Source organism: Nonomuraea solani, assembly GCF_900108335.1.
Taxonomy (GTDB): domain Bacteria; phylum Actinomycetota; class Actinomycetes; order Streptosporangiales; family Streptosporangiaceae; genus Nonomuraea; species Nonomuraea solani.
On the sequence record NZ_FNVT01000012.1, the window covers coordinates 226,894 to 284,321 of the forward strand.

Sequence of the window (57,428 nt, forward strand, 5' to 3'; positions counted from 1 at the left end):
GGCACGCCGAGCTGGTGTTCGACCGGCTGCTGCACTCGCTGCGGCCCGGCGGCCTGGTGCTGCTGCGCATGCGCGACCGCAGGTCGGCCTACGGCCTGCTCGACCGCATCACGCCGTCGTGGCTGCGCCGCCTGCTGTGGCGGCCCCTGGTCACGCCCGGCACGCCGGGGCCGCTGCCCACCGTCTACGAGCCGCTGGCCTCCAGTGACGGCATGCACGCGTTCTGCCTGAGCCGCGGCCTCATGATCACCGATGACGAGCGCGCCACCAGCGGCCCGGCCCGCTCGCGCAGGATCGGCGCGGCCGCGGTCGCGGTGATGTCCACACTGACCCGCGGCCGCTATCCCGCCTCTCACGACGAGATCACCATGGTGATCAGAAAGCCCCAGCATCACTTCGCACGGCTCCTCTAGCGACACACTGGTATCTGTCGCTAAACTCCTTTCCTACCAATTCAATCGGAATAGTTGGGATGTAGGAAGACGTGGAGTGGACCCCTGAGCCGCACGAACTGGCCGATCTCGAGCTGCTGCTCTCCGGCGCGTTCGAGCCGCTGACCGGGTTCCTGGGCCACGACGACCTGCACGCGGTCCACGAGCGGGGCACGCTCGCCGACGGCACGCCGTGGCCCGCCGCCGTCACCCTCCACCTGTCCGCCGAGGTCTCCCCCGGCGACGAGGTCACGCTGCTCGACCCCGAGGGCCTGCCGCTGGCCGCGCTCACCGTGGCCGCCCAGGAGCCCGACGGGCTGGTCTCGGGGCCGATCAAGGGGCTGGGCGCGCCGGAGCACGGGCCGTTCGCGCGCCTGCGGCGCACCCCGGAGCAGGTGCGCGAGGAGCTCGGCGGGCGCGCGGCGCTCGCCGTCACCATGCGGGGGCCGCTCGACGACCTCTCCGAGATCGTCGCCACCGCGCGAGACCTCGACGCGGTGATCCTGCTGCTTCCTCTCGCCTACGGCGAGCAGGGCCCCGCGGTCGTACGCGCCGCGCTGCGCGCCCAGGAAAAGCTGCCCGCCGGCACCCTGGTCGCCTCCGTGCCGCTCGCGCCGCGCGAGGAGCCCGAGATCGACCTGGAGCTGCGCGAGCACGTCGCCACCGCCTACGGCGCCACCGAGCACCTGGCGGGCCCCGACCCCGTCCACATCCCCGGCCCGCCGCACCGCCGCGGCCTGGTGGTCTTCTTCACCGGCCTGTCCGGCTCGGGCAAGTCCACGATCGCCCGCGGCCTGCGCGACGTCCTGCTCGAACTCGGCACGCGCACGGTGACCTACCTCGACGGCGACCTCGTACGCCACCTGCTGTCCAAGGGCCTGACCTTCTCCAAGGCCGACCGCGACCTCAACATCCGCCGCATCGGCTTCGTCGCCGCCGAGGCCGCCCGGCACGGCGGCCTGGCCATCTGCGCGCCGATCGCCCCCTACGCGGCCACCCGCGAGGAGGTGCGCGAGATGGCCGAGTCCGTGGGGGCCGACTTCCTGCTCGTGCACGTCGCGACGCCGCTGGAGGAGTGCGAGCGGCGCGACCGCAAGGGCCTGTACGCCAAGGCCCGCGCCGGGCTCATCCCCGAGTTCACCGGCGTCTCCGACCCCTACGAGGAGCCGGACGACGCCGATCTGACGATCGACACGACGCACCTGCCGATCGAGGCGGCCGTCTCCCGGGTGCTCGACACCCTGAAGGGCGGAGGGTGGATCCGTTGATCGACTGGGCTCTGATCGGCGGGTCGTTCCTCGTCGCCATCGTGGTCGGGCTGACCGGGATGGGCGGCGGGGCCCTCATGACCCCGATGATGATGCTGTTCTTCAACGTGCCGCCGCTGGCCGCGGTCTCCAGCGACCTCGTGGCCTCGGCCGTGATGAAGCCGGTCGGCAGCGTCGTGCACATGCGCCGCGGCACCGTCAACCTGCGCCTGGTCGGCTGGCTGTGCGCGGGTTCGGTGCCGGCGGCGTTCTGCGGGGTGTTCCTGGCGCGGGCGTTCGCGGTGACCGACGCGGTGAAGTACGCGCTCGGGGTGGCGCTGCTGCTGGCCGTCGCGGGCATGGCGCTCAAGAGCTGGCTCGGCGCCCGGGGCGGCACGTCGAGCGCCCACGAGATCGTCGTGCGCCCAATTCCGACCCTACTGGTCGGTACGGTAGGCGGAGTCGTCGTCGGCGTCTCGTCCGTGGGCTCGGGCTCATTGATCATCGTGGCCCTGCTGGTGCTCTATCCGGCGCTCAAGGCCAACCAGCTCGTCGGCACGGACCTCGTCCAGGCGGTGCCGCTGGTCGCCTCCGCCGCGCTCGGCCACCTGCTGTTCGGCGACTTCCAGATGGACCTCACGGTGTCGCTGCTCATCGGCTCGATCCCGGGCGTCTACCTGGGCGCCAGGATCTCCTCGCGCGCCCCGGGCGGCCTGATCAGGGCCATGCTGGGGATCGTGCTGCTCGCCTCCGCGCTCAAGCTCCTCGACGTGAGCAACACGCTCACCGTCTGGGCACTCGCGGCGGCCATCGCCGTCACCGTCGCCGGCTGGCGCCTGAAGGTCAGGGCCGCGGCACGGGAGTCGCGCGAAAGTACGGATCTCGAGCCAGCGCGCTGAACGCCTTGTCGCCCCCGGAGTCGGAGTCGAAGCTGGTGTCGCCGCGCGGCGCCCGTGGCGAGTCGAAGTAGAGCAACGCCTTGATCTGCGGATAACGCTTGATCTGTCTCAGCACCGACTCGAAGAACCTCCGCTTGAACGCCCCGTCGCGCGGCCGCTCGAACACCCCCCACTCGGCCACCATGACCGGCTTGCCGGGGAAGCGGGCCTGCATCCACCGATAGAACCCCGGCCAGTCCGGATATTCCTTGCGGGTCTTGTTCACCAGCCCGTCGAAGTCCTGCACCCGATCGTCGGCGTAGGGGTCCATGGCCACCCAGTCGACCACGTCGTCACCCGGATAGAGATCCTCGAACCACGGCTTGGCGGCCCAGTTGGGCGCCCCCATGTACGTCATCACCATGACGGCGTTCTTCACCCCCTCCGCCCGCAGCCGCAGCACCACGTGCCGGAACATGGCCGCGTAGTCGGTGGCCCGCATGCCCGAACCCGAGTCGGCGTCCACGTCGTTCTCGGGCTCGTGGTGCAGGGTGAGGAAGAACCGCTCCGGGAAGGTGCGCCGCAGGTAGCCGGCCAGGCGCTCGATCCTGGCGTCGAGGGCCCCACCGGCGATCTCCGCCCACGTGCGGTCGAACGACGGCTTCCAGTTGATCATCAGCAGCCGCGGCCTGGCCGGATCGCGGGCCAGCCTGACCTCCGCCTCGGTCGGGAACAGCTCGCTGCCCCGGTGGTAGACGTGCAGCACGTCGGCGGCGGCTCCCATGCGCGTCTCGGCGCCGTGCAGCGCCTGCTCCACCGGGGCTCCGGTGAAGACCTCGGGCGCCATGCCCCACCAGGCGCCGCAGGACGGGATGAGCCTGGTGGTGGCCGTACAGGCGGGCGAGCCCGACATCTCCTGCGACGGGCGGCTCGCGACCGGCGCGGGCAGGTGGGAGCCCTCCGCGCTGACGCAGGCGGCCAGCACCGCGACCAGGGCCATGATGACGCCGCTGAATGCGACATTCGTTGCGGTATGAGAAATAGCCCGTCGCTGCAAAGCCTTTCAACCCCCTCGTTGAACGCCCTCGCCTGTCACTCCTGAACCTTGCCATGTCGCTCCTGGAACTTCAGCCAGTGTGGAAGTCTCTCCAGTTCGTGGCGGTGAAGTAACCGTCCGAATTTTCCGACATTTCATTTTATTGGGACTCTTCTTTATGGCCTTACCGGAGAAAATCTTGCGTATTCAACCTGGGTACTGACCGTCCGTCCTATAGTGGGCGCACACTTCGACCAGTGACGCAGCGTCGTCGATCGGGTACAAAACGCACACAATCCAGGAGATCCTCCCCCATGAGCTCCGGCACCGATCTGGACGAGCACCTATCGCTGCTGCGCAGGCGGTGGCTGCTCCTGGTGGGCTGCGTCGTGTTCGGCGGCACCGCGGGACTCGCGCTGATGCGGCTCACCCCGCCCGCCTATACGGCGACCACGCAGGTGCTGGTCATGCCGGCCGGCCTCCAGGAGCCGGGCAACCCGGTGACCAGCCGCCAGCGCGAGCCGCTCAACCTCGACACCGAGGCCCAGGTCGCGCAGTCGGCCGTGGTCGCGGCGCGGGCGGCCAGGGCGCTCGGAGCCGCGGCGCTGGAGCCGGCCGAGGTCACCGTGCCGCCCAACTCCGCGGTGCTGTGGATCTCGGTGACGGCCCCGGCGCCCACCGCCGCCGCGGAGCAGTCCGGCGCCTACGCCACGGCCTACCTGGCCAACCGGCGCGAGAGCGCGCTGACCGCGATGGCCGAGCAGCAGGAGGCCGTGCTCAGCAAGCTCAAGCAGGTCAACGCCGGGATCGACGTGGTGATCAAGGAGCTCGACCGGCTGCCCAGAGGCACTCCCGGGCACGCGATCGCCACCCAGCGGCAGGGCGTGCTCAACCGGCAGGCGGCCAGCCTCGCGCTGAAGTACGACGCGCTGCGGACGGTCGCGGTGACCCCCGGCTCGGTCATCAGCCAGGCCACGCCTCCGGCCGCGCCCAGCTCCCCCAGCCTGCCGCTCCACCTCGGCACCGGGCTGATGGCGGGGCTGCTGGCGGGCTCGGCCGCCGCCTACGTCCGCGACCGGCTCGACAGGCGGCTGCGCACGGCCGCCGACGTCGAGCGGCTGACCGGCCTGCCCGTGCTCAGCGACCTGTCCAGCCCGCGCGAGCACGGCGTGCTGCACGACCTGGCCTGCGCCGTCGTCTCCGCCTGCCCCGGCAAGCGGCTGCTGGTCCGCGCGCTGCCCGCCGACCTCTACGCCTCCTCGCTGGCCGAGCCGCTCGCGGTCAGCGCGCCGCTGATCGTGCTCGACGGCACCGACGTGCGCGACCTGGCCAGGGCGGACGCCGCGCTGCTGCTCGTGGGCCTGCGCCTGGTCACCGCCGACCAGGTGGCGAACACCGTACAACAACTCGCCCGGCATGACGTGCCGATCATCGGCGTGGTGACGGCTACCGACGCGGTGCCCTCGTTCGTACCCCTGCTGGAGCCGCGCGCGCACACCTCGCTCGGCAAGCTCGTCGCGTCCGGTGAGCTGACCGGCGAGCTGGAGTCCGGCGTGTCGGCCGAGACCACGCCCATGCAGGCGCTCCACCATCCGCGGCGGCCGGGCCAGCCGACGTGAGAGGGCCCGCCTGGCCCATCGGCGCGCTGCTGGTCGGCTATCCGATCTGGTGGGCGCTGGGGTTCGGCGGGCTGTCGGTGATCGTGCTGGCGGTGCCCATGGCCGTGCTGCTGTGGCGGCGCCGGCCGGTCAGGGTGCCGCGCGGGTTCGGGCTGTGGCTGCTGCTGCTCGCCGGATACCTGGTGAGCGCGCTGATGCTGGCGGAGTCGCCGCCCGGCACGTACGGCGAGCTGGGGCCCGGCCGGGTGCTCGGCTACCTGATGCGGCTGGCGCTCTACGCGGCCATCCTGATCATGGTTCTCTACCTGGGCAACCTGACCGAGCGCGAGCTGCCGCAGCTCCGCCTGGTGCGCATGCTCGGCGTGCTGTTCGTCACCACGGTCGCCGGCGGGCTGCTCGGCGTGTTCTTCCCCGCCTTCGCCTTCACCGCGCCGATCGAGCTGCTGCTGCCCGACTGGATCGGCGGGAACTCGTTCGTCCAGAACCTCATCCATCCCACCGCTGCCCAGACACAGAAGGTGCTCGGCTTCTCCTCGCCCAGGCCCGAGGCGCCGTACGAGTGGGCGAACGCCTGGGGCAGCAACGCGTCGGTGCTGCTGGTCTGGTTCGTGGTCGGTTGGTGGGTGCACGGCAGGACGCGGCACAAGGTCTTCGTGGCCGTCGTGATCGCGCTGGCCGCCATCCCCATCGTCTACTCGCTCAACCGGGGCCTGTGGATCGGGCTCGGGCTGAGCGTGCTCTACCTGATCGTCCGGGTGGGCGGGCGTACCAGGGTGGCGCTCTGCGGGGCGGTCGTGGCGGCGGCGCTGGCGTTCGCGCTCAGCCCGCTGGCCGCGCTGGTCGCGCAGCGGCTGGACAAACCGCACTCCAACGACATCCGGGCCTTCACGGTCTCGGCCACCCTCGCCGCCGCCGGTCACTCGCCGGTGATCGGCTACGGCAACACCCGCAACGCCCTGGGCAACCACCGTTCGATCACCACGGGCAAGACCGAGTGGTGTACGAGCTGCGGGCACCCGCCGCTGGGCAGCGACGGGCAGCTCTGGCTGTTGATCATCACGCAGGGGTTCACGGGGGCGGCCCTCTACGTGGCGTTCTTCCTGGGCGCGATCCGCCGCCACTGGCGCGACCGCAGCCCCGTCGGGCTGGCCGGGGTGCTCGTCATGGGGCTGGTGCTGCTCTACATGTTCGTCTACGACGGCCTGGTCACGCCGCTCAGCCTCTATCTCATCTCGTTCGCCCTCCTGTGGAGGAACCAATGAACGATGCCGCTGTGCGGCTGGGGTATCTCGCGGAGACCGTTCGGCTGCTCTATCCCGGGTCCGGATCGCCGCGGGCCTACACCGTGCTGCCGCATCCCGCCGTGCCGCGCAGGCTGGCGCCGCGCCGGTGGTGGCACGTGGGCTCAGAGGTCTTGGTGCCGGTCGAGGGGTCGATCGCGGCGTACCTGAGCGAGGTCTTCCACCAGCAGGTCGAGACCGTCGTGCACGTACGTCCCGCGCTCCGGGCCAACCGCAAGCCCATCCTGGAGGCGCGCTCGGCAGGGCGGCGGCTGGCGTTCGTGAAGATCGGCGACAGCCCCAGGGCCCGCAGGCTGATCACCGCCGAGGCGGCCGCCCTGCGGCGGCTGGCCGGCCTGTCCCTGGACACGGTCACCGTGCCCGACGTGCTGCACCACGGCGACTGGCGGGGGCTGTCGGTCCTCGCGCTGTCGCCGCTGCCGGTGCGGCGCGGCCGGGTGCCGGGACCGCTGCTGCTGGACGCCGTCAAGGAGATCGCGGGCACCGGCGGCCCGCACCCGGCCTGGCACGGGGATCTCTCACCGTGGAACATGAGCCGCTCCTCCTCCGACGGGCGGCTGCTGGTGTGGGACTGGGAGCGCTACCAGGTCGGCGTCCCGTACGGCTTCGACGCCGTGCACCACTTCTTCCAGCGGGCGCTGCGCCGGATGGAGCCCCGGGTCGCGGCGGTGGCCTGCGTGGCGCGGGCCGTACGGGTGCTCGCGCCGCTCGGGCTGTCCGCCGCGACGTCCAGGCAGACCGCGCTGCGCTATCTCATCGCGCTGGCCGACCGGCACGCCGCCGACGGCCACGCGCCGCTCGGCCCGCCGCGGTCCTGGCTCAGCCCGGCCGTCGACCACGAGGAGCTGCTGATATGAGGACCATGAAGGAGTCCGTGCTCTCGCTGTCGCGGACCACGGGCAGGTTCACCTCCGGGGCGCGGGTGCTGCCGTCGTTCCTGCTCGCCGGGGGCCAGCGCTGCGGCACCACCTCCCTGTACCGGGCGCTGGCCCAGCACCCGCTGCTGCTCAAACCCGTGCTGCACAAGGGGGTGCACTATTTCGACGTCGCCTACGGGCGGGGCTCGGCGTGGTATCAGGCCCACTTCCCGCTGCGGGTGAGCGCGGCGCTGCTCGCGCACCGGTACGGCACGCGCGCCCAGGCGTTCGAGTCCTCCCCCTACTACCTGTTCCACCCGCTGGCCGGGGAGCGGATCGCGGCCGACCTGCCGGGCGTCAAGCTCGTCGTCCTGGTCCGCGACCCCGTGGAGCGGGCCTGCTCCGCCCACGCCCACGAGCTGGCCAGGGGCTTCGAGACCGAGTCCCATTTCGAGTACGCCATCGAGCTGGAGGCCGGCCGCCTGGCCGGGGCCGAGGAGCTCCTGCGGGAGGAGCCGCACGCCCTGCACCACTCGCACCGCCACCACGCCTACCTGGCGCGCGGCCGCTACGCCGACCAGCTCGACCGGGTGGAGGCGATGATCGGCCGCGAACGTGTCCTGGTGCTCGACAGCCACCGCTTCTTCGCCGAACCGGAGGCCGTCTATGACCGGGTGCTGGAGTTCCTGGGGGTGCCGCACCTGGGATATCCGGTGTTCGAGCGGCACAACGGCCGGCCCCTGCCGCGCCAGGTGCCCGAGGTGCTCGGCAAGGCGCTGCGGGATCACTTCGAGGCGTACGACGCGCGGCTGGTGCGCTGGCTGGGCGGTGAGCCGTCGTGGCGGCGATGATCGACCGGAGGGGGCTGGCGGGGGTCACGGGGGCGGCCTGTAGCGCGCTGGCGCAGTTCGTGCTCGTGGTGGTGGTGACGAGGGCGTTTCCGGCGTCGGAGGCGGGGGCCTTCTTCACCGCGACCGCGCTGGTGCTGATGGCGGCGGGGATCGCCAAACTGGACGCCGGCAATGGGCTGATCTACTTCATCGCGCGGGCGAAGACGTACGGGTACCGCGGCATATCCGGATATATCCGGGCGGCGCTCGTGCCCTGCCTGATCGTGGCGAGTGCGGCGGCCGCGGTGCTCTACCCCCGGCTCGGGCCGCTCGCCGCGATCGTGCCGGTCATGGTGGTCGGCGACGTGCTGCTGGCCGCCGGCCGGGGCTTCGGGGCCATGCGGCCCACCGTGCTCCTCGACGGGGTGCTGGTGCCCGCCTGCCAGCTCGTCCTCGTGGGCGCCGCCGCCCTGGCCGGGGTGGCCGGGTGGCTGCCGTGGGCGTGGGGGGTGCCGTATCTGGCGCTGATGGTGCTGGCGGGGGCCGGGTTGCGGGGGCGGGTGCCGCGGACGCCCTACCTGCCGGGGACCGGGCGGGACCTGTGGCGGTACACGGCGCCGCGGTCGGTCGCGGGGGCCATCCAGGCGGTGTTCCAGCGGGTGGACATCGTGATCGTGGCCGTGCTCGGGGGGCCGGCCCAGGCCGCCGTCTACACGGCCGCGACCCGGTTCAAGGTGGTCGGGCAACTGGCCAATCAGGGGCTGGCGCAGGCCGTACAGGCTCGGCTGGTCGCCGCGCTCGCCGACGGGGAGCGCGGGCGGGCCAGGGAGCTGTACCAGGCGGCGACGATCTGGCTGGTGCTGCTGACGTGGCCGGTGTGGCTGGCGTACGCGGCTCTCGCGCCGTGGGTGCTGGGATTGTTCGGGCCCTCGTACGACTCCGCCGTGCCCGTGGCGCTCGTGCTGGCCGGGACGATGATGGTGGCCACCGCCTGCGGGATGGTGGACGTGGTGCTGACGGCCGCCGGGCATACCGGTACGAGCCTTCTCAACCTGGTCGCCGCGGTCGGCTGCACCCTCGTCCTGGACGTGGCGCTCATCCCGGACCATGGAGCGCTCGGGGCGGTCGCCGGCTGGTCGGGCGGCGTGCTCGTCAAGAACCTGCTCCCCCTCTGGCAACTGCACCGCCGCTACGGGCTGCACCCGTTCGGCCGCCACACCCTGACCGCGCTACGCGGGCGCGGCCGGGCGGCGGCCGCGTGAGCCCGGTCCTGGTGACGGGCCTGCCCCGGAGCGGTACGAGCTGGACGGGCAAGATGCTCGCCGCCGGAGGAGACCTGGTCTACGTCAACGAGCCCCTCAACCCACAACACCCGCCCGGCCGCTGCCCCGGGGTGCTCGACGCCCGGGTGACACACCGGTTCCAGTACATCTGCGATGACAACGCCGCCGGCTGGCTGCCCGCCTTCCGCGACACGGTGGCCCTGCGTTACCGCTGGCTGGCCGAGCTGCGCGCGAACCGCTCCCCGTACGATCTGGCCCGTCTGCTCCGCTACGGCACCGCCTTCGCCTATGGCCGGCTGACCGGGCGGCGGGCGCTGCTGGACGATCCGTTCGCGGTGCTGAGCGCGGGCTGGTTCGCGCGGCGGCTGGGCTGCCGGGTGATCGCGCTCGTCCGTGATCCGGTGTCGTTCGTGGCGAGCTGGCAGCGTCTGGGGTGGACGGTCTACTTCCACGAGCTGCTCGAACAGCCGCTGCTGGTCCGCGACCATCCCGAGCTGCTGGAACTGCGCTCGCTCGTCGGCTCCCAGGACCGGGTGGCCAAGGCGGCCGCCCTGTGGCGGGCGACCCGGCTCATCCTGGCCGGCACGCCCGATGTTCTCGTCACGTCGTACGAGTCGCTGGCCGCCGACCCACTGCCCGGCTTCCAGCGCCTGTACGCCTACGCGGGCCTGCCCTGGACCCCCGCCGCCGCCCGCCGGATCGCCAGGGCCTGCACGGGGGCGGCCACGGCGGGGACGGGCTTCGCCTGGACGGGGCTGTCGCGCACGGCGTACCGGCCGATGGACTCCCGCCAGGCACTCACGGACGCGTCCCGCGGCCTGAGCCAGGAGGACATCACCCGCGTCCAGACCCTCACCGCGATCTGACCCTGGTGGCCAGGCTGCCGGCGAGCAGCCGGAGGGCGAACGGCAGGTCGTCGGCCAGATAGCGGCGGCCGAGCCGCCTCGGCTCGCTCCCGAGCCGGAACGCCCACTCCAGCCCCGCCCGCCGCATCCACTCCGGCGCCCTGGCCACCGTGCCCGCCGCGAAGGCGATCGCCGCCCCGCATCCCAGGAACCACGCCCCGGGCAGGTCCTTCCGCAGGTCGGCGATGAGCCGGTCTTGGCGGGGGAAGCCGAGCCCGACGAAGACGAGCCGGGGCCGGGCGGCGGCCACCTTGCGGCGTACCAGCTCGCTGCCCTCCGGCGTGGCGTCGAACCGGTAGGGCGGCGCGTCCACCCCGCACACCCGCAGCCCGGGGTGACGGCCGGTGAGCTCGGCGGCGGCCCCGCGCGCCGCGCCGGGAGGACCGCCGAGCAGATAGACGGGCCAGCCACGGCGGGCGGCGAGCCCGCTCAGCGACCAGATGAGGTCGGCGCCCGTGACGCGCCCGGGCACGGGCGTGCCGAGCAGCCTGGCCGCCCACACGAGCGGCATGCCGTCGCTGACGACCAGGTCGGCCGAGCACACCAGCTCTCTGAGCGCCGGGTCGGCGGCGGCGGCGCGGCAGATGTCGACGTTCGGGGTGACGATCCGCCCGCCCCGGCCCGCCTCCAGCTCGGCCGCCACCCGCTGGACGACCTGGTCCTCGGTGAGCGCGTCAACGCCGACCCCGCCCACCCGCACCCGCGTCAAAGCCGCGCCCGCCTCACAAGCTCCTGCGGTACTCGCGTCATATGCCGCGTCCCCGGCTGTGCAGGGCGGCGAGCACCGTGGGGGCGGAGACGAGGCCTGCCGCCACCGCCAGCGCGATCGGGGCGCGCGGCTCGCCGAGCCGGGCCGCCAGGGCGCGGACCGCCCAGCGGGCGGCCGCGCGTCGCCGGCCCAGCGCGGCGTGGCTGAAGGCCAGCTGACCGTAGACCCGCGCCGCGCCGCACGGGTCCACGGTCAGTTCGGGGTGCCGGGCGAGCATCCAGTCGAGCCCGGCGATGCGGTCCGCCCATCGGGCGGAGTAGTGGGACCCGGCCCATCGCACCCGCACAAGCGGCCGGTCGATGTGGACGAGCGGCCGCCGCTTGGCGGCGCGCAGGGCCAGGTCCCAGTCCTCGTTCTGTCCGCCGGGCGCGCTCTCGTCGGGCCGGAGCGCGCCGCGTTCGAACAGAAAGGTCGACGAGTGCACCATCACCATCCGCGAACGGACCAGATCGGCCACGGTCACGGCGGAGGTCCCGGCGAGGCGGGCGACGCGGCGGTGGCCGTACTCGACCTCGATGCCGCAACTGGCGAACTCGCCCCCGTCGCGCAGCGCCCGCACCTGGGCGGCGAGCTTGCCGGGCAGCCACACGTCGTCGTCGTCGCAGAAGGCCACCAGGTCGGTGTCGCAGGCGTCGATCCCGGTGTTCCGCGCCCCGGGCAGACCGGGCGTGCGGATGTTGCGCAACGTCCTGACACCGACGCCCGCCCGCTCGCCCCCATCGACCACCACGACCACGGACAACTCACCCGGATAGTCCTGGGCGAGCACCGCCTCGACGGCCTCGCGCACCTGCACCGGACGATCACCCCGGGTGGGGATCACCACGCCCACGGACGGGAACCGGCTCACGCCGCCACCCCCCGATATCCGTAGCGGCCCCTGAGCGGCCACGTGAGGGCGTTGACCAGCCGCCGGTCACCCTCGCGCAGTCCGGAGCGCCAGGAGTCGTCCCGCCGCAGCTCGACCCGCCCCACGTGGAAGCGCATCGGATTGCCGGAGGCGGTGTGGGAGGGCCCGAGCCAGGCGGTGCGGCCTTCGAGGAACGGCAGCTCCGGCTCCGGCAGCCCGAGCCGGAGCGCCAGCGCCGTCAGGGTGGCGCCGGGCGCGGAGAGCAGGTCTTCGTAGCGGACCCTGGTCACGCGCGCCCCGCGCCCGGGGAGCAGCTCCAGGGCGGCGTTCTGGGCCGACCAGTGGAGCGCCGTGCGGGCCGGGCTCCAGCGGGTCATCGGCCGCCCGTCCTCGGGCCGCCGCACGGTCCTGCTCCAGGAGTGGGCGACCGCGCGCGGGTCTCTGACCACGTGGACGATCCGCACGTCGACCCCGGTGGCCAGCAGACAGCAGGCCAGGGACGCGTGCTTGCTGGAGTCGATCACGATCGGCGCGCCGGCCGCGTCGTAGAGCAGCCGGTACGCCCGCGCGTATTCGGCCAGGTCGGGATGCTCGATGCGGGCGATCCTGCGGGTGCGGTCGATCGTGTGCCGCAGCGCCAGCATCCGCTCGGCCAGGCTCCGCGTCCAGCCACCGAACGCCCGCTCCCCCACCCGCCGCCAGAACGGACAGGAGGGGAAGGCGACACCGCAACCGCACAGCTCCTCCGCGAGGATCCCGCGCTGCCAGAGGTGCACCACCTCACCGAGCGCCACCACGCCGGGCAGCTCGCCGAGGAGCCTTTCCAGCAGCGTGGTGCCACTGCGGCCAAGGCCGCCCAGGTAGATCACCTGGGCGGTCGCGCGATCAGTCACGGGGAGGGCCTTCGCGTCGCGAACACGGAACGCGACGACCCTAGCGCTGAGAGTAATCAGCGGGTAAGGAAACCCCTAAAGATCTACCTTAGTTGGCATCGATGATCATGCCGGCGCCCACCGTGCCGTTCGTGGACTCGTCCACGAGGATGAACCCGCCGGTGAGCCGGTTACGCGCGTAGTCGTCCACGAACATCGGCTGCGTCACCCGCAGCGACACCCGGCCGATCTCGTTGAGGCCGAGCGCGGTGGCCTCCTCGTCGCGGTGCAGGGTGTTGACGTCGAGCCGGTAGTGCAGGTCGCGTACGAGGGCGCGGGCCGTACGGGTGGTGTGCTTGATCGTCAGCTTGGAGCGCGGGCCCAGCTTCAGGCCGTCGGCCATCCAGCAGATCATCGCCTCCAGCTCCTGCGCCACCTGCGGCTGGTTGTTGGGCCGCGCGATCATGTCGCCGCGCGAGATGTCGATGTCGTCCTCGAAGCGCAGCGTCACCGACATGGGCGGGAACGCCTCCTCCACCGGCCCGTCGAAGGTGTCGATCGAGGCGATCCGCGTGGTCAGGCCCGACGGCAGGTGCACGACCTCGTCGCCCGGCTTCAGCACGCCGCCCGCCACCTGGCCCGCGTAGCCCCGGTAGTCGTGGAAGGCGTGGTCGGTGGCCCGCTGCGGGCGGATGACGTACTGGACGGGGAAGCGCACGTCGGTGAGGTTGCGGTCGGAGGCGATGTGCACGTTCTCCAGGTGGTGCAGGAGCGACGTGCCGAGATACCAGGGCATGTTCTCCGAGCGCGAGACCACGTTGTCGCCGTTGAGCGCCGAGATCGGGATGAAGGTCAGGTCGGAGACGTTGAGCTTGGACGCGAACGCCGTGAACTCCTCCCTGATCTCCTCGAAGCGCTCCTGCGAGTAGTCGACCAGGTCCATCTTGTTGACGGCCAGCACCAGGTGCGGGACGCGCAGCAGCGAGGTCAGGAACGCGTGCCGCCGCGACTGCTCCAGCACGCCCTTGCGGGCGTCGATCAGGATGATCGCCAGGTCGGCCGTGGAGGCGCCGGTGACCATGTTGCGCGTGTACTGGATGTGGCCGGGCGTGTCGGCGATGATGAACTTGCGCTTGGGCGTCGCGAAATAGCGATATGCCACGTCGATCGTGATGCCCTGCTCCCGCTCGGCCCGCAGGCCGTCGGTCAGCAGCGACAGGTCGGTGTATTCGGTACCCCGGTCGCGCGAGGTGCGTTCGACCGCTTCCAGCTGGTCCTCGAAGATGGCCTTGGAGTCGAAGAGCAGCCGTCCGATGAGGGTGGACTTGCCGTCGTCGACGCTTCCCGCCGTGGCAAAGCGAAGAATGTCCATTTAGAAGTAGCCCTCTCGCTTCCGGTCTTCCATCGCGGCCTCGGACGCGCGGTCGTCGGCTCGGGTGGCGCCGCGCTCGGTGATCCGGGTGGCCGCGATCTCCTCGATGATCTCCTCGACCGTGGCGGCCGGGGACGGCACGGCGCCCGTGCAGGTCATGTCGCCCACGGTGCGATAGCGCACCACGGCCTCGAACAGCGGCTCGTCGTCGCCGCGCGACACGATGTCGGAGTCGGGCAGCAGCATGCCGTCGCGCTCGAACACCTTGCGGGTGTGGGCGAAGTAGATGGAGGGGATCTCGATGCCCTCGCGCCTGATGTAGTCCCAGATGTCGAGCTCGGTCCAGTTGGACAGCGGGAAGACGCGGATGTGCTCACCCTTGCGGATGCGCGCGTTGTAGAGGTTCCACAGCTCGGGGCGCTGGTTCTTCGGGTCCCACTGGCCGAAGTCGTCGCGGAAGGAGAACACCCGCTCCTTGGCCCTGGCCTTCTCCTCGTCGCGCCGCGCGCCGCCGAAGACCGCATCGAATTCGTGCTCCTCGATGCCGTCGAGCAGCGTGGTGGTCTGCAGGCGGTTGCGCGAGGCGCGCCGTCCGGTCTCCTCCACGACGCGGCCCTGGTCGATGGAGTCCTGCACGCTCGCCACGATCAGCCGCGCGCCCAGCTCCGCCGAGCGGCGGTCGCGGAACTCGATGACCTCGTCGAAGTTGTGCCCGGTGTCGACGTGCATGAGCGGGAACGGGATGGCGGCGGGCCAGAACGCCTTCTCCGCGATGCGGAGCATGACGATCGAGTCCTTGCCTCCGGAGAAGAGCAGACACGGACGCTCGAACTCGGCGGCCACCTCGCGCATGATGTGGATGGCTTCGGCTTCGAGCACGTCAAGCTGCGACGTCGTGTAGTCGCGCTGGAGCATGGGAGCTTCCTCCGGCGGTTCAGCGGTGCAGGTCCCGGATGCCGGCGAGCAGGGATGTCGCCAGCTCCGGTAGGGAAACCAGGATATCTGGTAGTGAGGGGTCGGCTTGGTTGTAGGCCAGCTCGGAGCCGTCGATTCGGCTGGCGTGGACCCCGGCGGCCAAGGCGACGGCGACCGGCGCGGCCGAATCCCACTCGAACTGGCCTCCGGCGTGTACGTACGCCTCCACCTCACCGGTGAGCACGGCCGAGATCTTGGCCCCGGCCGAGCCGATCGGCACGAGGTCGGCGCCGACGAGGTAGGCCAGCTTCTGCACGAACTCCGGCGGCCTGGTGCGGCTCACGGCGATGCGGAAACGGCCCTTCTCGTAAGCGGGCGGCTTGGGCGGGTCGGCGGTCGTCAGTGTGCGGCCCTGGGCGGGCAGCGCCACCGCCCCCGCGCTCAGCCTGCCGCGCTCCCACAGCGCCACGTGCACGGCCCAGTCGGGCCGGCCGGCCTCGGAGAACTCACGGGTGCCGTCGAGCGGATCCACGATCCACACCCGGTCGGCCTTCAGCCTGCGCGGATCCAGCCGCTCCTCACGCGTGGCCTCCTCCGACAGCACGCTGTCGCTCGGCCGCAGCCGGGCCAGCGACTCCATCAGGAAGACGTGCGCGGCCCGGTCGCCCTCGGCGCGCAGCGCCTTGGCGTCGTCGAACCCCGTGCGCTCGCGAATCCCCAGCAACCTCGCGCCCGCCTCGGTCGCCAGGTCGCCGGCGAGGGCGTGGTCGTCGCGAATCGTCATCAATAAGCTCCTTGCCCGCGGGCGACAGCCGACCAAGTCTTCCACAGGATCTGGAGGTCCAAAGTAAGGGACCAGTTCTCCACGTAACGCAGGTCGAGACGTACGGATTCCTCCCAAGATAGGTCAGATCTACCACTGACCTGCCACAGTCCGGTGAGCCCCGGACGGACGAGAAGTCGTCTGCGCACGTCGTCACCGTAGCGCTCCACCTCCTCCGGCAGCGGCGGGCGGGGGCCGACGAGCGACATGTGGCCGAGCACCACGTTGATGAGCTGGGGCAACTCGTCCAGCGAGTGGCGGCGCATCAGGGTGCCGAGCGGGGTCACGCGCGGATCGTTGCGGATCTTGAACAGCAGCCCGTCACGGTCGCTGACCAGGGTGAGCTTCTGATTCTCCGAACCGCGCCGCATAGTACGGAACTTGACCATCGTGAACAGCCTGCCGTCCCTGCCCACCCTCGTCTGCCTGAAGAGCGCGGTGCCCGGGCTCGTCGCGCGCACCGCCATCGCCAGCCCGGCCAGCGCCGGCGCCAGCAGCACCAGCAGCGTCGCGGCCACCAGCCGGTCGAACACGTTCTTGACGAGCTGTCTGGCCCCGGCCAGCTCGGGGTGCTCCACGTGCAGCAGCGGCAGCCCGGCGGCCGGTCTGATCGTGGTGCGCGGCCCGGCCACGTCCATCAGCGCGGGGGCGACCACCAACTCGGTGTGGGTGCGTTCGAGCCGCCAGGCCAGCCGCCGTAGCGCCTGGCCGTCCATCTCGGGGCAGGCGAGCACGGCCACGGTGTCGGCGTTGTACTGGTCGACCACGAGCGGCACGTCGGCGAGGTCGCCGCCGATGGGCACCCCGGCCACGGAGCCGCCGGCCGCGCCGCCGGGCAGGCAGGCCGCCACGACGTCCATGCCGTGGTAGCGCTCCCGGCGGAAGAGGCGTACGAGCTCGTCGATCGAGGCCGGGTGGCCGACCGCGACGACCTTGCGCATGCAGGCGCCCGACGCCCGGCGGCGGTGCAGCGAGCGGCGCAGGGCGTACCTGAAGAGCAGCGTGAGCAGGGTGACGAGCGGCAGGGACAGCACGACGTAGCCACGGGCGACGTCGGTCTTGGTGATGTAGGAGCCGATGGCGGTGCCGGCGGTCAGCGCCACACCCGCCTGCAGGACCCGGCGGAACTCCTCGGAGCCGACGCCCAGCATGCGCGGCTCGTAGGCCCGGTTGAGCGCCACCGCGCAGCACCACACCCCGGGCAGAGCCAGGCTGACCAGCAGATATGGCAGCACGTACGAAGTCGGCCCGCCGAACCTGACCGAGAACGCGATCGCCGCCCCGAGCCCGGCCCCGCACAGGTCGCCCAGCACCGCGAACAGGCGATAGGAGCGCACCCAAGAGAGCGTGCGCGGCCCGGCCCCCCAGCCGACCCCATGACCGGTCCTGACGACGGCCATGAGACCCTCACCGCGCACGCCTTGCCTCCAGGTGACCATTCCTGAACGGACAGTCACAGATGGTAGCCGGGCAAGGGCCGGCGAACCGGCGAACGGCTCTTTGCGGGGATCAGCGAGGAGGGCCGGAAATGTTCAGATCAACCCGGTGGAACTCGTTCTGCGTCACTTCCAGGCCGTGCGCCATCAGCGACTCCACCACGTCGGCCGCCCGGTCCACGAGGAAGGGCAGGTCCTTGCGCTCCATGGTCGCGAAGTCCCTGAGCACGAAGGAGGCGGCGTCCATGCGGCCGGGCGGGCGCCCGATGCCGAAGCGGACCCGCAGGTAGTCGCGCGTGCCGAGCACCTTGGTGATCGACTTCAGCCCGTTGTGGCCGTTGTCGCCGCCGCCGAGCTTGGCCCGCAGCGCGCCGTAGGGCACGTCGAGCTCGTCGTGGACGACGATCAACCGCTCAGGGCCGATCTTGTAGAAGTCGGCGAGCGCCTTGACGGGGCCGCCGGAGAGGTTCATGTACGTGAAGGGCTTGGCCAGGATGGCCGCGCTCGTCTCGCACACCTCGGCCCTGCTCTTGTGGGCCTTGAATCGCCCGCCGGCCCTGGCGGCCAGCTCGTCGAGCACCATGAAGCCCGCGTTGTGCCGGTTGCCCGCGTATTCGGGCCCCGGGTTGCCCAGTCCGGCGATCAGCCAGCGATCCATGCGATCCCCTCAAAAGCGGAACGGGACGGCTCGAGTCCGGCCGCCCCGTTCACGAGTGAACCCGTCGCCTACTCGGCGGCGGCGGCCTCGGCGGTCTCGCCCTCGGCGGCGGCGGTCTCGCCCTCAGCGGCCTCCTCGCCCTCGGCGGGAGCCTCGACCGGCTTGTTGATGACCTGCAGGATGACGGCCTCGGGGTCGGCGGTCAGCGTGGCGCCCTTGGGCAGGTTGAGCTGGCCGGCGGTGACCACGGTGCCGATCTCCAGGCCCTCGACGTCGACCTCGACGCCGGTCGGGATGTGGGTGGCCTCGGCCTCCACGCCGATGGAGACGAGCTGCTGGTCGAGCAGGCCCTCGGAGTTGACGTCGCCGACGGTGGTGACGGGGATCTCGACCGTGACCTTCTCGCCGCGCTTGACCAGGAGCAGGTCGACGTGCTCGACGAAGCCCTTGATCGGGTCGCGCTGCACGCCCTTGGGCAGGGCCAGCTCGTCGACGCCGTCACCCTTGAGGTGGATCAGCACGTTGGGCGTACGGAGCGCGAGCAGGACCTCGTGGCCGGGCAGCGTGAGGTGCTTGGGGTCGATGCCGTGGCCGTAGAGGACGGCGGGCACCTTGTCGGCGCGACGGATCTTGCGAGCGGCGCCCTTGCCGAAGGCGGTGCGGGACTCGGCGGCAATACGTACTTCAGACACGACATCTCCTAGGGATGCATGAGTCGGAATGGATCGAGCGCTCACCCTCACCCGCCCTAGCGGAAGGCGTTACGAGCGCAACCCTCTTATCCTAAGGGCTTCAGACGTCCCCCTCGAACAGGCTGGTGACGGAGCCGTCCTGGAAGATCTCGGTGATGGCGCGGGCGATCAGCGGGGCGATGGACAGCACGGTCAGCTTGTCGAAGCGGCTGCTCTCCGCCAGCGGCAGCGTGTTGGTGACGATGACCTCGGAGATCTGGGAGTTCTTCAGCCGGTCGACCGCGGGGTCGGAGAAGACCGCGTGGGTGGCGGCGACGATCACGTTGGTGGCGCCCTGCTCGTAGAGGGCGTCGGCGGCCTTGCAGATGGTGCCGGCGGTGTCGATCATGTCGTCGATGAGCACGCAGGTGCGGCCGCGTACTTTACCGACGACCTCGCTGACCTTCACCGAGTTGGCCACGTCGAGGTCGCGGCGCTTGTGGATGAACGCCAGCGGCGTGCCCAGCGTGTCGGCCCAGCGCTCCGACAGGCGCACCCGGCCGGTGTCGGGCGAGACGACCGTGGTGTTCTCCAGGTCGAGCTTGTTCTTGAGGTAGCTCTCCAGCACCGGCATGGCGAACAGGTGGTCCACCGGGCCGTCGAAGAAGCCCTGGATCTGCGAGGTGTGCAGGTCGATCGACATGAGCCGGTCGGCGCCCGCGGTCTTGAGCATGTCGGCGACGAGCCGGGCGGTGATGGGCTCGCGGCCGCGGCTCTTCTTGTCCTGCCGGGCGTAGCCGTAGAACGGCATGACCACGGTGATGCGCTTGGCGGAGGCCCGCTTGAGCGCGTCGACCATGATGAGCTGTTCCATGATCCACTTGTTGATGGGGCCGGTGTGGCTCTGGATGACGAACGCGTCGCACCCGCGTACGGACTCCAGATAGCGGACGTAGATCTCGCCGTTGGCGAAGTCGATCAGTTTGGTGGGGGTGAGGGAGACGCCGACGTGCTCGGCCACCTCCGCGGCCAGCTCCGGGTGTGCCCGCCCCGAGAAGAGCATGAGGTTCTTCTCGCCGGGCTGCTTGATGCTGGTCACTGCTTCTTCTCCTGCTCTTGCTCGGCCAGCGCCCGCTCGGCGGCCGCGGCCGACTTCGTTCCCGCGCGCCTGCGCAAGACCCATTTCTCGATGTTGCGCTGCCGCGCACGCGCCACGCCGATCGCGCCTGGGGGAACGTCGTCGACGATCGTCGATCCGGCGGCCGTGTAGGCGCCGTCGTTGATCGTCACCGGCGCGACGAGCATGGTGTCGCAGCCGACGAACGCGCCGTCACGCACGGTGGTGTGGTGCTTGTTGACCCCGTCGTAGTTGACGAAGATGGTGGAGGCGCCGATGTTGACGTCGGAGCCGATGGTGGCGTCGCCCGCGTAGGACAGGTGCGGCACCTTGGAGCGCTCGCCGACCTTGGTGTTCTTCATCTCGACGAACGTCCCGGCCTTGGACTTGTGGCCGAGCACGGTGCCCGGGCGCAGGTAGGCGTAGGGGCCGACGTTGGCCTCCGGGCCGATCTCGGCGTGGTCGCAGACGGCGTTGCGGACGACGGCGCCCTCTCCGACGAAGGTGCCGGTCAGCGTGGTGGCGGGGCCGATCTCGGCGCCGGCCTCGATGACGGTGTCGCCGTGGAGCTGGGTGCCGGGGTGGATGACGGTGTCGGGCCCGACGCGCACGCCCACGTCGATCCAGGTGCTGGCCGGGTCGATGATCGTGACTCCGGCGCGCATGTGCTGGTCGAGCAGGCGCCGGTTGAGCACCTGGCGGGCGGCGGCGAGCTGGACGCGGTCGTTGACGCCCTCCACCTCGACGAAGTCGCCGGCCACGCAGGCGCCGACCCGGTGGCCGTCGCCGCGCAGGATGGACAGCACGTCGGTGAGGTATTCCTCACCCTGGGCGTTGTCGGTGGACACGCGCTTGACGGCGTCGGCGAGAAGCAGGCCGTCGAAGGCGTAGATGCCGGAGTTCATCTCCCTGATGGCGCGCTGCTCGGCACTGGCGTCCTTCTCCTCGACGATGCTCAGCACGGCGCCGGCCTCGTCGCGGATGATCCGCCCGTAGCCGGTCGGGTCGGGCACCTCGGCGGTCAGCACGGTGACGGCGTTGCCGTCGGTGGCGTGCCGTTCGAGCAGCTCGGCCAGGGTCTGGGTGCGGAGGAGCGGGACGTCGCCGTACGTGACGAGGACCGTGCCGGCGATCGTGCCGACCTCCTCGAGCACGGTGCGCACGGCGTGGCCGGTGCCACGCTGCTCCCGCTGGACGACGGCGCGCGCGTCGGGGCTGGTGGCGGCCAGATGGCCGCCGACCCGCTCCAGCGCGTGGCCGATGACGACGATGAGCCGCTCGGGACCGAGGTCTCTGGCGGCGGCGAGCATGTGGTCGACCAGCGCGCGGCCGCACAACTCATGCAGGACTTTGGGGGTCTGGCTCTTCATCCGGGTGCCCTCGCCGGCGGCGAGGACGATGACGGCTGCCGGGCGCGGCACACTCACGGACTGAGGCTCCCTGTGGCTGGACGGATCAGGGCGTTGGGTGCGTCTACCGCACCGCTACCCTCCCGACACCGTGAGGATACCTGGCCTCTCCCCGAACATTTCGCTCGGGGAGCACCTCAGAGCTCCCGGAAGAGGACTCGAACCCCTACAAAGTGGACCAAAACCACTTGTCCTGCCGATTAGACGATCCGGGACAGATCGGACACGTGGTGTCCGACCCCTCCACCTTACCGAGCCCGCACCCGGGCGCGCGCCCGTAATTACACCCCACAGCCACCTCTAACGGGAAGTGCCCTGCTGACAAGGGGTGGACGGCGTGGCGTACCGCATAACAGACCACCCGAAATGGCACAAGCGTGGAAGCCCACCCACCTCGCCCGCCAAAGCGAGACCTTCTCCACATTATCGACTTAGGTCTTCCTTACTTACGCTGGCGTAGGTTACGGTTGCGTAGCCAGGACATTAGTTCTCATACATGCCGTTGGAGGTCGCCCATGACCGTTCTCACCGAGCGTTCCTCGCCTACCCCCAAGCCCGATTTCGAGCCCGAGCCCAAGTCCAAGGCGGAACTCATCACCTTCGGTCTCGTCGTCGGCCTGCCACTGGTGGCGATCGCCGCCGCGGTGCCGCTCGCCTGGGGATGGGGACTCGGCTGGACGGACATCGCCATCTCCTTCGTCTTCTACGTGGTCTCCGGCCTCGGCGTCACCGTCGGCCTGCACCGCTACTTCACGCACGGCTCGTTCAAGGCCAAGCGGCCGCTGAAGATCGCGATGGGCATCGCGGGCAGCCTGTCGCTGGAGATGTCCGTGCTGGACTGGGTGGCCACCCACCGCAAGCACCACAAGTTCTCCGACAAGGAGGGCGACCCGCACTCGCCGTGGCGCTTCGGCCCTGGCTTCGTGAACATGTCCAAGGGCCTGCTCTACGCCCACATGGGCTGGCTGTTCGAGAGCGAGCGCACCAACAGGGAGAAGTACGCCCCCGACCTGTGCAAGGACGAGGACATCGTCAAGCTGCACAAGTGGTTCGGCGCCATGGCGCTCATCTCCATCCTGCTGCCCGGCGTGCTGGGCCTGCTGCTGACCTGGTCCTGGCAGGGCGGCCTCACCGCGCTGTTCTGGGGCTCGATCGTGCGCATCGGGCTGCTGCACCACGTGACCTGGTCGATCAACTCGATCTGCCACGTCTTCGGCGAGGAGGACTTCCAGACCCGCGACAAGTCGCGCAACGTGTGGTGGCTGGCCATCCCCTCCTTCGGCGAGTCCTGGCACAACCTGCACCACTCCGACCCGACCTGCGCCAGGCACGGCGCGCTGAAGGGCCAGATCGACCTGAGCGCCGGACTGATCCGGATCTTCGAGAGGCTCGGCTGGGTGTACGACGTCCGCTGGCCGACCCCGGAGCGCCTGGCGGCGAAGCGCATTGCCTGATGGCGATCAGCCGATGAGCGGTCATGGATCCGTGGCCGTCATTATGGAGACCGTGACCGAACCCCGATCCCGCAGACGCATGTCCGGCGCCGAGCGAAGAGAGCAGCTGATCAGCATCGGCCGTACGCTCTTCGCGGAGAAGGGGTTCGACGGGACCTCTATCGAGGAGATCGCGGCGACCGCACAGGTGTCGAAACCCGTGGTCTACGAGCACTTCGGCGGCAAGGAAGGCGTTTACGCGGTCGTGGTCGACCGGGAGATGCAGAAGCTCCTCGGCATGATCACCGAAGCCCTCGCCGCCTCACATTCCCTCATCAAGCTGGAGCGGGCCGCCCTGGCCCTGCTCCGCTACATCGAGGAGAGCAGCGAGGGCTTCCGCATCCTGGTCCGCGACTCGCACGCCGCCTCGGGCACCGGCACGTTCGCCAGCCTGATCAGCGAGATCGCCAGCCAGGTCGAAGACGTGCTGGCCGACGAGTTCGCCTCGCGCGGCTACGACCCCAAGCTCGCGCCGATGTACGCCCAGATGCTCGTCGGCATGGTCGCGCTGACCGGGCAGTGGTGGCTCGACGTGCGCAAACCCGGCCGCGAGGAAGTGGCCGCCCACCTGGTCAACCTGTCCTGGAACGGTCTGACCGGGCTCAACCCGCACCCCGCGATCACCGCGACCTCCCGCGAGCCGGCGCCGCCGGTCAAGCCGCGCCCCGCCACCAGCGAGAAGGAGCTGCGCGAGCTGGAGAAGGCCCGCGAGAAGGAGCTCAAGGAGGCCGAGAAGATCCGTCAGCGCGAGCTCAAGGAGGCCGAGAAGGCCCGGGTGCGCGAGCTGAAGGAGCGCGAGCGGCTGCTGAAGGAGGCGGAGAAGGCCCAGGAGCGCGAGGACAAGATCCGCCAGCGGGAGGCCAGGCTGGCCGAGCGGGCCGCCCGGCTCGAACAGGTAGATCATCCCGAGTGAGTCTTGAACAGCCGGGCAGTGCGGAGTGACGATTGGGTTGAGCAGGGCTGACCTTTTAGGGTGAGCCGTTGCGGCTACGTTAACGTTCTGTTCAACCAAACGGGGCAATATACGCCATATGTCCGCGGAACCGTTCCAGCCAACCAATGACCTGCCCCTGCCACAGGAGCGGTTCCTCAACCGCGAGGAAAGCTGGCTCCAGTTCAACGAACGCGTGCTCGAACTGGCCGAGGACCCGGCGCTGCCGCTGCTCGAACGGGTACGGTTCCTCGCGATCTTCGCCAGCAACCTGGACGAGTTCTTCCGCGTACGCGTGGCGGGGCTCAAGCGCCGGATGGCGACGGGCCTGCTGCTGCGCACCAAGAGCGGGCTGAAACCGCGCGAGGAGCTGGCCAGGATCGCGCTGATCGCCGACGAGCTGGCCCGGCGGCACGCGGCGGCCTTCCACCAGCAGGTCTGCCCCCAACTGGCCACTGAGGGCATCGAGATCGCCAGGTGGGACGACCTGGGCCGCGAGGAGCGCACGGAGCTGCGCAAGCTCTTCAGGGAGCGGATCAGGCCCGTGCTGACGCCGCTGGCCGTGGACCCCGCCCACCCCTTTCCGTACATTTCCGGGCTGAGCCTGAATCTTGCGGTTCTGGTGCGTAACCCGGCGACCGATCACACGGTGTTCGCCCGGGTCAAGGTTCCTTCGCAGTTGCCCAGGTTCGTCCCCGCGTCCAAGGATCGCTTCGTTCCGCTCGAAGACGTCATCGCCGCTCATCTCGGGCAGCTCTTCAAGGGCATGGAGATCCTCCAGCACCACGTCTTCCGCGTCACCAGGAACGAAGACCTCGACGTCGACGAGGACGTCACCGAGAACCTCATGAAGGCGCTGGAGAAGGAGCTGCTCAAGCGGCGCTTCGGCCCGCCCGTACGGCTCGAGGTCGAGAGCACGATCACGCCCGAGGTGCTGGCGCTGCTCGTCGAGGAGCTGGAGCTGGCGCCCCACGAGATCTACCGGCTGCCGGGGCCGCTCGACCTGTCGGGCCTGCACGCCATCGCCGACCTCGACCGGGGCGAGCTGAGCTGGCGGCCGTTCGTGCCGGCCGAGGTGGTCAACGCCGAGGACGACATCTTCTCGGTGCTGCGCGAGCGCGACGTGCTGCTGCACCACCCGTACGACTCCTTCGCCACCAGCGTGCAGGACTTCATCGAGGTGGCCGCGGCCGACCCGAGGGTGCTGGCGATCAAGCAGACCCTCTACCGGACCAGCGGCGACTCCCCCATCGTGGACGCCCTGATCGACGCGGCCGAGGCCGGCAAGCAGGTCGTGGTCGTCGTGGAGATCAAGGCCCGCTTCGACGAGCACGCGAACATCTCCTGGGCCCGCAAGCTCGAACGCGCCGGCTGCCACGTGGTCTACGGCGTCGTGGGCCTGAAGACGCACTGCAAGCTCGCCCTCGTGGTCCGCCAGGAGCCCTCGGGTGAGCTGCGCCGCTACTGCCACATCGGCACCGGCAACTACAACCCCAAGACCGCCCGCCAGTACGAGGACTTCGGCCTGCTCACCGCCGACCCGCTGGTCGGCGAGGACGTCACCGACCTGTTCATCCACCTGACCGGGTACTCCCACCACTCTGCCTACCGGCGGCTGCTGGTCGCGCCGCACTCGATGCGCAGCGGGCTGCTGGCCAGGATCGAGCGGGAGATCGCCCACCAGCAGGCGGGCCGGCCGGCCCGGATCAGGATCAAGACGAACTCGCTGGTGGACGAGCCGATCATCGACGCGCTCTACCGGGCGTCCAGGGCCGGGGTGCCGGTGGACGTGTGGGTACGCGGCGTCTGCATCCTGCGCCCGGGCATTCCCGACCTGTCCGAGAACATCCGCGTACGTTCGATCCTGGGCAGGTTCCTGGAGCACTCCCGGGTCTACGAGTTCGGTCTGGGACGGCGGCCCGAGGTGTGGATCGGCAGCGCCGACCTGATGCGCAGGAACCTCGACCGCCGCGTCGAAGCCCTCGTCAAGGTGACCTCGCAGCAGCACAAGTCCTACCTCATCGAGCTGATGGACCTGGCCATGGCCGACACCACGAACGCGTGGCTGCTCGGCTCCGACGGCACCTGGGTCCGCCATCCGGGCGAAGACCTGCAGATCCATCTCATAGGTACGCGCCGCTGGAGGACCGTTGATGACTGACCTGCTCCGGGCAGCCGGAGCCGTGGTCTGGAGGGGCGAGGAGAGCCGCCCGGAGGTGGCCGTCATCCACCGCCCCAACTACGACGACTGGACCTTCCCCAAGGGCAAGCTGAAGTCCGGGGAGCACGTGATCGCCGCCGGCCTGCGCGAGGTGCGCGAGGAGACCGGCATGACCGTGCTGCTCGGCCGCGCCCTGCCGCCCATCCACTACCTCAGCTCGGGCCGGCTCAAGCGGGTCGACTACTGGGCCGGGCAGGCGGTCGCCGACGACGGGTTCGAGCCGGGCGAGGAGGTCGACGAGCTGCGCTGGCTGCCGGTCGAGGAGGCCAGGCGGCTGCTGACGTACGAGTGGGACGCGGGGCTGCTGCGGTCGCTGCGGGTCGCACCGCTCGACACGGTGCCGCTCGTCCTCGTACGGCATGGTTCGGCCGGTTCCAGGAGCGAGTGGGACGGCGACGACGCGACGCGCCCGCTCGACACCGACGGCGGCGCCCAGGCCGAGAGGCTGGCCACGGCGCTGCCCGCCTACCGGCCCGAGCTGCTGATGAGCTCGCCCAGTGCCCGATGTGTCCAGACGCTGGAGCCGTACGGGACCGAGATCAAGATCGAGCCCCTGCTCAGCGAGGAGAGCCAGGATCCGCAGAAGACGCCCGCGCTCGTCAGGGACATCACGGTGCCCGCGGCGGTGTGCAGCCACGGCAAGGTGCTGCCCGGTCTGATCGACACCCTGAGCGGCAAGAGCGTGCACCTGCGCAAGGGCGCGTTCGCCGTGCTGCACCGTCGCGACGGGGAGGTCGTCAGCGTCGAGCGGTACGCGACCTGACGCCCTACCAGGTGACCGGGAGCTTCGCGAAGCCCTCGGTGATCCTCCCCTCGCTGCGCGGCAGGTCCGCCTCCGGGACGGCCAGGCGCAGGCCGGGGAAGCGCTGGAACAGCCGGGCGAACACGGCCTCCAGCTCGACCCTGGCCAGGCTGGCGCCGATGCAGAAGCGCGGCCCGTACCCGAAGCTCAGGTGCGGGTCGGTCTGCGGACGGTTGATGTCGAACACATCCGGATCCGCATAGATCCGCTCATCCCTATTGACCACGCCTGGAACGATGACAATGGCCTCGCCCTTGCGGATGACGACGTCGCCGATCTGAATGTCCTCGTGCGCGTACCTGGGCAGGCCGTGCAGGCTCGGCGAGGCCATTCGCAGGATCTCCTCCACGGCGGCCGGCGCCAGCCCGGGATCGGCCTTGAGCAGGTCGAGCTGGTCGGGGTTGGCCAGCAGGAGCAGCACGCCGAAGTCGATGCGGTTGACCGTGGTCTCGTGCCCGGCGAACAGCAGCGCGCCGGCCAGCTCGGAGATCTTCCCGTCGTCGTCCAGCTCGTTGGCCAGGTCCGACAGGACGTCCTCGGCCGGCTCGTGCCGCTTGCGCTCGATCAGGCCGGCCATGTAGACGCTCAGTTCCTCGCGGGCGGCCAGGCCCTTCTCCTGGTCGAGCATGTCCCCCATGCGGTTGGAGACGCCGCTGAAATACTCCCTGTCCTCGTACGGGACGCCCAAAAGCTGGCAGATGACCAGGACGGGAAGCGGGAAGGACAACTCGGCGTGCAGGTCGGCCGGTGGCGTGAGCTTGGCGAGATGGTCGAGCCGCTCGTCCACCAGGGAGCCGACGTGGTCACTGAGCTTCTTCATGCGGCGCGCGGAGAAGGACGGCATGAAGAGCTTGCGCATGCGGTCGTGCTCGGCCTTCTCCGTCTCCACGTCGCCCGTGGGGCCGCCTAACAGGGCGGAGCCGGACAGGCGGGCGGCCTTCTCCGGCTCCGGGTGCGAGCGGCCCAATCTGGCGTCGTTGAACAGGGCGCGCGCGTCCTCGTAACCGCTGACCAGCCAGATCTCGTCGCCCGTGCGCGTGCGTACCTTCGCGATGCCCTCCGCGACCCGCAGTTCCCGGTACGCCTCGGGCACCTCGAGCAGACTGCCGCGTTCGAAGGGAATGGTAGGAAGGTTGCTCATAGAACCTTCCTAACCGCTTTGACGGTATCTGCCCAGACTCTGGGGAACTCCTCGTGGGCGCGCTCGGCGGTGTTGCGCTCGATCCCGATGAGCAGCCCGTACGTGAACGTGTCCTCCCCTGCCTGGCGCGCGCTCTCGGCCTCCTTGGCCAGCGTCTCCTGCGCGACCACGCCGTCCTGGTGCGTCCCGAGGACCTCCTGGACGTCCTCGGCCAGCTTGGCCAGCTTGCCCATGCCGCCGCCGATGGCCGGCTGCAGTGCTTCGGCGGTGTAGCGGGCGCGCTTGGCGGCCTTGCGGACGTCGTGCATGGCGATCTCGCGGCGCTCCGGGTCCGCGATGGACTGGGCGTGGTCGTACGCCTTCGTCACCCGATCCCAGTTGGCCGCGGCGATGGCGTGCAGCGCGTCCTGCGCCGGCTTGGCCGCCGCCTTGCCCAGGTTGGGGGCGGTGACGAGCTCGTCGAGCGCGTTGAGCAGGAGATAGTAGCGTTCGCCGCTCAGCGCCTCCTTGATCCGCTCGTACGCCTCTTCCTCGCGTTTGTGCAGATCCGAGCCGAGCCGGGTCTGGATGGGGCCCGTGACCAGTTCGGGTCTCAGGCCGGCCAGGTGCTTGGCGAACCTGGCCCTGATGACCTCGAGGTCGCGGGCCTCGCCGAGCACCGTACCGAGCCAGCGCAGCTCCTCCTGGATCGCCTCGGTGTCGACCACGACCTTCTTGAACGCCTTCAGCGCGCTGCGCGACCGGCGGGCGGCCACGCGCATCTGGTGCACGGCGTCCTCCTCGGCCCTGCGGACGCGCGGATCCTGCGACAGGAGGGCCTTGACCTGGCTCGCCAGGTAGGCGACGACGATCTCGCCGGCCGAGCCCGGCTTGGTGGCGGCCGTGGGGAGCGGGGCGGGTTCGAGGAGTTTGGCCAGTTTGCTGGAGGAGGCGGAGGGGACGGCGCCCGCCTTCCTGAGCCGCTTGCCGACCTTGGCCAGCAGCGCCTGGTCGCCGTCGAGCAGCTCGGCCTCGACCTCGCGCCACCGTACGATCGTGGGCGTCTCACCGCCGAACACGGTGCCCTTGACGCGGTCGTCGGCGATCTCGACCAGCTTGGTCTCTCCGTCGAGGAGGATCGTGACGCTCCTGCGGGTGTCGAGCTCAGCGACCGGCACCAGCTCGGCGCCGCGGGTGTAGGCGCGAACGAGTTCGGCCAGCTCCGCGGGGACGACCTTGGTGCTGCGGGTGAGCGGATGCGTGATCTCCTGGCGCACGCCCTTGGCCTTGGGCAGCTTCAGGTGCCAGCCCGCGTCGGTGCCGCCGCGTCTTCGCCTGAGCGTGACGCCTCGGGCGGCCAGCCGCAGGTCGGGTGTGTCGAAGTAAAGAGCCACGAGCTGGTAGCTCTTCGGGCCCACGACGCCCGCCAGACTGCTCAGGTCCGGGATCGTGTATTCCGCGGGAACGTCGAACTTGTCCTCGATCTCGATGCCCACTGCACCTCGCAAGAGTCCGATTTCGGACAATTCTGCCACCCGATGGCGAACTTCACACGGGTTGCAAGAGCTCGATTCTGTTCCCCACCGGGTCCGATACGTAGATTCGCCGGTATCCCGGGAGCAGTTCGTCCGGTACTTCGTCACCGTACGCGGCCAGGTCGTCGACCAGGAAGGCGGGGTGGGCCTTGCGTGCCGGCCTGAAGTCCTCCTCGATGCCGAGATGGACCTCGACCCCGTCGCCCCTGAACCAGACACCGCCGCGTTCGGCCAGCTCGGGCGGCTTGGGCGCCTCGCGCAGACCGAGGACGCCCTCGTAGAACTCGCGTAACAACGGCTCACTGCCCTTGGGCGCGGCCAACTGCACGTGATGCAGCCCTCTGATGCTCACTTTTGGGCTACTACGAAGATCCGCCGGAACGAGAAAGCCGTGCCATAGCTCTGAGCCGGATACATCTCCGCCAGCGGCTTGGCCAGATCGCGCTTGAACCGCCGCTGCTCGTCCGGGTCGAGGCGGTCGAGGATCGGGCGCAGGGCCGTACCGGAGACCCAGTTGAGCACCGGGTCCTCACCCTGCAGGACGTGCACGTACGTCGTCTCCCACGCGTCCACCTGGGCGCCGCCGTGGTGAAGCAGGTCGAGGTATTCCGCCGGTTCGTCGACCGGCTTCCCCCTGGGCAGGTCGCCGAGCCGGTCGGACCAGGCGCGGGAGGCGCACAGCTCGCGGATCGCCACGTGGCTGGGGGCGTCGTAGTTGCCCGGCACCTGGAAGGCCAGCCAGCCGCCCGGGGCCAGCTCCTCGACCCAGTGCTCCAGCACGGCGCGGTGCTCGGGCACCCACTGCAGGACGGCGTTGGACACGATCACGTCCATGGGCCGGTCGGGCCGCCACGTGGCCACGTCGGCGACCGCGAACCGGGCCGACGACTCCAGCTTGCGGGCCTTGGTGATCATCGCGGGCGAGGAGTCGAAGCCTTCCACGGTCGCGTTGGGCCAGCGATTGCCCAGCTCAACGGTGAGTTCACCGCTGCCGCAGCCGGCGTCCACGACATAATCGGGTTCGATCGCCCCCACTCTGGAGATCAGCTCGATGAACGGCCGTGAGCGCTCGTCCGCGAAGACGGCGTAGGTCACGGGGTCCCAGATATCTCTTGACATAGAGATAATTGATATCGAGAGATATATCTCGATGTCAAGACAGTACACTCTTGTGTCATGACGGAGGATGCTAGAGACGAGGTCGATCGCCTCGTCGCGGCTTGGCGATCGGAGCGCCCCGACCTCGATGTCGAACCGCTCCAGGTGCTCTCTAGGGTGTCACGACTGGCCAAGCATCTCGACCGGGCTCGGCGGGCGGCCTTCGCGGAGCACGATCTGGAGCCGTGGGAGTTCGACGTGCTGACGGCCCTGCGCCGTGCCGGCAAGCCCTACGAACTCAGCCCTGGGGCCCTGCTCCGGGCCACGTTGGTGACGTCGGGCACGATGACGAACCGCATCGACCGCCTCGCCCAGGCCGGCCTCGTCCGCCGCCGTCCTGATCCTGAGGATCGGCGGGGGGTGCTGGTCTCGCTGACGGATACGGGGCTGGAGCGGGTGGACGCGGCGTTCGCGGATCTGTTGCGGAGGGAACGGGAACTGCTGTCGGGCCTCGGCCTGACCGACCAACGCGCCCTCGCCGCCCTCCTCCGCACCCTCCTGACCCCCTTCGACTCCCCCCTCTGACCCTCTTCGCCCCTCACCCTCGCCCGGCCCCCCAGGCTTCCCGCCCACAGCCCTGCCTCCTCACCCACATCGGCTGCCCACCCGGCCACGCCCCCGCGCCGCAATCGCGCATCCGCTTGCGGCCCCATGCCGCGGCCCGGGCGTCGCAGTCCGGGCGGTCGGCAGCATCCCGTACCGCAGTCGTGCGTCTGGCCGCACCCGCCAGCCCTGTCGTGGTCATGTCCACAGCACGTCTCTCAGCGCCGCGCTCACAGCCGCCACACACCTCTGACACCGCGCCCCAGGCACCACGCCCCTGGCCATCGCGCCCGGCGGCTGTGTCTCCCGACCACCAGTCATTCGCCACCACACCTGCGCGACCTCGCCACGCCACCCAGCCAACCGACCGATCAACGCCACCCAGCCAACCGACCGATCAACGCCACCCAGCCAACCGACCGATCAACGCCACGCAGCCGATCGACCGATCGACCGTAGCCAGGCTGTCCAGCCGCCCAACCGTCGCCACGCCACCTCGGCCGTCAGATCGCCAGCCGCCCAGCTCTGACCATCAGGTTCCCAGCCGCCCAGCTCCGGCCGGCAGATCCCCAGCAGCCTGGCTCCGACCTTCAGCTCTCACCACCGACGACCAGGAGTCCAAGCCCACCACACAGGCACCCGGTCCAAAGAGCAGGCCAGCCGACCCCACCCCCAGCGCCAGGTCAGTCACCCAGGCGGTCGGCCACTTCCAGCCACTCGGCTTCGATGCCGTCCTTCTGGGTCGTGATCTCACGGAGTTGGGCGTCGAGCGAGCCGAGTTTGGCATAGTCGCTGGCCGCTTCCGCCATGGCGGCGTGAAGGCGGGACTCCTGATCACTCAGCTTGTCGAGCTGACGTTCCAGACGGTTGAGTTCCTTACGGAGCTCGCGCTCTTCCTTCGCGGAGAGCCCGGGAGCGGCTTGACCGGACGTACCAGCACCCGCCGAACCGTCACCGCCCGACACCGCACCACCAGAGCCCGCACCGGTGCCGGTGCCGGACGCCACAGCGGCAACGCTCTCACGACCGGAGGTGCCACCATCGGAGCCGTTGGCGGGCGTGGTGTTGAGGCGGGCGGTCACCGCCGTACCGGCCGCGCGGCGTTCGAGGTATTCGTCCACCCCGCCCGGCAGCAGCGACAACTTCCCATCACCCAGCAGAGCCACGCACCGGTCGGTCACCCGCTCCAGGAAGTAGCGGTCGTGACTCACCAGGACCAGCGTGCCGGGCCATGCGTCCAGCAGGTCTTCGAGCTCGTTGAGGGTCTCGATGTCGAGGTCGTTGGTGGGCTCGTCGAGGAGCAGGACGTTGGGGTCGTCCATGAGGAGCCTGAGCAACTGCAGCCGCCGCCGCTCACCGCCCGACAGGTCGCCGACCACCTTCCACTGCGCCTCGCCCTTGAAGCCCAGACGTTCGAGCAGTTGGGAAGCGGTCCACTCCCGCTTGCCGACCTGGAGGTACTTGCGTACCTCCTCCACCGACTCCAGCACCCGCCGGGCCGGATCGACCTCGGCCAGTTCCTGGGAGAGGTGCGCGAGGCGTACGGTCTTGCCCCTGACCACGCGGCCCGAGTCGGGCTTGATCGAGTCGGCGAGCAGCCGCAGCACCGACGACTTACCGGACCCGTTGACGCCGATCAGCCCGATGCGATCCCCCGGGCCGAACTGCCAGGTGAGGCGATCGAGCACCCGCGGCCCCGTGTCGGGACCACCGGCGTGCAGGGTGACGTCCTCGAGGTCGTAGACGGTCTTGCCGAGCCGGGCCGCGGCGAAGCGCATCAGCTCGACGGTCTCACGCGCCGGGGGCTCGTTCGCGATCAGCGCCTGGGCGGCGTCGACACGGAACTTCGGCTTGGACGTACGGGCGGGCGGGCCGCGTCGCAGCCAGGCGATCTCCTTGCGCATGAGGTTCTGACGGCGTTCTTCGGTGGCCTGGGCGATCCGGGCACGCTCGGCCTTGGCCAGCACATAAGCGGCGTATCCACCCTCGTACCGCTCGACTCGCCCATCCACGACCTCCCACGTACGGGTGGACACGGCGTCGAGGAACCACCGGTCGTGCGTCACGACCACCAGCGCGCTCTTCTGAGCGGCCAGGTGCCCGGCCAGCCACGCGATGGCCTCGATGTCGAGGTGGTTCGTGGGCTCGTCCAGCATGATCAGGTCGTGGTCGTCGATGAGCAACTTCGCCAGTGCCGTACGCCTGCGCTCGCCTCCGGAGAGGTCGGCGGTCTTGGCGCCGAGGTCGAGGTCGCCGATCAGGTTCGCCAGGATGTCCCGGACCCGTTGGTCACCCGCCCATTCGTGCTCGGCCAGCCCGCCGAGAACGAGCTCGCGGATGGTCGCGGTGGGGTCGAGCGTGTCCTGCTGCGACAGGAACCCCACGCGCAGGCCCCGGTTGTGGGTGACGCGGCCGCTGTCCGGGCGCACGGTTCCGGCCAGGACGGACAGCAGGGTCGTCTTACCGCCCCCGTTGCGCCCGACGACGCCGATGCGCTCACCGGCCTCTACGCCGAGGGAGATGTCGCTGAGGAGTGGCTTGGGCCCATATGCATGGGAAACCGACTCTAGATTGACCAGATTCATGGCCTTCCCAGGGTATCGGCTCCCCACCGACCTCCCGCCCGCCCACCAAACCGGGATTGTGGGGGGTGAGGAGCAAAGGGCGGGGCGGCAGGAATGGCCAACCCCGGACGAAGACTGAGGCGCTAAAGCTGAGCCGTTACGGGGTCGCGGACAGCCTGGGCAGGCGGTGCGAGCTTGGCTCGGACCGGGCCGGGTTGAGATCGGACCCGGGCTGGGATCGGGGCCGGAATCGGGATCGGAGCCGGGGCCGGAATCGGGGCCGGAGCCAGGGCCGGAATCGGGGCCGGAGCCGGGGCCGGAATCGGGGCCGGAGCCGGGGCCGGAATCGGGGCCGGAGCCGGGGCCGGAATCGGGAGTGGTGTGCTGCCAGGGGGGTTACCAACCAGACAGGACGCTAGCTGGAGTGGCCAGCGACGGGTGGTGGCCATGAAGACTGCCCAGCCATGCGGCGCTGCTCAGGGACGCAACTGCTCAGGGTGGGCAGGTCGAGACGAGACAGCTCGGGACGGAGCGGGGCTGGGCGAGTCGAGTCGTAGCCTGGCCGGTCGGGTCAGAGCCGGTCGGATCAGAGCCGGTCAGGGTTGGTCAGGAGCGGGGTGCTCGCGGTGCCGTGCTGGCCAGCGCTGGACGTCGGTCAGCCTGCGGTGTTGACCAGCGGCCCCGTCGATCAGGGGAGGTGCTCACCAGCGGTGCCGTGGTGACCAGCCATGCCGTGGTGGCTGTCAACCCGGCGCTGGCCGTTGGCGCGACGCCGACCAGCCTGCGGTGCCGCGCTGACCCAGAGGGCGGTGCCCACCCGCCGTGCCCTGCGGACCAGCGGTGCGGTGCCGTGCTGGCAGTGCGGTGCCGACCAGCCTTGCGGTGGTGATCAGCCTTGCGGCAGTGCTCTGCTGCGCCGACCGTGGGTGCGGTGTTTGCCAGCGGTGCGGTGCCGACCGGCCGTGTGGTGCCGTGCTGAGCAAGGGGTGTGCTGATCAGATTCGTGCTGGCTTGCAGTGCGGCGCTAACCGGCGGTGCGGTGCTAGCAGCGGTGGGGGCACCGACCAGGGGCGGGGTGCTGACCAGCGGTGGAGCGGCGGCCGTGTGGCGCCGGGCTGGCCGTGCAGTGCCGACGCGCCGACCAGCCGTGCGGTGCCGACCAGCCGTGTGTGCTGACCAGCCGTGCCGTGCCGACCAGCCGTGGGGTGTTGGCCGGCCGGGCCGCCCTGGCCAGGGTGGGGTGCTGGCCAGGGCGGCGGGGCTGGGGAGGGAGGGTGGGTTGTTAGAGGAGGGTGGCGCCTTGGACGGGGCCGTGGGCGGGGACGGCCATGTGGGCGGCGCCCGTGGCGGTGAGGCTTTGGGCCAGGTCGCGGGCGTGGGTGGCGTCGATGGCCAGGAAGGCGCACGTTGGGCCCGAGCCGGAGACTATGGCGCCCAGGGCTCCGTGTTGGCGACCCGAGTCGAGGGTGGGGGCTAGTTCGGGGCGGAGGTTGAGGGTGGCTGCCTGGAGGTCGTTGCTGAGGTGGGAGCCCAGCGCGTATGCGTCGCCTGTGCCGAGGGCTTCCATCAGCGCGTCGTTGAGTTGGGGCCAGGGGATGTCGGCGGCCGATTCCGCTCTTAGGCGGTCGCACTCCGCGTAGACGCTGGCCGTGGAGAGGCCGCCGTTGGCCAGGGCGAAGACCCAGTGGAAGGTGCCGCCGGTGGGGAGTTCGCTCAGTTGCTCGCCGCGGCCGGTGCCCACTGCGGTGCCGCCGATCAGGGAGAACGGGACGTCGCTGCCCAGGTCGCCGGCGATCTCCATGAGATCTTCGAGTGGCAGGCCCAGACCCCACAGCTCGTTGCAGGCCACCAGCGCGCCGGCGGCGTCGGCGCTCCCGCCGGCCATGCCGCCCGCTACGGGGATGTCCTTCTGGATGATGAGGTCGGCGCCGTAGGTGCGGCCGGCGTGCTTGGCGAGGGCTCGGGCGGCCCGGATCGCCAGGTTGCTGTCGTCGACGGGGACCTGGTCGGACCACTTGCCGTTGACCTGGACGGTGATCGACTCGGACTCCTTCGCCATCACCTCATCGAAGATCGATACTGCGTGGAAGACGTTGACCAGGTCGTGGAAGCCGTCTTCCCGGAGCGGGCCGACAGAAAGCTGTACGTTGACCTTCGCGGGCACACGTACGGTCACCGAACTCATCGATCTTCTGCCACTCTCATCACTTGCCGGGGTCAAGGACACTCGATGCTATCGGGGCACGCTGCCGTGACATGCGGTTCTCGAAATATGACTGTGAGTACTGCCGACTACTCAACACGTAGAGTCAAGTTGGTGGGCATTTGCCCGATCCTGATCTGTTGCTGAGAGTGGCCGCATCGCATGGCCGCATCGCATGGATGGTGGGTCCAGCGGCGATCGGCGTGAGTCGGTGTCGGTCGGAGGGCTGAATGGAGATCAGCGTCGGCCGGTAGGGGTCGGCGGGCTCAGTGGCAGTCAGCGTCGGTGGATGGGGCTCACCGACGCTCGGCGGGGGTCCGCGTCGCTCGGCGGGGCGTCGGTCGGCGGGGGTCAGTGGGGGGCAGCGTCGGCTGGTGGGGTTACCGGGGTCAGCCTGGGCGTACGGCGCCGCGGAAGGTTGTGCGGTAGTAGGGGGAGCCGAGGAAGTTGGTCTTTTTGACCACGTCGCCTGTCTTCGGGGCGTGGATCATGATGCCTTCCCGGAGGAACAGGGCCACATGGGTGGGGTCGCCCTTGCCGCCGCCGAAGAAGAGCAGGTCGCCTGTGCGCCGGGCGTGGAGAGGGACTCTGCGGCCCTGGCGGAACTGGGCTCCGGTGTAGTGGCTCAGTCTTATGCCCGCTCTTGACCAGGCGTAGAGGGTTAGGCCGCTGCAGTCGAAGCCTCTTGTGGTGGCGCCTCTGCCGATGCCGATCGTTGGGCCTTTCGTGGAGCCGCCGCCCCAGGAGAAGGAGACGCCGAGTTGGTTCAGAGCGGCATAGGCGGCTATCTGGCCCCTTGTGACGATGCGCTTCTTGGTATGGGCGTGGCTGGGGGTTGCGAGGGCGATCAGGGTGAAGGTCAGCAGGGCGAAGGTGACCAGGGGCATGAGGAAGGCGGTGGGGAAGAGGGTCGCGTTGGCGGTGCGGCGATCGGGGACAGCCGTGGTGGTGGTGGAGTTGCCGGCGGTCCTGATGGTGGTGGTGGAGTTGCCGGCGGTCCTGATGGTGGTGGTGGAGTTGCCAGCGGTCCTGATGGTGGTGGTGGAGTTGCCAGCGGTCCTGATGGTGGTGGTGGAGTTGCCAGCGGTCCTGATGGTGGTGGTGGAGTTGCCGGCGGTCCTGGTGGTGGGGTTGAGGGCGAGGTCGGGGTCAGTGCTGGTGGCGCTGCTGGTGGCGGGGTTGAGGGCGGTCCTGGTGGCGGTGGGGTTGAGCATGGGGGCCTCCTCCGGGTTTTGGGCGCGAGGAGGCCAGGATTGTTTGGTGGGGGTGGGGTGGGTGGGGCCGAACGGTGTTCTGTGGAAAAGGGGTGGCGAGAGTGGTGGGGCTGTGGAAAACGGTGCCGCCCCGCGAATGGGTGCTGCGCCGTCTGAACGTTGGCGATCCGCGCAAGCGGTGATGCCCCGCCTGGACGGTGGCGCTCTGCCTGAGCGGTGATGATCCGCGCAAGCGGTGATGCCCCGCCTGAGCGGTGGCGCTCCGCCTGGACGGTGGCGCTCCGCCTGGACGGTGATGATCCGCGCAAGTGGTGATGCCCTGCGTGGACGGTGGTGGTCTGTCTACGCGGTGCTGTCCCGTCCGGCAGTGCTGCCCCGTCCGCGGGGTGGTCTGGGGTCAGGGTTTTTGTTCGGCTATGCGGGCGAAGGCTTCGATGGTGAGTTGTTCGCCTCTGGTTGAGGGGTCTACGCCGGCCGCGCGCAGAGCCGTTTCGGCTTGGGGGGCGGTGCCGGCCCAGGTGGCTAGGGCGGCTCGTAGGGTTTTGCGGCGTTGTGCGAAGGCGGCGTCCACCACCGCGAAGACCTCCTCGCGGGATGCGCTCGTGGTGGGTGGATCGCGGCGGACCAGGGAGACGAGGCCGGAGTCGACGTTGGGGACGGGCCAGAAGACGGTGCGGCCCACCGGGCCCGCTCGGCGTACGTCCGCGTACCAGGCCGCCTTGGCCGAGGGCACCCCGTACACCTTCGAGCCGGGGCCCGCGGCGAGGCGGTCGGCCACTTCCGACTGGACCATGACCAGGCCCTTGCGCAGGGACGGGAGGATCTCCAGGAGGTGCAGGAGCACCGGGACGGACACGTTGTACGGAAGGTTGGCCACCAGCGCCGTCGGAACGTGACCCGACAGGTCGCCGAGGGCGATCTTCATGGCGTCGGCGTTCACCACCGTGAGGTTGTCGGCGGCGCCGTGTTCCGCCACTGTGATGGGGAGCCGGCCCGCCAGCACCGGATCGATCTCGACCACCACCACGTGCTCGGCCGACGGCAGGAGCGCGAGGGTGAGCGAGCCGAGGCCCGGGCCGATCTCTATGACCACGTCATCGGGGGACAAATCGGCCACTCGGACGATGCGCCGGACGGTCCCTGCGTCGATCACAAAGTTCTGGCCTAGCTTTTTTGTGGGACGAAGATCTAGCTTGTCCGCCAAAATACGTATTTCTGCAGGGCCCAACAGCCTCATCATCCAACCAGTCTCCCGCATCGAACAACGTGTGATGGCGGATGGGGAGACCAGAGGAGAGGATGGCGTGGAACAGGAAGGGACGTCCCTCATGGAGCCAACGGGCGCCGCACCGCTCCGCCCGACGGACTTGCGGGAGATCGGGCCGTACCGCCTGCTGGGGCGGCTCGGCGAGGGCGGCATGGGGACCGTCTTTCTCGCGCGAGCCCCGACGGGGCGGTTCGTCGCGCTCAAAGTGGTGAAGGCGGAGTTCGCCAACCAGGAGGGGTTCGCGGCCAGGTTTCATGCGGAGGTCGAGAACGCCCGGCGGGTGGCGTCGTTCTGCACCGCTCAGGTGCTGGACAACGGCAACACCGGGGACGGCCGGCCTTACATGGTCACCGAATACATCGCGGGCACTCCGTTGTCCGATCAGATAACACAGTACGGCGCCCTGGACCCGGGGCCGCTGCACGGCGTGGCACTCGGAGTGGCGGCGGCGCTGGCGGCGATCCACGTGGCGGGGCTGGTGCACAGGGATCTGAAGCCGGCGAACGTGATTCTGTCGCTGTCGGGGCCTCGGGTGATCGATTTCGGGATCGCCAGGGCGCTCGACCGTGAGACGGGGTTCACGATGTCCGGCGAGCTGCTGGGGAGCCCGGGATGGTGGGCTCCTGAGCAGGTACGAGGTGAGGTCGTCAGCCCGGCGGCCGACATCTTCGCCTGGGGATGCCTGGTGGCGTATGCCGGTAATGGGCGGCATCCGTTCGGGCGGGGCGACCCCATCACGCTGGCCACCAGGGTGCTGAACACGCCGCCAGAGCTGGGGGCGTTGCCCGCGCCGCTCAACGAGCTCGTACGGCGGGCCACCTCGATGGAGACCGCCCTGCGTCCCAGCGCGCAGGAATTGCTGATCGCCCTGGTGGGAGGCAGTGCGCCCACGCGGGCGGTGGCGGTCAATCCGCCCACCCTGGTGGCGAACGAGATGCTCACCGACTGGCAGCCGCCGCAGAACGTGGTGGACGAGCCGGACATCACGGCGACCTTCACGACCCCGCCGCCCAGTGACACCACGGGGCGGGCTCCGGTCGTGCCGCCGGTGGCGTTCGGGGCGGAGAGTCCGGACGCGGCGGACGCCGTGACCGGTCCGGTTCCTTCCGTTCCTTCTGTCGCGCCGGCGAGTGCCGGTGGTGGTCAGGCCGGTGCCGCTGGTACGGCGCCGGCGACCGCCTCTGGCACGCCGTCGGTGGAGGAGCTGGCCCGGCGGGAGGAAGAGGCGGCCAAGGCTGAGCTGGCTCGGTGGGAGGCTCAGAATCAGGTTCAGGAGCAGGGGCGGCCTCGTGGGCTGTTCCGATCCAAGGAGAAGCCCAAGGAGAAGTCCAAGGAGCGGCGGGAGGAGTCACAGCCTCAGCCGCAGCTCGGCAAGGCGCCGCTTAGCGTCTTAAGCACTGAGACGCAGCCTGGTGGACGTACCGCCGCCCCGGTGGACGAGCCCGACACCCTCGGCGGTACGCGTACGCCGGGCACCCGCTGGCTCATCGCCGCCGCGGCCGCCGTGCTGGCCATCGTCGTGACCGCCGCCGTGCTGATCGTCACCTCCAGCAGGAACGGGGTCACCACCGCGAACCCGAGCAGCCCCTCGCAGGCGGCCACCACGGCCAAGCCCAACGACGTGGGCCGCAGGTTCGTGCTGGGCGCCAACTTCGACGACCCGGTCGCGATCGTGTCGGCGGCGCCGGAGTGCGGGCTGAAGGAGTACGAGGGCAAGACCTCCACCTCGGGCCAGCTCTGCGTGATCCGCTGGACCATGATCAACCCGGGTGGCGAGCGCAGGCTGCTGATCCAGCCGGTGGTCACCATGATCGACGACAGGGGCGGGGAGCACGACGCCGCCGCCATCACCCTGCCGCCGGCGATCCTGCCGGGTGGGCGGGTGGACAGCGCGTTCGTGTTCGACCTGGCCACGTACCGCAAGCCCGTCAAGATGACGGCGAACATGCTCGAGAACGGTGAGCAGATCGAGGTGGCGCTGTGATGGTCAGAGCCGCTCTCATCGCGCTCGTGCTCGCGGCCGGGATGCCGGCGCCGGTGATGGCCGCCACGGCGGCGGCCTGCGCCGGGGCGGCCGACTTCGACGGTGACGGTGTGGACGACGTGGCGGTGGGCGATCCGTTCGCGGACGCTCAGAAGGGGTCGGTGCACGTGCTGTCCGGCGACAAGGTCGTCCCGGTCGCCGTTCCCGGCGTGGCCACGGGCGACGCTTTAGGTTGGTCGCTACGGCTCGCGCAGGTCAACGGCGACGCCTGCGCCGACCTGGTGATCGGCGCCCCCTACGCGGACGTGGACGGTATCGAGGACGCCGGGGCCGCGTACGTGGTCTACGGCGGTGGCACCACGCCCCCTCAGCGCCTCACCGCGGCCACGCCGCAGAGGTTCGCGCACTTCGGGTGGTCGGTGGCGGCCCGGGGCGACCTGGTGGCGATCAGCGCGCCGTACGAGGACGAGGCCGCGCTGCTCGACGTGGGCGCCGTCTACGTGCGCAAGGGCGCGGGCGATCTGCGCCGGATCAGCCAGGAGACCGTGGACGTCCGGGGCAACAGTGAGGTGGGTGACCAGTTCGGCTGGGCGATGGCGTTCGGGCCGAAGAACGGGCTGGTCGTGGGCGTGCCGTACGAGAACGACGACGGGGCGGGCCGGCAGATCGAGGCCGGCAAGATCGACTCGGGGTCGGTCGTGTTCATCGACGACGTGCTGGCTTCCAAGATCACATCGGTGAAGCTGGACTCGCCGACCAACGCCTCTGGTGATCGGTACGGGTACGCGGTCGCCTACTCCGAAGGGTCCGGTTATGCCGTCAGCTCGCCGGGGCCCGGGTACGTTCAGCTACTCGACACCGCCAGGAAGCCCACTCGGCGGGTGACTCAGCAGGGTAAGCAGGCCTTCGGGTTCTCGATGGCCGCCTCGGCGGATGGACGCCTGGCGATCGGTGCTCCCTATGGCGGGGGTGTCCGGGTGGTCTCCTGGAAGGACGCCGCCGAGGATCGGAAGCTGGGCACCGCCGATGGGCTGTTCGGGTGGTCGGTGGCCTTCAGTGGGAACAAGCTGTTCGTGGGGCAGCCGGATGCTCGGCCGTACGGGAAGGTCGGGGTGACCGGGCGGAACGCTGAGACGCTGCAGCCGCTTCAGCCGCCCAAGGGGGCTGACTTCGGGGTCGCGGTGTCCGGTTAGAGATGGGACCGCTCTGGAAAGGCCGGCAGGAGGGGTTATGGGGTGAACAGGCGGGAGCCGCAGTTGGGCCACTGGCTCTGCCACTTGCCGCCCACCTGCTGGTACAGGACCTGCGCCCGGTAGGTCTGTTCGTCGGCGGGCCAGGTGGTGGGCACGTCCATGCCGCCCACCGCCTGCCACATGGGCAGGCTGAACTGGTACATCCCGTAGTAAGGCCCGTTCGCGTTGAACGCCTGCGGATTCCCCTGGGACTCGCACGCGGCCAGGCCGCGCCAGTTGAGCCGGGTGGTGGCGGGGTCGATCTGTACGGTCCGGGGCGGGCTGACCGTGATGACCGTGCCGTCCGCGGGGAAGCTGCCGAGCGGCGGGCTCACCTCGTAGCCGCGGCGCAGGGCGATGCGCTTCTGCCTGAGCACCTCGCGTACCGTCCTGGCGGTCGTCCGCGAGGTGACCCGGGTGGTGCCGGCCACCACGTACACCTTCCGCCGCGTGTACACCGTCAGCGCCATCCCCTCCAGCGGCACCGCGTCGCCGCGCGGGGCGGAGAGGCGGCCGGCCGCCGGGGCGATGTCCAGCTCGGTCAGGGCGTCGCCCACGTTCGTGGCGGTGACCAGGTGTTTGCTGGTGCGGCCGTCGAGGGTGAGGGTGATCGGGCGCGCGCGGCGTACCTCGATCGTGCTCCCGTCGGCGACGATCTCGCGCGCGGCCGGGCGTACGACGTCGCCGAAGCCCACCGACACCCCGGCCTGGGCGAGCACCTCGTGAACGGTCCCGGCGAAGCCGTGGACCGGCCGCCGCTCGCCGTCCACCACCACGACGACGTCTTTGACCAGGAACGACACCGCGGCGATCGCGCCGATGGCCACCATGCCCAGCAGGCACACGGCCGGCGTCCACGGGGAACGCCACGGGATCGGCGGACGCGGCGCACGCCTCTTACCTCGCACGAACCACCTCCGGTAGGGGCAGGGCCGCCCGAACGCTAGCGGCGCCCGGCTCCCCGCATCCACCGGTTCACCAAAAGATGGTCACCACTCGCCGAAGACCGTGACTCCGTTGGCGCTGATCGCCGCGCACAACTCGTCCGGATGGACCTTTTTGACCTCCGCCAGGCAGCGCAGGGTGAGCGGGATCAGGTAGGGCGCGTTGGGCTTGCCGCGGTGCGGGACCGGCGGCAGGTAGGGCGCGTCGGTCTCGACCAGCATGAGCTCGGCGGGCGCGACCTCGGCGGCCGCGCGGAGGTAGGCGGCGTTCTTGTACGTCACCGGCCCGGAAAATGACATGAAATATCCGGCGTCAACGCACTTCTTCGCCATCTCGGCGTCGCCCGAGTAGCTGTGGAACACCACCTTGTCCGGCGCACCCACCTCCGCCAGCACCCTCAGCACGTCGTCATGCGCGTCACGGTCGTGGATCACCAGCGCCTTGCCGGTCCGCTTGGCGATCTCGATGTGCGCGCGGAAGCTCGCGTGCTGGTCGTCCTTGCTCGCCCAGTCGCGGTAGTAGTCGAGCCCCGTCTCCCCCACCGCCCGCACCTCCGGCCGCCCGGCCAGGGACTCGATCTCGGCCAGCACCTCAGGAGTGGCCTCGTGGGCCTCGTTGGGATGGATGGCCACCCCGGCGTAGACACCCTCCTGCCCGGCCGCCACATCGGCGTTCCAGCGCGAGGAGGCCAGGTCGTAGCCGATCGTGACCAGCCGCGTCACCCCGACGGCCCTGGCGTCCTCCAGGATGCCGCGCACGCTGGCCGCCGACGCCTGCGCGGCCTGGGCCACGGGATCGCCGGACGACGCCTGCCGGTTGCCGACCATGATGTCGAGGTGGCAGTGGCTGTCGAACACGGGGCTGGAGAGCGGCTCTGGCACGGCGGGAAGCTTCGTCACGGGGTCTAACGTAGCCGGGTGATGGCGGTGCCCGCCGCCATCACCCAAGGCCCGCCGCCATCACCCGAGGCCAGCCGTCATCACCCGGGGACGGCTACTGGCCCAGCCGGGACAGCTCCTCGTCCACGACCTTCGGGTCGAGCTTCTTGAACAGCGGCACGGGCGGCGCGAGCGGTGTGCCGGGCTTGATCGGCTGGTGCTCCCAGCGGGCGGCCCCGTCGTAGTCGCCCGTGATCACCGGGTAGGGCGTGCCACCGTCCTCGTCGACCTCGCGCATCTCCGGCATGCCCGACCACACGCCCTCGCCGCCCAGCATGGCGTGGACCTTGTTGGACGAGCCGGGCAGGAACGGCGTGAGCATCGTCTTGGCGTCGTCGACCACCTGGAGCGCGACGTGCAGGATCGACTTCTGGCGCTCAGGGTCGTCCTTGAGCTTCCACGGCTCCTGCTCGGCCAGGTATTTGTTGGCCTCGCGGACCACGTCGAACGCCTCGGTGATCGCGTTCTTGAAGCGCGACCGGTTGAGCTCGGCCCCGACCGGCGCGAACGCGCCCCGCGAGCGCTCCAGCAGCGCCCGGTCGGCGTCGGTCAGGTCGCCCGCCTCGGGCACGGCGCCGAAGTTCTTCGCCGCCATCGAGATCGACCGGTTGACCAGGTTGCCCCAGGCCGCGACCAGCTCGCCGTTGTTGCGGTTGACGAACTCCTGCCAGGTGAAGTCGGTGTCCTGGTTTTCCGGGCCGGCCACCGCGATGTAGTAGCGCAGCGCGTCGGCGTCGTAGCGGGCGAGGAAGTCGCGCACGTAGATGACGACCTGGCGGGAGGAGGAGAACTTCTTGCCCTCCATCGTCAGGAACTCGCTCGAAACCACCTCGGACGGCACGTTGAGCGCCCCGAGCGACCCCGGGGAGCCGTCGCGCGCGCCGATGCCGCTGTAGCCGAACAACATCGCCGGCCAGATCTCGGCATGGAAGACGATGTTGTCCTTGCCCATGAAGTAGTAGCCGCGGGCGTCGGGGTTCTGCCACCACTGACGCCAGGCGTCGGGGTCGCCCGAGCGCCTGGCCCACTCGATGGAGGCCGACAGGTAGCCGATGACCGCGTCGAACCACACGTAGAGGCGCTTGTTGGACTGGTCGCGCCAGCCGTCGAGCGGGATCGGCACGCCCCAGTCGAGGTCGCGGCTGATCGCCCGCGGCTGCAGGTCGCCGAGCAGGTTGAGGGCGAACTTCAGCACGTTGGGCCGCCACTCGCCCTGCTTGGACTGCAGGTAGGAGCCCAGCACGTCGGCGAAGGCGGGCAGGTCGAGCATGAAGTGCTCGGTCTCGACGAACACCGGCGTCTCGCCGTTGATGCGGCTCTTCGGGTTGACGAGCTGGATCGGGTCGAGCTGGTTGCCGCAGTTGTCGCACTGGTCGCCGCGCGCGCCGTCATAGCCGCAGATGGGGCAGGTGCCCTCGATGTAGCGGTCGGGCAGGGTGCGGCCGGTGGAGGGCGAGATCGCCCCCATCGTGGTCTTGGGGAAGATGTAGCCGTTGTCGTAGAGGCCCTTGAAGATCTGCTGCGTGACGGCGTAGTGGTTCTTGGTGGTGGTCCGGGTGAACAGGTCGTAGGAGAGGCCGAGGCCGGTCAGGTCTTCGGCGATGACGCGGTTGTAGCGGTCGGCCAGCTCCCTGGCGCTCACGCCCTCCTTGTCGGCCTGCACCTGGATGGGGGTTCCGTGTTCGTCGGTGCCTGACACCATCAGCACCTTGTTGCCCGCCATCCGCTGGTAGCGGCTGAAGACGTCGGACGGCACGCCGAACCCGGATACGTGCCCGATATGCCGGGGGCCGTTCGCATACGGCCACGCCACGGCGGTCAAGATGTGCTGGGACATGATTCCAAGCCTACGGGGTTTGTGACATTCATTTGTTACGCGCTGCCGTGCCCACCCCACCCGCCGCACTCCGGCCGATGGCCCTCCAGGAAACGGCCTCTGACCCTTCCGTGGTCACCCGCCGTTACGCGAGCCCACGGTTGCCCGGTTACCCGGCCCACAGTGCGCCTCGTAGCGGCGGCGCGCCACTGAAGGGTCAGCGAGCGTTTCCTGGAAGGACGCGAGCCGACGCCGGCGAGTGGCCGGCCACGGCAGCGCGTAAAGGGTGGTTGATCAGCTCTTGGCTTTTTCCATCGAGACCGCCTCGGCGGCCTCCTCGGCAGCGGCGGCGGCCACGTCGATCGAGGTCTCGCGCGTGCGGCGGATGCCCAGGATGCTGATGAACAGCGCCGCGAAGATGGTCTGGAAGCTCATGATCAGCGCCGTCGCCGACGGCACCACCAGGCGCAGCGACTCACGCGGGTCGAGCTCGCCGAAGCTGCGCACCTGCCAGTGCACCAGCGACATCACCAGGCCGACCAGACCGGCCAGCGCCAGCAGGCCGCCCACCACCAGCCCCTTCTCCAGGGTGATGATGTCGATCAGTCTGCGGATGCGCGGCGACTCCGGCAGGAAGCCCTCCTCGGCCGCGTAGACCTTGGTGAAGACCGCGAACAAGGCCGCCTGGAAGCCGATCACCACCATCGCCGAGGCGCCGACCAGGGTGTCGACGTCGAAGGCCAGCTCGCCGATCTCCACAGGCCCGAACGTCAGCGCCGTGCCGGCGACGGCGCCGATCAGCATCATGACGAGGCCGGGGTAGAAGAACAGCCACTTCGGGCTGTAGAGGAGCAGGAAGCGCAGGTGGCGCCAGCCGTCGCGCCAGGAGCGCAGGTGCGGCGGGCGGGAGCGGCCGTCGGGCGAGAGCGTCGTGGGCACCTCGCGCACGTCGAGACCCGACAGCGTGGAGCGGACCACCATCTCCGAGGCGAACTCCATGCCGCCGGTCTGCAACTGCAGCCGCAGGATCGAGTCGCGACGGAAGCCGCGCAGCCCGCAGTGGAAGTCCTTGATCGCCGACGGGAAGAACAGCCGCCCGATGAACGACAGCACCGGGTTGCCCAGGTAGCGATGGAGCGGTGGCATGGCGCCCGGCGAGATGCCGCCCCGGAAACGGTTGCCCATCACCAGGTCGGCGCCCTCGCGCAACTGCTCGACGAACGGCAGCAGCGCGGTGAAGTCGTAGGAGTCGTCGGCGTCGCCCATGATGACGTATTTGCCGCGGGCCGCCCTGATGCCGCCCATGAGGGCGTTGCCGTAGCCCTTCTCGTCGACGTGGACCACGCGGGCGCCGGCGTCGCGAGCGAGCTGCTGCGAACCGTCCGTGCTCCCGTTGTCGGCGATCAGGACCTCACCCTCGATGCCGTGCTCCTCCATGCACGCCACGGCCTTGCGTACACAGACTTCCACGGTCTCCGCCTCATTGAGGCAGGGCATGACCACCGTCAGTTCCACGTGTCTACCCTTCAGTTAAGGCTCTTCCAGTGAACCATCATGCCCTGTGCGCGACGATGCTCGGGCACAGACCTGAAAACGACTGGCATTCTTTACAGCATGGTGAGCGTCGCGGAGATTACCCCTGTGGACCACTCCGCCCCTGGCCGGACAGCGCGCGCGCTGTCCATGTTGCGCAGGCATCGGGTGTTCGCCGCGGCCTTCGGCGTCGGCGCCGTGCTGCGGCTCATCACCATGCTCGGCTACGGCCCGGCCATGTGGTTCAACGACTCCTACGAATACGTCTCGGTGTCGTTGCACCCACGGCCGCACCCGATCAGGCCCGACGGTTACAGCTTCTGGCTGATGCTGCTCAAGCCGTTCCACAGTTTCACCCTGCTGACCTTCACGCAGCATCTCATGGGTCTGGCCACGGCGTGCCTGATCTACGCGTTGCTGCGGATCAAGTTCCGGCTGCCGAAGTGGGGGGCCACCCTGGCGGCGGCGCCGGTGCTGTTCGATGCCTACCAGATCCAGCTTGAGCAGATGGTGATGTCCGACACCCTGTTCCTGCTGCTCGTCGTGGGCGTGATCACGATGGTGCTGTGGAAGCGGCGGCTGACGTGGAAGGCGGGCGCGGTCATCGGCCTGCTGCTGGCGCTGACCTGGCTGACGCGCTCGATCGGCCTGCCGATCCTGGCGCTGGTGGTGCTCTATCTGCTGATCAAGCGGACCGGCTGGCGGCCGATCACGGCCGTGATCACGGTGTGCGCGATTCCGGTGATGGTGTACATGGGGTGGTTCGCCTCGGCGTACGGCAAGTTCGCCATGACCAACAGCGACGGCCTCATCCTCTACATGCGCACGGCCATCTTCGCCGACTGCAACAAGATGGACATCGACAAGTACAAAGAGGTCCAGCTCCTCCTGCTCTGCATCACCGACCCCGTCGACCAGCGCAAGGACCACGCGCAGTGGTATCTGTGGGGCCAGGGCAACGGCAACGGCACGGGCACCGGCGAGGTGCTGCACCGCTGGGGCGCCAACAAGAAGTGGAGCGAGATCACCAACGACGCCGCCAGCAGGTTCGCGACCCGGGCCATCCTGTCGCAGCCCGGCGACTATCTGCAGGTCGTCGCGCGCGACTTCTTCCGCGCGTTCCACTGGTCGCGGCCCAGGTTCCCCGACGAGCCGACCTACCTGATGTACGAGTTCAAGCCGTACGAGCAGCTCGACGAGAACGGCCAGTCCAAGCGGCTGCCGAAGTGGGCCTCCTACGCGGGCGGCCGGACCGACACCGACGCGTTCAGCTACGAGCAGGGCCCGCCCGAGACGCGGATCGTGCACCCGTGGGCCGACATCATGAGCGCCTACCAGAAGGTGTTCTACCTGCGCGGCATCATGCTCGGCGGCATCCTGCTGATCGGCCTGTACGGCGTCGTGGTGCGCTGGCGCACGCTCGGCGGCCCGGTGGTGCTGCCCTGGCTGGGCGCGGTCGGGCTGCTGCTGGCCCCGGCTGCGACGGCGGAGTTCGACTACCGCTACGTGCTTCCGGCCGTTCCGCTGGCCTGCGTCGCGGCGGCGATCACGCTGCGCCGCGGCGTCAACTGGCGGGTCATTTGGGGGCGGCGGTCACCCAAGAACGCATCAGCATCCGAGCCCACCACTGTGTCTGCGTGATCGTCTCGGCGACCAGCACCGGATGGAGCCACCAGAAGTTGATCAGCACGATGAGCGCGAACGCCCCCACGACCGCGGCCCCGGTGGCGCGCCTGGTGGGCGAGGCGTCCTGTCTGCCCATGATCAGCCCTGCCATCAGCACGACCGCCAGCACCATGAACGGCACCACGGGGATCATGTAGAAGAGGTACATCGTGCGGTTGTCGGCGATGGCGTAGTAGAACCACGGCAGCCAGCCCACCGCGAACGCCAGCAGCACGGCCCCGGCCCGCCAGTCGCGGGAGGAGACGTACCAGACGACGAGGCCGAGCAGGGCGAGCGCGGCGCCGAACCAGAGCGCCGGCGTGCCGACTCCGAGCACGGCCTGCGAGCACTTGGCGGCCCCGCACGCCGAGGGCGGCAGGTCCGCCGGATACCAGAAGGAGACCGGCCGTAACAGCAGCGGCCACTGCCAGGGCTCCGACATGTAGTGGTGATACTCGTCCAGGCCGCTGTGGTAGCCGAGCACCTGCCGCTGGTAGGCCACCCACGACCGCATCGAGTCGAAGAGGAAGAACCCCGGCCCCGCCGAGGTGGCCTGCTCCCAGTTGCGCCCCCAGCCGCCCGCCGTGGCGAACCAGCCGGTCCACGAGGTGAGAAAGGTCACGGCGGGCACGAGGGCCATCGCTCCGAACCCGCCCGGCAGGTCGTACGCCAGCGCCCCCCGGTACGGCTCCCGCAGCCCCAGCGCCCGCCTGGCCCCCATGTCCCACAGGAGGCTCATGACCGCGAACGCGATGAGGAAGAAGATCCCCGACCACTTGACCGCGCACGCGGCCCCCAGGCAGAGCCCGGCGGCCAGCCGCCAGGGCCGGAACCCGAGCCGCGGGCCCATCTCGTTGATCGCGCTGCTCGCGTACCAGCCGACCAGCCGCCCCCTGGCCTGGTCACGGTCGGCGACCAGGCAGGCGAACCCGGCCAGCACCCAGAACATCAGGAAGATGTCCAGCAGCGCCGTCCGCGAGAGCACCAGGTGCAGGCCGTCGAGCGCCAGCAGCAGCCCGGCCAGGCAGCCGAGCAGCGTCGAGCGGGTCATCCGGCGCGCCACCCTGGCCAGGACCAGGATGGACAGCGTCCCGGCCAGCGCCGCGACGAAGCGCCAGCCGAACGGGTTCATCCCGAACATCCACTCGCCCACCGCGATCATCCACTTGCCGAGCGGCGGGTGGGCCACGAAAGAGGCGCAGTCGACCGGTTTGGCGCACTGCTGGAAGATGTCCAGGTTGTCGGTGATGAGGCGCTGGTCGGCGATGGGGTTCTTGGCGTCGCCGAGCATCATGCGCTCGACGCCGTGCTGGAGCAGCGAGTACGCGTCCTTGACGTAGTAGGTCTCGTCGAAGACGACCGCCTTGGGCTCGCCGAGCCGGACGAAGCGCAGGATCCCGCCGAAGAGCGCGACCGCGAGCGGGCCGGACCAGCCCAGAAGGGCCGTGCCCTGCATGGGCGGGACCAGCCGTCCCGCCGACACCGCCCAGTTCCTCACGTTGCGCACCCTATGGCGTGGCAGATCTCCTGTGAACCAGGTCGTACAGCTCTCGTTTGGGGATTCCGGCGCCCTTGGCCACGTCGGCGATCGCCAGCTTGCTCTGGGTGCCCTCGGCCACCCGGCGGTCCACCTCCGCGACCAGCGCGTCGAGGTCCGGCTCGCCCTCGCCCGGGGTGTGCCCGGCGACGACGACCGTGATCTCGCCCTTGACACCCGGCTCCGCCCAGGCGGCCAGTTCGGCGAGCCCGCCCCTGCGGACCTCCTCGTAGGTCTTGGTCAGCTCCCGGCACACCGCGGCCCGCCGCTCGGCGCCGAACGCCTCCGCCATCGCCTCCAGGGAGTTCGCCAGCCGGCGCGGCGACTCGAAGAACACCATGGTGCGCTCCTCCTCCGCCAGGGCGGCCAGGCGGCGGGCGCGGTCGCCGGTCTTGCGCGGCGGGAAGCCCTCGAAGCAGAACCGGTCGCTGGCCAGCCCGGACACGGCCAGCGCGGTGGTGACGGCGCTCGGCCCCGGCAGCGCGGTGACCGGGACGCCGGCCTCGATCGCCAGGTGCGTCAGGCGGTAGCCGGGGTCGGAGACGCCCGGCATGCCCGCGTCCGTGATCACGACGACCGTGCGGCCCTCCTTGAGCGTCTCGACGAGCTCCTTGGCCCGGCCCACCTCGTTCTGGTCGTAGTAGGACACCACCCGGCCGGTGATCTCCACCCCGAGGTCGGCCGCCAGCCTGCGCAGCCGCCGGGTGTCCTCGGCGGCCACGACGTCGGCTTCTCCGAGCACCTCGCGCAGCCGGGGCGAGACGTCGCCCGCCTGACCTATGGGGGCTCCTGCCAGCACCAACCTGCCGTTCACAGTCACCTGACCATTGTGGCAGGGCATCCCAATTAGACCGTGTTTCTTGGGTAACCACCGCTCTGGGGCCCGTACGATGTCCGAATGGCGGTGACCGATTCCCCGTACCAGGCCTACGACAGCTCGGAGGTCGGCGAGAGCCATCCTCAGACGCGGTCCGTACGCGATCGGGTCATACCTCCCATGCGCGGCAGCGTGCTCTGGGGGTGGGTCGGGCCGCTGCTCATCATGGTGTTCGGCGGGATCATACGTTTCATCAACCTCGGCCATCCCAAGGCCGTGGTGTTCGACGAGACGTATTACATGAAGGACGCGTTCTCGCTCATCACCCACTGGGTCGAGCGGGTCACGATCAAGGACGCGGACAAGGCGATCCTCGCCGGCAACCTCAACATCTGGCAGTCGTGCTCCCCTCAGGAGCTCGACAAGTGCGCCTCCTACGTCGTCCACCCGCCGCTGGGCAAGTGGATGATCGGCGTGGGCGAGTGGATGTTCGGGCTCAACCCGTTCGGCTGGCGGTTCGCGGCGGCGGTGATCGGGACGCTGTCCATCCTGATCCTGGCCAGGGTGGCGCGCCGGATGACCCGCTCGACGCTGCTCGGCTGCTTCGCCGGCCTGCTGCTGGCCCTCGACGGCCTGCACTACGTGCTCTCGCGGACGGCGCTGCTGGACATCTTCCTGATGTTCTGGGTGCTGGCCGCGTTCGCCTGCCTGGTGGTCGACCGTGACCAGGCGCGGGAGCGGCTGGTCGCCTGGTACGAGAGCTCGCCCATCTCACCGCAGGGGCCGTCGCTGGGCATCAGGTGGTGGCGGATCGGGGCCGGGGTGTGCCTGGCCCTGGCGATGTCGGTCAAGTGGTCGGGGCTGGCGTTCGCGGTGGCGTTCGCGATCATGTCGCTGCTGTGGGACTTCGGCGCCCGGCGGGCCGTGGGGCTGCGCCGGCCGTATCGGGGGGCGGTCGCCAAGGACGTGCCCCAGGGGTTCGTGGCGTTCGCGGTCGTGCCGTTCGTGACCTACATGGCCACCTGGACGGGCTGGTTCGCCACGGCGGGCGGCTACGGCCGCAACTGGGACCAGGCCACCTCGGCGGGCAACCCGCTCTTCTTCGTCTTCGACTCGATGCGGTCGTGGATCCAGTACCAGTGGCAGGTGTTCACCTTCCACAGCGGCCTGGAGACCTCGCACCCCTACATGTCCGAGCCGTGGCAGTGGCCGCTGCTGCTGCGTCCCGTCGCCTTCTGGTATGAGGGCAGGCAGGAGACCTGCGGCGTCAAGGACTGCTCGGAGGCCGTGCTCGGGGTGGGCACGCCGGTGATCTGGTTCGGCGCGGTGGCCGCGCTGGTGGCCCTGATCGCCTGGTACGTCTCCTCGCGCGACTGGCGGGCCGGGGCCGTGCTGCTGGCCTACGGCATGGGCTGGCTGCCGTGGTTCTACTTCGCGCTGGCCGACAACCGCACGATGTTCCTGTTCTACGCCATCCCGATGGTGCCGTTCATGATTTTGGCCATCACGCTCTGCGCCGGGCTGCTGATCGGGCCTTCGGCCCCGGCGGCCAAGGGCGGCGCCACGCCGGTACGGCGTACAGTGGGGGCCGCTGTCGTGGGCGCCTTCGCGCTGCTCGCGCTCATCAACTTCTGGTGGTTGCATCCCGTCCTGTCCGCCGAGCTGATCCCGTACACGGAGTGGAAGGCGCGCATGTTGTTCGAAAAACGGTGGATATGATCGGTTTCTTAAGGTAGTCGCTGTGCAAGACCCAATACGCACCGGATTCGGTCATCGTCAGGCCCGGGGTCGATACGGCAAACTTCGAGGCATGAGTGCACCGGATGTCACCGCCCTACTCGCCGAGTTGGAGCGATCTCAGCCGGACCTGGCCGAGGAGGCCAGGACCGCCGTCGAATGGTTGACGGGTGGGGAGCCGTTGGAGACGGTGACCCAGCTCGACGTCTGCGAGTTTCTCTGGTACACGTTGCCGATCAAGGTCGGGCCGCTCAAGGCGGACGGCGACCACGAGCGCCTGGCACGTTCCCTGGGGCGATTGCTCCAGCTCGGCGGCCTGGAACGATACGCCGCCCTGTGCGTGTCCCCGACGACACTCAAGATCCTGCGCACCTACGCCCGTGAGGGCGAGGACGCGGGCACCAGCGCCTACCAGCAGGCGCTCGAAGCCACGGGTGTGCTCCCGCCCGACGTGCCCGAACTCCAGTGGAGCATGATCATGGGGCCGGAGGAGCTGGGCGCGCACATCGCCTGCTCCGCCGCGCTCGAACTGGCGATCCTGGCCGGCGACGAGGTCGACCGGGCCGCCCTGACCCGCCGCTGGCTGACCGAGCCCCGCACCGAACTGGGCGGGGACAGCTGGCTCAACCGAGTGCACGGCGAGCGGCTCAACCGCTGGGTGCTGGGGCGCGGCCCGGCCAGGCGCGAGCTGGCGCAGCCGTTCGAGGTACGCCTGCACGCCCCCGTGACCCCGCAGCCGCTGCCCGCGCTGCACCGGCTGCTGTCCCTGGCCGCTTCAGGGGAGAGCCTGCCGTTGCGGCTGGCGCCGTCCCCCGAGGCGCTCAGGCTGCGCGACCTGGCCGAACGCGAGCTGGGTGCGATCAGCCGCGACGGCGCCAAGCTGGTCATCACCGACTACGGCAAGCGGCTGCTCAAGTCGCCCAAGTCCATGTGGCGGGCGGTCACCCGGCTGCTGCTGGCCAGGGGCGAGCACGAGTTCGAGGTGTCGGCCAGGGAGGCCGCGCTGATGCTGCTGGCCAACGGCACGCTGATGTCGCCGGGCGAGCTGCGCGAGCGGGTGGCCGAGGTGGTGGGCGGCGAGGGCTGGCATCCCGCCAGGACCGTGGACGACGTGGCGGCGCCGGTCGCCGACCTGGTCGCCCAGCTCACGGCCCTCGGGCTGGCGTTCAGCGACGAGCTGGCCGTGCGGATGGACCGCCCGGGACAGCTCGCCGCGCTGGCGGCGCTGCGTGCCCACGCCCTGCGTCCGAGGAAGTACGTCAGCTCCGGGTGACCCCTGTGAGCTGCCCGAACACTACGATTAGTTACGATTGCGGGGAAACGCTCTAGGCCGGAGGGGGGCCGTCATGGAGCTGTTCCCTGCCATGCCGCTCGCGGAGTGGACGGAGGCCAAGGAGACCTTTCACCGGTTCGCGCAGATCGTCGGGAAGATCCGGCTCGCGTCGAGCAACCGGCGCAACCACTGGTGGCAGGTCCCCTTCCACCCGACCGGGCGTGGGCTGACGACCCGGCCGATGGGCGGGCTGGGCGAGCAGCCGCTGTTCTGTGTCGACTTCGACCTGGTCCGCCACCGGCTGGTGGTGGACGTGTTCGACGGGCGCAGCTCGGAGTTCAGCCTGATCGGCAGGTCGGTGGCGTCGTTCCACGACCGGCTGTTCGAGACGCTGGCCGGGCTGGGCATCCGGCCGGAGATCTGGGCCGTGCCGTTCGACATGGGCGACGACACGCCGTTCGCCGAGGACACCCTGCACGCGCGCTACGACCCGGTGCTCATCAACCGATATTGGCGGATCCTTTCGCAGGTGGTGCAGCTCCTCGACCGCTTCGCCGCCGACTTCGCCGGCAAGACGAGCCCGGTGCACCACTTCTGGCACACGTTCGACATCGCGGTCTCCCGGTTCACCGGGCGTGTCGTCCGGGTCTCGCCTGATACCGACCCGGTCGCCCGGGAGGCCTATAGCTGGGAGGTCATCAGCTCCGGGTTCTGGTTTGGCGACAAGGAACGCCCGTGGCCGGCCTTCTACAGCTACACCGCGCCGGAGCCGGCCGGGCTGGAGCGCGAGCCGCTGCGCCCGGCCCAGGCCGAGTGGCTGGCCGCCCGGGGCAGCCATCTGGCGGTGCTGCGGTACGACGACGTACGGGTCATGGAGGATCCGGTGGGCGCCGTGCTGGAGTTCCTGGACAGCGCGTATCAGGCGGGGGCCCGGCTGACCGGGGTCGACACGGAGACGCTGGCCTCGCCCGGAGGCGTCACGGACCCGTACTACGAAAGGTCCTGAACGCGTGAACGCCCGCCCTCCGGAGAGGGCGGGCGCTTCACGAGTGCGTGTACCGGTGTGCAGGTCGCCTCTCGGCGAAAGGCACAACGCGGCTCCAGCCGAACGGTAGTCCGCGAAGGCAATAGGTGAGGCCCGGGGACACTGGACACACCGGCCACGCTGTATGTAACCACACCTGGGGGCCGTACATTCCCCGGCGCGGCCGATTATTTTCCGGCGAGTCGCGCGGGCGCCAGGAGAATCGCCGCAAAAGCCAGCAAACCGGCCACGCCGCCGATCCAGGCGATCGCCAACCGGCGTGGCCGGCCGGCAGGCCGCCAAGCAGCGCGTACGTCACCGCCCCGCGCCGGCCGGCGGTGAGGTCGTCGTAGAGGCCGGTCACTCCTTGAGGGCGCCGTGCAGGAACAGGTCGACCAACTCGGCCGAGGTCAGCGGGGACGCGCCCCTGCCCACCGCCATCGTCAGGAACTGGAACGCCTCGGCGAGTTGTTCGGGGGCCAGCCTGAGGGAGTCGCGGTCGGGCTCGAACAGGCCGGTCAGGACGTCCCGGCTGGCGGCCATCGACGCCTCGCGGCTGAACGCGGGCGAACGCTCTCCCTCGGCCTGGGCTTCCCTCAGGGCGGCTTCACGGCGGAGGCCGCCGGAGGCGGCGAGGGCGCCGGCGACCGCGCCCATGCGGGCCAGGTGGCTGCGCATCGTGTCGGCCGCCTCGACCAGCCGTTCGGCCAGTGGCTGGTCGAGGGAGATCGAGGCGACGTGGGCGAGCGTGTCGTCCGGCCGCGCCGCCTCCGCCATGCAGGCGGCCAGCAGCGTCTCCTTGTCGCCGAAGGCACGGAAGATCGTGCCTTCGCCGATGCCCGCCGCGCGGGCGACCTGGGCGGTGGTCACGGAGGTGCCGTATTCGACCACCAGGGGCAGGGCCGCGCGGACGATCATCTCGCGGCGCTGTTCTGGGCTCATCGCCGGCGCACGACGCCGGCCTGTGGTGTCCGTCATGCTTTCGACAGTACGGAGTGAGTACTCACTCCGTCAACCGTCTTTGAGGCGGGCCGCCTTCGCGTGCAGGTAGCGCTGCTGGGGCAGGCTCATGGCGCGCCCGGCCGCCTCCTCGTAGGAGTCGCGGGCGCCCGCGTGGTCGCCGGACATCTCCAGCAGATGCGCGCGGACGGCGTACAGGCGGTGGTCGTCCGCGAGCCGGTCGCCGAGGCCGTCGAGCAGGCCGAGACCGGCTTCCGGGCCACGCGCCATGGCCACGGCGACGGCGTGGTTGAGCGCCAGCATGGGGTTGTCGGAGTCGCGCATCAGCAGCTCGTACAGGGCCGTGATCTGCGGCCAGTCTGTCTCCTCCGCCGTGGCCGCCTCGTCGTGCACGGCCGCGATCGCCGCCTGGAGCTGGTACGGCCCCGGCCGCCCCCGGGAGAGGGCGCCGGTCACGAGTTCGACGCCCTCGGCGATGTACGCGGCGTTCCACAGGCCCCGATCCTGCTCGGCCATCGGGATCAGCGCGCCGTCCGGCCCGGTGCGCGCCGGGCGGCGGGCGTCGGTGAGCAGCATGAGGGCCAGCAGCCCGGCCACCTCGGGGTCGCCGGGCAGCAGCCGATGCACCATGCGGGTCAGCCTGATCGCCTCCGCCGCCAGCTCCGCGCGCTGCAGGTCGGGCCCTGACGTGCTGGCGTACCCCTCGTTGAAGATCAGGTAGAGGACGTGCAGCACCGCGCCGAGCCGTTCGGCGCGCTCGGGGCCGCGCGGCAGCCGGAACGGCAGGCCGCTGTCCTTGACGCGCTGCTTGGCGCGGGTGATGCGCCTGGTCATCGTGCCCTCGGGCACCAGGAACGCGCGGGCGATCTCGGCGGTGGTCAGACCGCCCACCGCCCGCAGCGTGAGCGCGATCTGCGAGGGCGGCGACAGCGACGGATGGCAGCACATGAACAGCAGGATGAGCGTGTCGTCCGAGGCGGATACCGGCTGGTCGGCGCCCGGCGCGAGCCGGTCCTGCGGCAGCGCCCAGGCCGCCACGACGTCCTCGCGGCGGCGGCGCGCCTGCTCGCCCCGCAGCAGGTCGGTCAGCCGCCGCGAGGCCACCGTGATGAGCCAGGCGCGCGGATTGTCCGGTACGCCCTCCGCCGGCCACTGCAGCGCGGCCGCCAGCAGCGCCTCCTGTACGGCGTCCTCGGCGGTGGCGAAGTGCCCGAAACGCCGGACCAGCGCGCCGAGGACCTGCGGCGCCAGCTCGCGCAGCAGGCCCTCGGCCGGGGCGCCGCCGATCAGAACCCCATGTCCTCGGCCGACTCGGCGATGGGCCGGATGTCGGCGTAGGCGTTGTCGTAGGCGTTGCCCGGGTAGGGGCACTGACCCAGGCGGGCGGCGATCTCGACGGCCCGGTCGATGCCGGCGCACTCCACGACCCAGTAGCCGGCCAGCACCTCCTGGGTCTCGGCGTAGGGCCCGTCGGTGACGTAGGGAACGCCGTCGCGGGCGCCGACCCTGCGGGTGTGCACGGGCGCGACCAGGCCGCGCGTCTCGACCAACTCGCCGGACTCCTCCAGCTCCCTGTTGACGGTCGTCATGAACTCCGCCATGGCCGCCATGTCCTCCGGGGTCCACTCGGCCTTGGT

The 57,428-nt window shown here is 70.1% G+C and carries 49 protein-coding genes and 1 tRNA gene (2 of these 50 only partly in view); 20 read left to right on the forward strand and 30 right to left on the reverse strand.

Features of this window, described 5'->3' with window-relative positions; all coding sequences use genetic code 11:
• From C4V41_RS36170 to C4V41_RS36180, 3 genes are all read left to right on the forward strand, one after another.
• Positions 1-413: the 3' portion of a class I SAM-dependent methyltransferase gene (locus C4V41_RS36170; protein ID WP_103960476.1), read on the forward strand. It extends 307 nt beyond the left edge of the window; the window shows 413 of its 720 coding nt (coding positions 308-720); the start codon falls outside the window, past its left edge; the stop codon is at positions 411-413.
• A 71-nt stretch (positions 414-484) separates the two neighbouring features.
• Positions 485-1,699 (forward strand): adenylyl-sulfate kinase, encoded by a 1,215-nt coding sequence (cysC, locus tag C4V41_RS36175; RefSeq protein ID WP_103960477.1) that lies wholly within the window; start codon positions 485-487, stop codon positions 1,697-1,699.
• The gene (locus tag C4V41_RS36180) at positions 1,696-2,577 is read left to right on the forward strand and encodes a sulfite exporter TauE/SafE family protein (protein WP_103960609.1); all 882 of its coding nucleotides are present in this window, start codon (positions 1,696-1,698) and stop codon (positions 2,575-2,577) included. The genes cysC and C4V41_RS36180 overlap by 4 nt, the downstream gene beginning before the upstream one ends.
• On the opposite strand, the gene C4V41_RS36185 is transcribed toward C4V41_RS36180, so the two are convergent.
• Entirely contained in the window at positions 2,522-3,556 is a 1,035-nt protein-coding gene (locus tag C4V41_RS36185; RefSeq protein ID WP_235030588.1) for a glycoside hydrolase family 26 protein, read from the reverse strand. The genes C4V41_RS36180 and C4V41_RS36185 overlap by 56 nt on opposite strands.
• A gap of 350 nt (positions 3,557-3,906) precedes the next feature.
• Between C4V41_RS36185 and C4V41_RS36190 the strand changes: the two genes are divergently transcribed.
• Genes C4V41_RS36190 through C4V41_RS36215 form a run of 6 tightly spaced genes read left to right on the forward strand, consistent with a single transcriptional unit; the run spans position 3,907 to position 10,348 of the window.
• Positions 3,907-5,211 carry a Wzz/FepE/Etk N-terminal domain-containing protein gene (locus tag C4V41_RS36190; protein ID WP_103960478.1) on the forward strand — a complete coding sequence of 435 codons (1,305 nt, stop codon included), beginning with the start codon at positions 3,907-3,909 and terminating at the stop codon, positions 5,209-5,211.
• Positions 5,208-6,473, forward strand: a complete 1,266-nt coding sequence (locus tag C4V41_RS36195; protein ID WP_103960479.1) for a hypothetical protein — start codon at positions 5,208-5,210, stop codon at positions 6,471-6,473. The genes C4V41_RS36190 and C4V41_RS36195 overlap by 4 nt, the downstream gene beginning before the upstream one ends.
• Positions 6,470-7,369, forward strand: a complete 900-nt coding sequence (locus C4V41_RS36200) for a hypothetical protein (RefSeq protein WP_103960480.1) — start codon at positions 6,470-6,472, stop codon at positions 7,367-7,369. Before C4V41_RS36195 ends, C4V41_RS36200 begins: the two co-directional genes overlap by 4 nt.
• Positions 7,366-8,220 (forward strand): sulfotransferase domain-containing protein, encoded by an 855-nt coding sequence (locus tag C4V41_RS36205; protein ID WP_103960481.1) that lies wholly within the window; start codon positions 7,366-7,368, stop codon positions 8,218-8,220. The genes C4V41_RS36200 and C4V41_RS36205 overlap by 4 nt, the downstream gene beginning before the upstream one ends.
• Positions 8,217-9,461 (forward strand): lipopolysaccharide biosynthesis protein, encoded by a 1,245-nt coding sequence (locus C4V41_RS36210; RefSeq protein ID WP_103960610.1) that lies wholly within the window; start codon positions 8,217-8,219, stop codon positions 9,459-9,461. Before C4V41_RS36205 ends, C4V41_RS36210 begins: the two co-directional genes overlap by 4 nt.
• Positions 9,458-10,348, forward strand: a complete 891-nt coding sequence (locus C4V41_RS36215; protein WP_103960482.1) for a sulfotransferase — start codon at positions 9,458-9,460, stop codon at positions 10,346-10,348. The genes C4V41_RS36210 and C4V41_RS36215 overlap by 4 nt, the downstream gene beginning before the upstream one ends.
• Here C4V41_RS36215 and C4V41_RS36220 read toward each other — a convergent pair.
• The 12 genes from C4V41_RS36220 to C4V41_RS36275 all read right to left on the reverse strand — a co-directional run bounded on the left by C4V41_RS36220 (position 10,335) and on the right by C4V41_RS36275 (position 21,494).
• Positions 10,335-11,087 (reverse strand): WecB/TagA/CpsF family glycosyltransferase, encoded by a 753-nt coding sequence (locus C4V41_RS36220; RefSeq protein ID WP_103960483.1) that lies wholly within the window; start codon positions 11,085-11,087, stop codon positions 10,335-10,337. The genes C4V41_RS36215 and C4V41_RS36220 overlap by 14 nt on opposite strands.
• A gap of 46 nt (positions 11,088-11,133) precedes the next feature.
• On the reverse strand, positions 11,134-12,006 hold the full coding sequence (locus C4V41_RS36225; protein WP_103960484.1) for a glycosyltransferase family 2 protein: 873 nt from the start codon (positions 12,004-12,006) through the stop codon (positions 11,134-11,136).
• The gene (locus tag C4V41_RS36230) at positions 12,003-12,899 is read right to left on the reverse strand and encodes a sulfotransferase (RefSeq protein WP_103960485.1); all 897 of its coding nucleotides are present in this window, start codon (positions 12,897-12,899) and stop codon (positions 12,003-12,005) included. Before C4V41_RS36230 ends, C4V41_RS36225 begins: the two co-directional genes overlap by 4 nt.
• Positions 12,900-12,987: 88 nt before the next feature.
• Positions 12,988-14,250: a sulfate adenylyltransferase subunit CysN gene (gene cysN / locus C4V41_RS36235; RefSeq protein ID WP_103960486.1), complete on the reverse strand. Its 1,263-nt coding sequence runs from the start codon at positions 14,248-14,250 to the stop codon at positions 12,988-12,990.
• On the reverse strand, positions 14,251-15,165 hold the full coding sequence (gene cysD / locus C4V41_RS36240) for a sulfate adenylyltransferase subunit CysD (protein WP_103960487.1): 915 nt from the start codon (positions 15,163-15,165) through the stop codon (positions 14,251-14,253).
• A 19-nt stretch (positions 15,166-15,184) separates the two neighbouring features.
• A complete protein-coding gene (locus tag C4V41_RS36245) occupies positions 15,185-15,949 on the reverse strand; it encodes a 3'(2'),5'-bisphosphate nucleotidase CysQ (protein WP_200824455.1) in 765 nt (254 codons plus the stop codon).
• Positions 15,949-17,388, reverse strand: a complete 1,440-nt coding sequence (locus C4V41_RS36250; protein WP_103960489.1) for a sugar transferase — start codon at positions 17,386-17,388, stop codon at positions 15,949-15,951. Before C4V41_RS36250 ends, C4V41_RS36245 begins: the two co-directional genes overlap by 1 nt.
• 109 nt (positions 17,389-17,497) lie before the next feature.
• A complete protein-coding gene (gene pth, locus C4V41_RS36255) occupies positions 17,498-18,082 on the reverse strand; it encodes an aminoacyl-tRNA hydrolase (RefSeq protein WP_103960490.1) in 585 nt (194 codons plus the stop codon).
• Positions 18,083-18,150: 68 nt separating this feature from the next.
• Entirely contained in the window at positions 18,151-18,774 is a 624-nt protein-coding gene (locus C4V41_RS36260; protein ID WP_103960491.1) for a 50S ribosomal protein L25/general stress protein Ctc, read from the reverse strand.
• Between the two features lie 100 nt (positions 18,775-18,874).
• The gene (locus C4V41_RS36265) at positions 18,875-19,852 is read right to left on the reverse strand and encodes a ribose-phosphate diphosphokinase (protein WP_103960492.1); all 978 of its coding nucleotides are present in this window, start codon (positions 19,850-19,852) and stop codon (positions 18,875-18,877) included.
• A complete protein-coding gene (gene glmU, locus C4V41_RS36270) occupies positions 19,849-21,297 on the reverse strand; it encodes a bifunctional UDP-N-acetylglucosamine diphosphorylase/glucosamine-1-phosphate N-acetyltransferase GlmU (protein WP_103960493.1) in 1,449 nt (482 codons plus the stop codon). Before glmU ends, C4V41_RS36265 begins: the two co-directional genes overlap by 4 nt.
• 125 nt (positions 21,298-21,422) lie before the next feature.
• Positions 21,423-21,494: transfer RNA gene (locus tag C4V41_RS36275), tRNA-Gln, on the reverse strand.
• 300 nt (positions 21,495-21,794) lie between these two features.
• Here C4V41_RS36275 and C4V41_RS36280 point away from each other — a divergent pair.
• The 4 genes from C4V41_RS36280 to C4V41_RS36295 all read left to right on the forward strand — a co-directional run bounded on the left by C4V41_RS36280 (position 21,795) and on the right by C4V41_RS36295 (position 26,687).
• Positions 21,795-22,733: an acyl-CoA desaturase gene (locus tag C4V41_RS36280; RefSeq protein ID WP_103960494.1), complete on the forward strand. Its 939-nt coding sequence runs from the start codon at positions 21,795-21,797 to the stop codon at positions 22,731-22,733.
• A gap of 43 nt (positions 22,734-22,776) precedes the next feature.
• The gene (locus C4V41_RS36285; RefSeq protein ID WP_407670118.1) at positions 22,777-23,685 is read left to right on the forward strand and encodes a TetR/AcrR family transcriptional regulator; all 909 of its coding nucleotides are present in this window, start codon (positions 22,777-22,779) and stop codon (positions 23,683-23,685) included.
• A gap of 118 nt (positions 23,686-23,803) precedes the next feature.
• Entirely contained in the window at positions 23,804-25,864 is a 2,061-nt protein-coding gene (locus tag C4V41_RS36290) for an RNA degradosome polyphosphate kinase (protein WP_103960496.1), read from the forward strand.
• Entirely contained in the window at positions 25,857-26,687 is an 831-nt protein-coding gene (locus C4V41_RS36295) for an NUDIX hydrolase (RefSeq protein ID WP_235030590.1), read from the forward strand. Before C4V41_RS36290 ends, C4V41_RS36295 begins: the two co-directional genes overlap by 8 nt.
• A 4-nt stretch (positions 26,688-26,691) precedes the next feature.
• Here the strand turns inward: C4V41_RS36295 and C4V41_RS36300 are convergent, their stop codons facing one another.
• The 4 genes from C4V41_RS36300 to C4V41_RS36315 are packed head-to-tail and all read right to left on the reverse strand — an operon-like array spanning position 26,692 to position 30,500.
• A complete protein-coding gene (locus C4V41_RS36300; protein WP_103960497.1) occupies positions 26,692-27,867 on the reverse strand; it encodes a cytochrome P450 in 1,176 nt (391 codons plus the stop codon).
• Positions 27,864-29,342, reverse strand: coding sequence for a CYTH and CHAD domain-containing protein (locus C4V41_RS36305; protein WP_103960498.1), 1,479 nt, complete (start codon positions 29,340-29,342; stop codon positions 27,864-27,866). Before C4V41_RS36305 ends, C4V41_RS36300 begins: the two co-directional genes overlap by 4 nt.
• 52 nt (positions 29,343-29,394) lie before the next feature.
• Positions 29,395-29,733, reverse strand: coding sequence for a VOC family protein (locus tag C4V41_RS36310; RefSeq protein WP_103960499.1), 339 nt, complete (start codon positions 29,731-29,733; stop codon positions 29,395-29,397).
• Entirely contained in the window at positions 29,730-30,500 is a 771-nt protein-coding gene (locus tag C4V41_RS36315) for a trans-aconitate 2-methyltransferase (RefSeq protein ID WP_235030591.1), read from the reverse strand. The genes C4V41_RS36310 and C4V41_RS36315 overlap by 4 nt, the downstream gene beginning before the upstream one ends.
• Positions 30,501-30,557: 57 nt before the next feature.
• Between C4V41_RS36315 and C4V41_RS36320 the strand changes: the two genes are divergently transcribed.
• On the forward strand, positions 30,558-31,064 hold the full coding sequence (locus C4V41_RS36320) for a MarR family winged helix-turn-helix transcriptional regulator (protein ID WP_103960500.1): 507 nt from the start codon (positions 30,558-30,560) through the stop codon (positions 31,062-31,064).
• A 701-nt stretch (positions 31,065-31,765) separates the two neighbouring features.
• On the opposite strand, the gene C4V41_RS36325 is transcribed toward C4V41_RS36320, so the two are convergent.
• The 4 genes from C4V41_RS36325 to rsmA form a co-directional block, all read right to left on the reverse strand.
• On the reverse strand, positions 31,766-33,667 hold the full coding sequence (locus C4V41_RS36325) for an ABC-F family ATP-binding cassette domain-containing protein (protein ID WP_103960501.1): 1,902 nt from the start codon (positions 33,665-33,667) through the stop codon (positions 31,766-31,768).
• A gap of 1,261 nt (positions 33,668-34,928) precedes the next feature.
• Complete coding sequence (locus C4V41_RS36330) at positions 34,929-35,831, reverse strand: 4-(cytidine 5'-diphospho)-2-C-methyl-D-erythritol kinase (RefSeq protein ID WP_103960502.1); 903 nt, start codon at positions 35,829-35,831, stop codon at positions 34,929-34,931.
• Positions 35,832-36,238: 407 nt separating this feature from the next.
• Complete coding sequence (locus tag C4V41_RS65500; protein ID WP_103960503.1) at positions 36,239-37,063, reverse strand: C40 family peptidase; 825 nt, start codon at positions 37,061-37,063, stop codon at positions 36,239-36,241.
• A gap of 397 nt (positions 37,064-37,460) precedes the next feature.
• Positions 37,461-38,321 (reverse strand): 16S rRNA (adenine(1518)-N(6)/adenine(1519)-N(6))-dimethyltransferase RsmA, encoded by an 861-nt coding sequence (gene rsmA / locus C4V41_RS36340; RefSeq protein WP_103960504.1) that lies wholly within the window; start codon positions 38,319-38,321, stop codon positions 37,461-37,463.
• 46 nt (positions 38,322-38,367) lie between these two features.
• Here rsmA and C4V41_RS60995 point away from each other — a divergent pair, with 46 nt between their 5' ends.
• Both C4V41_RS60995 and C4V41_RS36350 read left to right on the forward strand, forming a co-directional pair.
• Positions 38,368-40,314, forward strand: coding sequence for a serine/threonine-protein kinase (locus tag C4V41_RS60995; protein WP_327537493.1), 1,947 nt, complete (start codon positions 38,368-38,370; stop codon positions 40,312-40,314).
• Complete coding sequence (locus tag C4V41_RS36350) at positions 40,314-41,507, forward strand: FG-GAP repeat protein (RefSeq protein WP_103960505.1); 1,194 nt, start codon at positions 40,314-40,316, stop codon at positions 41,505-41,507. The genes C4V41_RS60995 and C4V41_RS36350 overlap by 1 nt, the downstream gene beginning before the upstream one ends.
• Before the next feature lie 35 nt (positions 41,508-41,542).
• Here the strand turns inward: C4V41_RS36350 and C4V41_RS36355 are convergent, their stop codons facing one another.
• From C4V41_RS36355 to C4V41_RS36370, 4 genes are all read right to left on the reverse strand, one after another.
• Positions 41,543-42,454: a resuscitation-promoting factor gene (locus C4V41_RS36355; RefSeq protein WP_146103918.1), complete on the reverse strand. Its 912-nt coding sequence runs from the start codon at positions 42,452-42,454 to the stop codon at positions 41,543-41,545.
• A gap of 81 nt (positions 42,455-42,535) precedes the next feature.
• Positions 42,536-43,390 carry a TatD family hydrolase gene (locus C4V41_RS36360; RefSeq protein WP_103960507.1) on the reverse strand — a complete coding sequence of 285 codons (855 nt, stop codon included), beginning with the start codon at positions 43,388-43,390 and terminating at the stop codon, positions 42,536-42,538.
• A gap of 94 nt (positions 43,391-43,484) precedes the next feature.
• The gene (gene metG / locus C4V41_RS36365; protein WP_103960508.1) at positions 43,485-45,266 is read right to left on the reverse strand and encodes a methionine--tRNA ligase; all 1,782 of its coding nucleotides are present in this window, start codon (positions 45,264-45,266) and stop codon (positions 43,485-43,487) included.
• A gap of 273 nt (positions 45,267-45,539) precedes the next feature.
• Entirely contained in the window at positions 45,540-46,760 is a 1,221-nt protein-coding gene (locus tag C4V41_RS36370) for a glycosyltransferase family 2 protein (RefSeq protein WP_200824456.1), read from the reverse strand.
• A 99-nt stretch (positions 46,761-46,859) separates the two neighbouring features.
• Between C4V41_RS36370 and C4V41_RS36375 the strand changes: the two genes are divergently transcribed.
• On the forward strand, positions 46,860-48,419 hold the full coding sequence (locus C4V41_RS36375; RefSeq protein ID WP_235030592.1) for a hypothetical protein: 1,560 nt from the start codon (positions 46,860-46,862) through the stop codon (positions 48,417-48,419).
• Here the strand turns inward: C4V41_RS36375 and C4V41_RS36380 are convergent.
• Positions 48,355-49,941, reverse strand: a complete 1,587-nt coding sequence (locus C4V41_RS36380) for a dolichyl-phosphate-mannose--protein mannosyltransferase (RefSeq protein WP_235030593.1) — start codon at positions 49,939-49,941, stop codon at positions 48,355-48,357. The genes C4V41_RS36375 and C4V41_RS36380 overlap by 65 nt on opposite strands.
• Before the next feature lie 10 nt (positions 49,942-49,951).
• A complete protein-coding gene (gene rsmI / locus C4V41_RS36385) occupies positions 49,952-50,821 on the reverse strand; it encodes a 16S rRNA (cytidine(1402)-2'-O)-methyltransferase (protein WP_103960510.1) in 870 nt (289 codons plus the stop codon).
• A 57-nt stretch (positions 50,822-50,878) separates the two neighbouring features.
• Here rsmI and C4V41_RS36390 point away from each other — a divergent pair, with 57 nt between their 5' ends.
• From C4V41_RS36390 to C4V41_RS36400, 3 genes are all read left to right on the forward strand, one after another.
• Positions 50,879-52,516 (forward strand): dolichyl-phosphate-mannose--protein mannosyltransferase, encoded by a 1,638-nt coding sequence (locus C4V41_RS36390; RefSeq protein WP_103960511.1) that lies wholly within the window; start codon positions 50,879-50,881, stop codon positions 52,514-52,516.
• A 91-nt stretch (positions 52,517-52,607) separates the two neighbouring features.
• Positions 52,608-53,807, forward strand: coding sequence for a hypothetical protein (locus tag C4V41_RS36395; RefSeq protein WP_146103919.1), 1,200 nt, complete (start codon positions 52,608-52,610; stop codon positions 53,805-53,807).
• A 73-nt stretch (positions 53,808-53,880) separates the two neighbouring features.
• Positions 53,881-54,813, forward strand: coding sequence for a DUF5996 family protein (locus tag C4V41_RS36400; protein WP_103960513.1), 933 nt, complete (start codon positions 53,881-53,883; stop codon positions 54,811-54,813).
• Between the two features lie 378 nt (positions 54,814-55,191).
• Here the strand turns inward: C4V41_RS36400 and C4V41_RS36405 are convergent, their stop codons facing one another.
• The 3 genes in view from C4V41_RS36405 to C4V41_RS36415 are tightly spaced (at most 33 nt apart) and all read right to left on the reverse strand, a layout consistent with a single transcriptional unit that may run on beyond the window.
• Positions 55,192-55,809, reverse strand: coding sequence for a TetR/AcrR family transcriptional regulator (locus C4V41_RS36405; protein ID WP_235030595.1), 618 nt, complete (start codon positions 55,807-55,809; stop codon positions 55,192-55,194).
• 33 nt (positions 55,810-55,842) lie between these two features.
• Positions 55,843-57,078 carry an RNA polymerase sigma factor gene (locus C4V41_RS36410; RefSeq protein ID WP_103960615.1) on the reverse strand — a complete coding sequence of 412 codons (1,236 nt, stop codon included), beginning with the start codon at positions 57,076-57,078 and terminating at the stop codon, positions 55,843-55,845.
• A protein-coding gene (locus tag C4V41_RS36415; RefSeq protein ID WP_103960515.1) for a YciI family protein crosses the window boundary here: on the reverse strand, positions 57,078-57,428 show its 3' portion. Its footprint extends 66 nt past the window's final position; only the last 351 of its 417 coding nucleotides appear in the window; its start codon lies beyond the right edge, outside the window — the gene reads right to left on this strand; it ends in the stop codon at positions 57,078-57,080. The genes C4V41_RS36410 and C4V41_RS36415 overlap by 1 nt, the downstream gene beginning before the upstream one ends.

Excerpts from the sequence above, each read along its gene's own strand:
- C4V41_RS36300 (WP_103960497.1), bottom strand. The coding sequence starts at position 27,867 with ATGAGCAACCTTCCTACCATTCCCTTCGAACGCGGCAGTCTGCTCGAG.
- rsmI (WP_103960510.1), bottom strand. The coding sequence starts at position 50,821 with ATGCCCTGCCACAATGGTCAGGTGACTGTGAACGGCAGGTTGGTGCTG.
- C4V41_RS36190 (WP_103960478.1), top strand. The coding sequence starts at position 3,907 with ATGAGCTCCGGCACCGATCTGGACGAGCACCTATCGCTGCTGCGCAGG.
- C4V41_RS36320 (WP_103960500.1), top strand. The coding sequence starts at position 30,558 with ATGACGGAGGATGCTAGAGACGAGGTCGATCGCCTCGTCGCGGCTTGG.
- C4V41_RS36390 (WP_103960511.1), top strand. The coding sequence starts at position 50,879 with ATGGCGGTGACCGATTCCCCGTACCAGGCCTACGACAGCTCGGAGGTC.
- C4V41_RS36285 (WP_407670118.1), top strand. The coding sequence starts at position 22,777 with ATGGAGACCGTGACCGAACCCCGATCCCGCAGACGCATGTCCGGCGCC.
- C4V41_RS36185 (WP_235030588.1), bottom strand. The coding sequence starts at position 3,556 with ATGGCCCTGGTCGCGGTGCTGGCCGCCTGCGTCAGCGCGGAGGGCTCC.
- C4V41_RS36405 (WP_235030595.1), bottom strand. The coding sequence starts at position 55,809 with ATGACGGACACCACAGGCCGGCGTCGTGCGCCGGCGATGAGCCCAGAA.
- C4V41_RS36200 (WP_103960480.1), top strand. The coding sequence starts at position 6,470 with ATGAACGATGCCGCTGTGCGGCTGGGGTATCTCGCGGAGACCGTTCGG.
- rsmA (WP_103960504.1), bottom strand. The coding sequence starts at position 38,321 with ATGCGGGAGACTGGTTGGATGATGAGGCTGTTGGGCCCTGCAGAAATA.
- C4V41_RS36295 (WP_235030590.1), top strand. The coding sequence starts at position 25,857 with ATGACTGACCTGCTCCGGGCAGCCGGAGCCGTGGTCTGGAGGGGCGAG.
- C4V41_RS36400 (WP_103960513.1), top strand. The coding sequence starts at position 53,881 with ATGGAGCTGTTCCCTGCCATGCCGCTCGCGGAGTGGACGGAGGCCAAG.
- C4V41_RS36250 (WP_103960489.1), bottom strand. The coding sequence starts at position 17,388 with ATGGCCGTCGTCAGGACCGGTCATGGGGTCGGCTGGGGGGCCGGGCCG.
- cysN (WP_103960486.1), bottom strand. The coding sequence starts at position 14,250 with ATGGACATTCTTCGCTTTGCCACGGCGGGAAGCGTCGACGACGGCAAG.
- pth (WP_103960490.1), bottom strand. The coding sequence starts at position 18,082 with ATGGATCGCTGGCTGATCGCCGGACTGGGCAACCCGGGGCCCGAATAC.
- cysD (WP_103960487.1), bottom strand. The coding sequence starts at position 15,165 with ATGCTCCAGCGCGACTACACGACGTCGCAGCTTGACGTGCTCGAAGCC.
- C4V41_RS65500 (WP_103960503.1), bottom strand. The coding sequence starts at position 37,063 with ATGCTCAACCCCACCGCCACCAGGACCGCCCTCAACCCCGCCACCAGC.
- C4V41_RS36315 (WP_235030591.1), bottom strand. The coding sequence starts at position 30,500 with ATGTCAAGAGATATCTGGGACCCCGTGACCTACGCCGTCTTCGCGGAC.
- C4V41_RS36375 (WP_235030592.1), top strand. The coding sequence starts at position 46,860 with ATGGTGAGCGTCGCGGAGATTACCCCTGTGGACCACTCCGCCCCTGGC.
- C4V41_RS36245 (WP_200824455.1), bottom strand. The coding sequence starts at position 15,949 with ATGACGATTCGCGACGACCACGCCCTCGCCGGCGACCTGGCGACCGAG.
- C4V41_RS36290 (WP_103960496.1), top strand. The coding sequence starts at position 23,804 with ATGTCCGCGGAACCGTTCCAGCCAACCAATGACCTGCCCCTGCCACAG.
- C4V41_RS36280 (WP_103960494.1), top strand. The coding sequence starts at position 21,795 with ATGACCGTTCTCACCGAGCGTTCCTCGCCTACCCCCAAGCCCGATTTC.
- C4V41_RS36395 (WP_146103919.1), top strand. The coding sequence starts at position 52,608 with ATGAGTGCACCGGATGTCACCGCCCTACTCGCCGAGTTGGAGCGATCT.
- C4V41_RS36330 (WP_103960502.1), bottom strand. The coding sequence starts at position 35,831 with ATGAGTTCGGTGACCGTACGTGTGCCCGCGAAGGTCAACGTACAGCTT.
- metG (WP_103960508.1), bottom strand. The coding sequence starts at position 45,266 with ATGTCCCAGCACATCTTGACCGCCGTGGCGTGGCCGTATGCGAACGGC.
- C4V41_RS36210 (WP_103960610.1), top strand. The coding sequence starts at position 8,217 with ATGATCGACCGGAGGGGGCTGGCGGGGGTCACGGGGGCGGCCTGTAGC.
- C4V41_RS36325 (WP_103960501.1), bottom strand. The coding sequence starts at position 33,667 with ATGAATCTGGTCAATCTAGAGTCGGTTTCCCATGCATATGGGCCCAAG.
- C4V41_RS36205 (WP_103960481.1), top strand. The coding sequence starts at position 7,366 with ATGAGGACCATGAAGGAGTCCGTGCTCTCGCTGTCGCGGACCACGGGC.
- C4V41_RS36350 (WP_103960505.1), top strand. The coding sequence starts at position 40,314 with ATGGTCAGAGCCGCTCTCATCGCGCTCGTGCTCGCGGCCGGGATGCCG.